The organism is Embleya sp. NPDC127516, assembly GCF_044765325.1.
In the GTDB taxonomy this organism is placed as follows: domain Bacteria; phylum Actinomycetota; class Actinomycetes; order Streptomycetales; family Streptomycetaceae; genus Embleya.
Window position 1 is genome coordinate 1 of sequence record NZ_JBIWJT010000016.1, and the last position, 56,784, is coordinate 56,784.

52 protein-coding genes and 5 tRNA genes are annotated in these 56,784 nt (G+C 71.0%); 35 read left to right on the forward strand and 22 right to left on the reverse strand.

Annotated features, from left to right (window positions below):
- Nucleotides 1-1,082 (reverse strand): Hsp70 family protein (locus ACIRL2_RS28690; protein WP_402235733.1); only part of this gene is annotated, 1,082 nt, incomplete at its 3' end.
- A gap of 325 nt (nt 1,083-1,407) precedes the next feature.
- Here ACIRL2_RS28690 and ACIRL2_RS28695 point away from each other — a divergent pair.
- The 4 genes from ACIRL2_RS28695 to ACIRL2_RS28710 all read left to right on the forward strand — a co-directional run bounded on the left by ACIRL2_RS28695 (nt 1,408) and on the right by ACIRL2_RS28710 (nt 5,316).
- Nucleotides 1,408-2,469: a hypothetical protein gene (locus ACIRL2_RS28695; RefSeq protein ID WP_395864690.1), complete on the forward strand. Its 1,062-nt coding sequence runs from the start codon at nt 1,408-1,410 to the stop codon at nt 2,467-2,469.
- The gene (locus tag ACIRL2_RS28700) at nt 2,466-3,416 is read left to right on the forward strand and encodes a hypothetical protein (protein WP_395864688.1); all 951 of its coding nucleotides are present in this window, start codon (nt 2,466-2,468) and stop codon (nt 3,414-3,416) included. Before ACIRL2_RS28695 ends, ACIRL2_RS28700 begins: the two co-directional genes overlap by 4 nt.
- A 72-nt stretch (nt 3,417-3,488) precedes the next feature.
- Nucleotides 3,489-4,319, forward strand: a complete 831-nt coding sequence (locus ACIRL2_RS28705; RefSeq protein WP_402235737.1) for a hypothetical protein — start codon at nt 3,489-3,491, stop codon at nt 4,317-4,319.
- A gap of 43 nt (nt 4,320-4,362) precedes the next feature.
- Nucleotides 4,363-5,316, forward strand: a complete 954-nt coding sequence (locus ACIRL2_RS28710; protein ID WP_402235740.1) for a hypothetical protein — start codon at nt 4,363-4,365, stop codon at nt 5,314-5,316.
- Between the two features lie 58 nt (nt 5,317-5,374).
- On the opposite strand, the gene ACIRL2_RS28715 is transcribed toward ACIRL2_RS28710, so the two are convergent.
- The gene (locus tag ACIRL2_RS28715; RefSeq protein ID WP_395864682.1) at nt 5,375-5,737 is read right to left on the reverse strand and encodes a cupin domain-containing protein; all 363 of its coding nucleotides are present in this window, start codon (nt 5,735-5,737) and stop codon (nt 5,375-5,377) included.
- A 115-nt stretch (nt 5,738-5,852) separates the two neighbouring features.
- Between ACIRL2_RS28715 and ACIRL2_RS28720 the strand changes: the two genes are divergently transcribed.
- Both ACIRL2_RS28720 and ACIRL2_RS28725 read left to right on the forward strand, forming a co-directional pair.
- Nucleotides 5,853-6,941 (forward strand): RNA ligase (ATP), encoded by a 1,089-nt coding sequence (locus ACIRL2_RS28720; protein WP_395864680.1) that lies wholly within the window; start codon nt 5,853-5,855, stop codon nt 6,939-6,941.
- 79 nt (nt 6,942-7,020) lie between these two features.
- Nucleotides 7,021-7,509 carry a YbjN domain-containing protein gene (locus tag ACIRL2_RS28725; RefSeq protein WP_395864678.1) on the forward strand — a complete coding sequence of 163 codons (489 nt, stop codon included), beginning with the start codon at nt 7,021-7,023 and terminating at the stop codon, nt 7,507-7,509.
- Between the two features lie 69 nt (nt 7,510-7,578).
- On the opposite strand, the gene ACIRL2_RS28730 is transcribed toward ACIRL2_RS28725, so the two are convergent.
- Entirely contained in the window at nt 7,579-8,736 is a 1,158-nt protein-coding gene (locus tag ACIRL2_RS28730; RefSeq protein WP_402235744.1) for a pyridoxal phosphate-dependent aminotransferase, read from the reverse strand.
- 230 nt (nt 8,737-8,966) lie between these two features.
- Between ACIRL2_RS28730 and ACIRL2_RS28735 the strand changes: the two genes are divergently transcribed.
- The 3 genes from ACIRL2_RS28735 (at nt 8,967) to ACIRL2_RS28745 (ending at nt 11,711) form a co-directional block, all read left to right on the forward strand.
- A complete protein-coding gene (locus ACIRL2_RS28735; RefSeq protein ID WP_395864674.1) occupies nt 8,967-9,473 on the forward strand; it encodes a DUF2617 family protein in 507 nt (168 codons plus the stop codon).
- 71 nt (nt 9,474-9,544) lie between these two features.
- Nucleotides 9,545-9,970 carry a DUF350 domain-containing protein gene (locus tag ACIRL2_RS28740; protein ID WP_395864672.1) on the forward strand — a complete coding sequence of 142 codons (426 nt, stop codon included), beginning with the start codon at nt 9,545-9,547 and terminating at the stop codon, nt 9,968-9,970.
- 169 nt (nt 9,971-10,139) lie between these two features.
- Nucleotides 10,140-11,711: a polyamine aminopropyltransferase gene (locus tag ACIRL2_RS28745; RefSeq protein WP_395864670.1), complete on the forward strand. Its 1,572-nt coding sequence runs from the start codon at nt 10,140-10,142 to the stop codon at nt 11,709-11,711.
- A gap of 21 nt (nt 11,712-11,732) precedes the next feature.
- On the opposite strand, the gene ACIRL2_RS28750 is transcribed toward ACIRL2_RS28745, so the two are convergent.
- Nucleotides 11,733-12,929 (reverse strand): lipid II:glycine glycyltransferase FemX, encoded by a 1,197-nt coding sequence (locus tag ACIRL2_RS28750; RefSeq protein WP_402235749.1) that lies wholly within the window; start codon nt 12,927-12,929, stop codon nt 11,733-11,735.
- Nucleotides 12,930-13,211: 282 nt separating this feature from the next.
- On the opposite strand from ACIRL2_RS28750, the gene murJ reads away from it, so the two are divergent.
- From murJ to ACIRL2_RS28770, 4 genes are all read left to right on the forward strand, one after another.
- Nucleotides 13,212-14,921 (forward strand): murein biosynthesis integral membrane protein MurJ, encoded by a 1,710-nt coding sequence (murJ, locus tag ACIRL2_RS28755; protein WP_402236094.1) that lies wholly within the window; start codon nt 13,212-13,214, stop codon nt 14,919-14,921.
- An 88-nt stretch (nt 14,922-15,009) separates the two neighbouring features.
- Nucleotides 15,010-15,810, forward strand: a complete 801-nt coding sequence (locus ACIRL2_RS28760; RefSeq protein WP_402235752.1) for a hypothetical protein — start codon at nt 15,010-15,012, stop codon at nt 15,808-15,810.
- A gap of 169 nt (nt 15,811-15,979) precedes the next feature.
- Nucleotides 15,980-16,519: an orotate phosphoribosyltransferase gene (pyrE, locus tag ACIRL2_RS28765; protein ID WP_395864662.1), complete on the forward strand. Its 540-nt coding sequence runs from the start codon at nt 15,980-15,982 to the stop codon at nt 16,517-16,519.
- Between the two features lie 314 nt (nt 16,520-16,833).
- The gene (locus ACIRL2_RS28770) at nt 16,834-17,772 is read left to right on the forward strand and encodes an LPXTG cell wall anchor domain-containing protein (RefSeq protein WP_402235754.1); all 939 of its coding nucleotides are present in this window, start codon (nt 16,834-16,836) and stop codon (nt 17,770-17,772) included.
- A 214-nt stretch (nt 17,773-17,986) separates the two neighbouring features.
- Here ACIRL2_RS28770 and ACIRL2_RS28775 read toward each other — a convergent pair whose 3' ends face one another.
- The gene (locus ACIRL2_RS28775) at nt 17,987-18,655 is read right to left on the reverse strand and encodes a DedA family protein (RefSeq protein WP_395864658.1); all 669 of its coding nucleotides are present in this window, start codon (nt 18,653-18,655) and stop codon (nt 17,987-17,989) included.
- 171 nt (nt 18,656-18,826) lie between these two features.
- On the opposite strand from ACIRL2_RS28775, the gene ACIRL2_RS28780 reads away from it, so the two are divergent.
- A complete protein-coding gene (locus tag ACIRL2_RS28780) occupies nt 18,827-20,194 on the forward strand; it encodes an FAD-dependent oxidoreductase (protein ID WP_395864656.1) in 1,368 nt (455 codons plus the stop codon).
- 92 nt (nt 20,195-20,286) lie between these two features.
- Here ACIRL2_RS28780 and ACIRL2_RS28785 read toward each other — a convergent pair whose 3' ends face one another.
- Nucleotides 20,287-21,288 (reverse strand): hypothetical protein, encoded by a 1,002-nt coding sequence (locus tag ACIRL2_RS28785; RefSeq protein ID WP_395864654.1) that lies wholly within the window; start codon nt 21,286-21,288, stop codon nt 20,287-20,289.
- Complete coding sequence (locus ACIRL2_RS28790; protein ID WP_395864652.1) at nt 21,285-21,908, reverse strand: SigE family RNA polymerase sigma factor; 624 nt, start codon at nt 21,906-21,908, stop codon at nt 21,285-21,287. The genes ACIRL2_RS28785 and ACIRL2_RS28790 overlap by 4 nt, the downstream gene beginning before the upstream one ends.
- A 615-nt stretch (nt 21,909-22,523) precedes the next feature.
- Here ACIRL2_RS28790 and fbaA point away from each other — a divergent pair.
- On the forward strand, nt 22,524-23,546 hold the full coding sequence (fbaA, locus tag ACIRL2_RS28795) for a class II fructose-bisphosphate aldolase (RefSeq protein ID WP_395864650.1): 1,023 nt from the start codon (nt 22,524-22,526) through the stop codon (nt 23,544-23,546).
- A gap of 98 nt (nt 23,547-23,644) precedes the next feature.
- The gene (locus tag ACIRL2_RS28800) at nt 23,645-24,061 is read left to right on the forward strand and encodes a DUF3151 domain-containing protein (protein ID WP_395864648.1); all 417 of its coding nucleotides are present in this window, start codon (nt 23,645-23,647) and stop codon (nt 24,059-24,061) included.
- Between the two features lie 93 nt (nt 24,062-24,154).
- Here ACIRL2_RS28800 and ACIRL2_RS28805 read toward each other — a convergent pair whose 3' ends face one another.
- Nucleotides 24,155-25,105 (reverse strand): diacylglycerol kinase family protein, encoded by a 951-nt coding sequence (locus ACIRL2_RS28805; protein ID WP_402235758.1) that lies wholly within the window; start codon nt 25,103-25,105, stop codon nt 24,155-24,157.
- A 124-nt stretch (nt 25,106-25,229) separates the two neighbouring features.
- Between ACIRL2_RS28805 and ACIRL2_RS28810 the strand changes: the two genes are divergently transcribed.
- The 7 genes from ACIRL2_RS28810 to ACIRL2_RS28840 all read left to right on the forward strand — a co-directional run bounded on the left by ACIRL2_RS28810 (nt 25,230) and on the right by ACIRL2_RS28840 (nt 33,589).
- Complete coding sequence (locus ACIRL2_RS28810; protein WP_395864644.1) at nt 25,230-26,522, forward strand: adenylosuccinate synthase; 1,293 nt, start codon at nt 25,230-25,232, stop codon at nt 26,520-26,522.
- Between the two features lie 108 nt (nt 26,523-26,630).
- Nucleotides 26,631-27,983: an aspartate aminotransferase family protein gene (locus ACIRL2_RS28815; RefSeq protein ID WP_402235761.1), complete on the forward strand. Its 1,353-nt coding sequence runs from the start codon at nt 26,631-26,633 to the stop codon at nt 27,981-27,983.
- A 286-nt stretch (nt 27,984-28,269) separates the two neighbouring features.
- Complete coding sequence (locus ACIRL2_RS28820; protein ID WP_395864640.1) at nt 28,270-28,992, forward strand: GntR family transcriptional regulator; 723 nt, start codon at nt 28,270-28,272, stop codon at nt 28,990-28,992.
- 73 nt (nt 28,993-29,065) lie between these two features.
- Complete coding sequence (locus ACIRL2_RS28825) at nt 29,066-29,668, forward strand: hypothetical protein (RefSeq protein WP_355545100.1); 603 nt, start codon at nt 29,066-29,068, stop codon at nt 29,666-29,668.
- Between the two features lie 38 nt (nt 29,669-29,706).
- Nucleotides 29,707-30,987, forward strand: a complete 1,281-nt coding sequence (purD, locus tag ACIRL2_RS28830; RefSeq protein ID WP_395864638.1) for a phosphoribosylamine--glycine ligase — start codon at nt 29,707-29,709, stop codon at nt 30,985-30,987.
- 192 nt (nt 30,988-31,179) lie between these two features.
- Nucleotides 31,180-32,556, forward strand: a complete 1,377-nt coding sequence (locus ACIRL2_RS28835) for a hypothetical protein (RefSeq protein WP_395864636.1) — start codon at nt 31,180-31,182, stop codon at nt 32,554-32,556.
- A gap of 130 nt (nt 32,557-32,686) precedes the next feature.
- Nucleotides 32,687-33,589: a phosphoribosylaminoimidazolesuccinocarboxamide synthase gene (locus tag ACIRL2_RS28840; RefSeq protein ID WP_395864634.1), complete on the forward strand. Its 903-nt coding sequence runs from the start codon at nt 32,687-32,689 to the stop codon at nt 33,587-33,589.
- A gap of 157 nt (nt 33,590-33,746) precedes the next feature.
- On the opposite strand, the gene ACIRL2_RS28845 is transcribed toward ACIRL2_RS28840, so the two are convergent.
- The 3 genes from ACIRL2_RS28845 to ACIRL2_RS28855 form a co-directional block, all read right to left on the reverse strand.
- A tRNA-Gly gene (locus ACIRL2_RS28845) sits at nt 33,747-33,822 on the reverse strand.
- Between the two features lie 91 nt (nt 33,823-33,913).
- Nucleotides 33,914-33,985, reverse strand: a tRNA-Gly gene (locus ACIRL2_RS28850).
- A 212-nt stretch (nt 33,986-34,197) separates the two neighbouring features.
- Nucleotides 34,198-34,524, reverse strand: coding sequence for an Lsr2 family protein (locus tag ACIRL2_RS28855; protein ID WP_126636576.1), 327 nt, complete (start codon nt 34,522-34,524; stop codon nt 34,198-34,200).
- A gap of 498 nt (nt 34,525-35,022) precedes the next feature.
- Here ACIRL2_RS28855 and purS point away from each other — a divergent pair, with 498 nt between their 5' ends.
- From purS to purL, 3 genes are read left to right on the forward strand one after another with little or no spacing between them, the layout of a single operon-like run.
- A complete protein-coding gene (purS, locus tag ACIRL2_RS28860; RefSeq protein ID WP_391589184.1) occupies nt 35,023-35,280 on the forward strand; it encodes a phosphoribosylformylglycinamidine synthase subunit PurS in 258 nt (85 codons plus the stop codon).
- Nucleotides 35,277-35,954, forward strand: coding sequence for a phosphoribosylformylglycinamidine synthase subunit PurQ (gene purQ, locus ACIRL2_RS28865; RefSeq protein ID WP_395864632.1), 678 nt, complete (start codon nt 35,277-35,279; stop codon nt 35,952-35,954). The genes purS and purQ overlap by 4 nt, the downstream gene beginning before the upstream one ends.
- A complete protein-coding gene (gene purL, locus ACIRL2_RS28870; protein ID WP_395864630.1) occupies nt 35,954-38,203 on the forward strand; it encodes a phosphoribosylformylglycinamidine synthase subunit PurL in 2,250 nt (749 codons plus the stop codon). Before purQ ends, purL begins: the two co-directional genes overlap by 1 nt.
- 42 nt (nt 38,204-38,245) lie before the next feature.
- On the opposite strand, the gene ACIRL2_RS28875 is transcribed toward purL, so the two are convergent.
- The 3 genes from ACIRL2_RS28875 to ACIRL2_RS28885 all read right to left on the reverse strand — a co-directional run bounded on the left by ACIRL2_RS28875 (nt 38,246) and on the right by ACIRL2_RS28885 (nt 40,159).
- Nucleotides 38,246-38,812, reverse strand: a complete 567-nt coding sequence (locus ACIRL2_RS28875) for a hypothetical protein (protein WP_395864628.1) — start codon at nt 38,810-38,812, stop codon at nt 38,246-38,248.
- Nucleotides 38,813-38,933: 121 nt separating this feature from the next.
- Entirely contained in the window at nt 38,934-39,827 is an 894-nt protein-coding gene (locus ACIRL2_RS28880; protein ID WP_402235768.1) for a type VII secretion target, read from the reverse strand.
- Nucleotides 39,812-40,159 carry a hypothetical protein gene (locus ACIRL2_RS28885; RefSeq protein WP_395864624.1) on the reverse strand — a complete coding sequence of 116 codons (348 nt, stop codon included), beginning with the start codon at nt 40,157-40,159 and terminating at the stop codon, nt 39,812-39,814. Before ACIRL2_RS28885 ends, ACIRL2_RS28880 begins: the two co-directional genes overlap by 16 nt.
- Nucleotides 40,160-40,264: 105 nt before the next feature.
- Between ACIRL2_RS28885 and ACIRL2_RS28890 the strand changes: the two genes are divergently transcribed.
- The 3 genes from ACIRL2_RS28890 (at nt 40,265) to purM (ending at nt 43,833) form a co-directional block, all read left to right on the forward strand.
- Nucleotides 40,265-41,053: a sterol carrier family protein gene (locus ACIRL2_RS28890; RefSeq protein ID WP_395864622.1), complete on the forward strand. Its 789-nt coding sequence runs from the start codon at nt 40,265-40,267 to the stop codon at nt 41,051-41,053.
- 37 nt (nt 41,054-41,090) lie between these two features.
- Nucleotides 41,091-42,647 carry an amidophosphoribosyltransferase gene (gene purF / locus ACIRL2_RS28895; RefSeq protein ID WP_395864620.1) on the forward strand — a complete coding sequence of 519 codons (1,557 nt, stop codon included), beginning with the start codon at nt 41,091-41,093 and terminating at the stop codon, nt 42,645-42,647.
- A 112-nt stretch (nt 42,648-42,759) separates the two neighbouring features.
- Entirely contained in the window at nt 42,760-43,833 is a 1,074-nt protein-coding gene (gene purM, locus ACIRL2_RS28900; RefSeq protein ID WP_402235772.1) for a phosphoribosylformylglycinamidine cyclo-ligase, read from the forward strand.
- Between the two features lie 195 nt (nt 43,834-44,028).
- On the opposite strand, the gene ACIRL2_RS28905 is transcribed toward purM, so the two are convergent.
- On the reverse strand, nt 44,029-44,280 hold the full coding sequence (locus ACIRL2_RS28905; protein WP_020555620.1) for a DUF3073 domain-containing protein: 252 nt from the start codon (nt 44,278-44,280) through the stop codon (nt 44,029-44,031).
- 239 nt (nt 44,281-44,519) lie between these two features.
- Nucleotides 44,520-45,620, reverse strand: coding sequence for a Glu/Leu/Phe/Val dehydrogenase (locus tag ACIRL2_RS28910; protein WP_395864731.1), 1,101 nt, complete (start codon nt 45,618-45,620; stop codon nt 44,520-44,522).
- A 147-nt stretch (nt 45,621-45,767) separates the two neighbouring features.
- Here ACIRL2_RS28910 and ACIRL2_RS28915 point away from each other — a divergent pair, with 147 nt between their 5' ends.
- Nucleotides 45,768-46,649 (forward strand): hypothetical protein, encoded by an 882-nt coding sequence (locus ACIRL2_RS28915; protein ID WP_402235775.1) that lies wholly within the window; start codon nt 45,768-45,770, stop codon nt 46,647-46,649.
- A gap of 534 nt (nt 46,650-47,183) precedes the next feature.
- Nucleotides 47,184-47,390, forward strand: a complete 207-nt coding sequence (gene bldC, locus ACIRL2_RS28920; protein ID WP_020555617.1) for a developmental transcriptional regulator BldC — start codon at nt 47,184-47,186, stop codon at nt 47,388-47,390.
- 795 nt (nt 47,391-48,185) lie between these two features.
- Here bldC and ACIRL2_RS28925 read toward each other — a convergent pair.
- From ACIRL2_RS28925 to ACIRL2_RS28950, 6 genes are all read right to left on the reverse strand, one after another.
- Nucleotides 48,186-49,397 carry a glutathionylspermidine synthase family protein gene (locus tag ACIRL2_RS28925; RefSeq protein ID WP_395864614.1) on the reverse strand — a complete coding sequence of 404 codons (1,212 nt, stop codon included), beginning with the start codon at nt 49,395-49,397 and terminating at the stop codon, nt 48,186-48,188.
- Nucleotides 49,398-49,428: 31 nt separating this feature from the next.
- Nucleotides 49,429-49,827, reverse strand: a complete 399-nt coding sequence (locus ACIRL2_RS28930; RefSeq protein WP_395864612.1) for a hypothetical protein — start codon at nt 49,825-49,827, stop codon at nt 49,429-49,431.
- Between the two features lie 321 nt (nt 49,828-50,148).
- Entirely contained in the window at nt 50,149-50,877 is a 729-nt protein-coding gene (locus tag ACIRL2_RS28935; protein WP_395864610.1) for a VIT family protein, read from the reverse strand.
- 219 nt (nt 50,878-51,096) lie between these two features.
- Nucleotides 51,097-51,170 (reverse strand) — tRNA-Phe (locus ACIRL2_RS28940).
- 45 nt (nt 51,171-51,215) lie between these two features.
- Nucleotides 51,216-51,290: transfer RNA gene (locus tag ACIRL2_RS28945), tRNA-Asp, on the reverse strand.
- A gap of 106 nt (nt 51,291-51,396) precedes the next feature.
- Nucleotides 51,397-51,469, reverse strand: a tRNA-Glu gene (locus ACIRL2_RS28950).
- A 149-nt stretch (nt 51,470-51,618) separates the two neighbouring features.
- Here ACIRL2_RS28950 and ACIRL2_RS28955 point away from each other — a divergent pair.
- From ACIRL2_RS28955 to ACIRL2_RS28970, 4 genes are all read left to right on the forward strand, one after another.
- Entirely contained in the window at nt 51,619-51,978 is a 360-nt protein-coding gene (locus ACIRL2_RS28955; protein WP_395864608.1) for a metallopeptidase family protein, read from the forward strand.
- A gap of 131 nt (nt 51,979-52,109) precedes the next feature.
- Nucleotides 52,110-53,519 (forward strand): hypothetical protein, encoded by a 1,410-nt coding sequence (locus ACIRL2_RS28960; protein ID WP_395864606.1) that lies wholly within the window; start codon nt 52,110-52,112, stop codon nt 53,517-53,519.
- A 208-nt stretch (nt 53,520-53,727) separates the two neighbouring features.
- Nucleotides 53,728-56,043, forward strand: coding sequence for a DEAD/DEAH box helicase (locus tag ACIRL2_RS28965; protein ID WP_402235780.1), 2,316 nt, complete (start codon nt 53,728-53,730; stop codon nt 56,041-56,043).
- A 99-nt stretch (nt 56,044-56,142) separates the two neighbouring features.
- Entirely contained in the window at nt 56,143-56,691 is a 549-nt protein-coding gene (locus tag ACIRL2_RS28970; RefSeq protein ID WP_402235783.1) for a winged helix-turn-helix transcriptional regulator, read from the forward strand.
- Nucleotides 56,692-56,784 lie beyond the last annotated feature (93 nt).

Below are 56,784 nucleotides of genomic sequence, written 5' to 3' on the forward strand. Positions count from 1 at the left end.
ACGTCCTTGACCTCACCCTTGAGCACACCGGCCTGAAGCGCGGCGCCGACGGCGACGACCTCGTCCGGGTTGACGCCCTTGTTCGGCTCCTTGCCACCGGTGAGCTCGCGCACCACGTCGGCCACGGCCGGCATCCGGGTCGAGCCGCCGACCAGGACGATGTGGTCGATCGCCGAGAGCGGGATGCCCGCGTCCTCGATGACCTTCTGGAACGGCACCTTGGTGCGGTCGAGCAGGTCCTGCGTGAGCTGCTGGAACTGGGCGCGGGTGAGCTTCTCGTCCAGGTGCAGCGGGCCCTCGGCCGAGGCCGTGATGTAGGGCAGGTTGATCGAGGTCTCCATCGAGGAGGACAGCTCGATCTTGGCCTTCTCCGCCGCCTCGCGCAGGCGCTGGAGGGCCATCTTGTCCTTGGACAGGTCCACACCGTGCGCGTTCTGGAACTGCTTGACCAGGTGGTCCATGACCCGCTGGTCCCAGTCGTCGCCGCCGAGGTGGTTGTCACCATTGGTGGCCTTGACCTCGACCACGCCGTCGCCGATCTCCAGGAGCGACACGTCGAACGTGCCGCCGCCGAGGTCGAAGACGAGGATGGTCTGCTCGTCGGCCTTGTCCAGGCCGTACGCCAGCGCCGCCGCGGTGGGCTCGTTGACGATGCGCAGCACGTTCAGACCGGCGATCTCGCCGGCCTCCTTCGTGGCCTGCCGCTCGGCGTCGTTGAAGTACGCCGGCACGGTGATGACCGCGTCGGTGACCTTCTCGCCCAGGTAGGCCTCGGCGTCGCGCTTGAGCTTCATCAGGATGCGGGAGCTGATCTCCTGCGCGGTGTACTTCTTGTCGTCGATCGCCACGGACCACGTGGTCCCCATGTGACGCTTGACGGACCGGATGGTCCGGTCGACGTTGGTGACGGCCTGACGCTTGGCCACCTCGCCGACCAGAACCTCACCGTTCTTCGCGAAGGCAACCACGGACGGTGTGGTCCGCGACCCCTCCGCGTTGGTGATGACGGTCGACTCGCCGCCTTCCAGAACGCTGACGACGGAGTTCGTCGTACCGAGGTCGATACCGACCGCACGTGCCATGATTCGGTTCCTCCACGGGGAGAGTTGAGTGTTTGTCGCTCAAGGATGAGCCGTCGGGTGCAACCGGTCAAATCGCTTGAGTATTCCTGACTCAACTTTAGTGCCTCGCGACGTGTGAGGGGCGGGTTCGAAGGCATGCTGTCGCCACCCGGACGCTCGGCGTCATCGAAACGTTGTGCGCCTCCGGAGACTTATTTAGGTGAATGTCGCCACAAACGACACCCTTGACGCCTGCAGCCTCTTCATGCGCATGGCAGCATGTCGTGGCGCCTGATGCCTGCAAGCGAACGCCAGGCCAAACCCGAGATCCGAGGGGGACCTCCCGATGAGCGATGGTCAGGGCTATCCGCCTGTGCCACCGATGCCGCCCGGCCCACCACCGGGACCACCGGGACAACAGGGACAGCCGGGCCCGCCACAGGGTGGCTATCCGCAGCAGGGCGGCTACCCGCCGCCTGCCGGTTATCCGCAACAGCAGCAACAGCAGGGCGGGTTCCAGGAGCCCGACGGTTACCCGTACCCGCAGTACAGCCAGTACGGCCACTACCAGCAGTACGCGCAGAACCCGGTCCCGCTGGGTCCGGACGGCCGGCCGCCGCGCGGTGGGCGCAGCAAGAAGGTGATCGGCACCTGGATCGCCGGTGTCACCGGCGCCGTGGTCGCGTCCGTCGTGGTCGCGGTGGTCGGCTTCGACGACCCGACCGACAAGAAGGACCCGGACGCGCAGAAGTCGGCGCCCGCGCCGATCGTGACCGGCAAGGTGGCCGCTCCGAGCAACAGCGCGGCCGCCGGGCCCAAGAAGGCCGACATCACCAACCAGCTCAAGATCCCGGACACGCTGCCGCCGATCACCGGACCCAAGATCAGCGGCATCTCGGTGGATCCGAAGACCTGGCCCAAGGCCTGCGATCTGCTGACGGACGACGAGATCAAATCGGTCATCCCCGAGGGGACCATCCGCGAGCGCAAGAGCTTCATGGGCCGGTACTCGAACCTGCTCGGCAAGAGCGTGAACGACAACGAGTGCGACATCACGCTCGACCTGCCGAACCAGCAGTCCTCGGACTACCCCGCGAAGATCAACGTCACCACGTACGGCTACAAGACGCCGGCCGAGGAGAAGGCCTCCTTCGCGAAGGAGAAGACGCAGTCCGAGACGGCCACCAAGCCCTACCCGGACCAGTACGACGACATCCCGGCCGACAAGATCGGGGTGGACGGGTCGTTCCGGGACAACCGCACGATCCAGATCTCCAAGAACGGCTTCCGGGTCTGGGTCACCCTGTCGGCCCAGCTGGAGGACTCGCAGGGCAACCCGCTCAAGAGCAACACCATGGTGCGTCAGTACGGCCCGTCGATGGCCGCGGTGGTCGGGCAGAAGCTGTGAGCGGTGGGTGGCAGCAGGGACCGGGCGGGCCGCCGCACGGGCAGTATCCGCAGCAGCAGCCGGGGTTCGGGCAGCAGCAGGGCTACGTGCCGCAGCAGCCCGGCTACCCGCCTCCGCAGCCGGGCTACGGGCCGCCGGGACACTACGGGCCGCCCGGCCGGCCGTACGGGCCGCCGGACCCGCCGCGTCGGGGCAACCGGCTCGCGCTGTGGGCCGCGATCGCGGTCGTGCTCGTCGGTGCCGGCGTCGGCGGCTTCGTGCTGCTGAACAAGGACGACGACTCGGACACCGCCAAGCCCAACCCGACTTCGGTGGCACCGGCCGCGAGCGGCGGCGGCAAGAGCGGCGATTCCAAGGCCGGGCAGAGTGCCGAGCCGCTCGAGCGTCCGATGGTTTTCCCCGCAGCGCCGCCCGCCGACGCCGGGGCAAAATTCAACGCGACCAACGACGGCAAGACCTGGCCGAAGGCGTGCGACATGCTGTCGGACGCGCAGATCGGGAAGGTCGTCAAGGGCGCCACGGTCAAGACCAGGAAGTCCGACACGACCGTTTCGGTCAAGTACGACTTCCCGGGCGCGGCCGATAATCAGTGCAGGTTCGAACTGTCCGTGCCGGACCCGAACAATCCGAAGTATCCGTCGTACGCCAGGATCGAGCTCACACTGCACGAGGTGAGCACCCCGGCGACCGCGAAGGGCCACTACGGCGACACCAAGAAGAACCGGGGGCGCAAGCCGTTCGGCGTGTTCGAGGAACTCGGCACGAAGCTGGGCACCGACGACGCGTTCCGCGACGACTCGTACATCTGGTTCCACAAGGGTCCGTACTACGTGGAGCTGTACGTGTCCTCCGGACTGGAGGGTCCGGGCGGGGCGAAGTTGGCGGACGACGACGCCGTCAAGCAGTACGGGCCGACGCTCATCGGTTACCTCGTGGCACGGATGTAACCCGCGGTACCGCAGCATCGGCGACAGCGCATCGGAACAGCGCATCGGAACAGGCATCGGGAGGATACGGGGATGGTACGAATCGGGAACCCAGGAGGGAACCAGTACGGCGGGCCGCAGCAGCAGCCGCAGTACGGTCATCCCGGGATGTACCAGCAGCCGTACCCGCCGCAGCCGCCGCCGCGCCGGAGCAAGCTGAAGCCCATTCTCGGCTGGGTCGGCGTGGTGGTCGGCGGTGTGCTGGCCACCGTCGCCGCGTCGTACATCGTCGACGAGATCAACAAGAAGAACGACAAGGGCGACAAGCCGGTGGCCGAGAACGGGGTCGCCTTCCCCGACGGCTACACCCCGCCGCCCGGGGTGGCGTTCGTCGACGGCGCCAAGTTCCGGGCGTCGGGGGACACCGGGACGTGGCCGGACGCGTGCACGATGTTGTCCGACAAGGAGATCCAGAACGCGGTCCCCGACGCGAGCATCGTCGGGGCGCGCGAGGGTCGCAAGGGCGCCAAGACGCCCCGGAACTACGAGTGCACGGTCAAGCTCAAGCTGCCCAACCTCCAGGACCCGGCCACGCCGGCCAAGCTGACCATGACCATCAAGGCGATCGGCGACGCCGCCCCGGTCAAGGACATGTACGAGAAGGCCAAGGCGGAGGCGGCTCCCTTCACCGGCTACGAGGACCTGGCCAACAAGCTGTTCGTACAGGACGCGTTCCGCCAGAACGGCAAGCTCAACCTGTACAAGCAGGGCGCCAAGCCGGATTCGCCCGGCTACTACGTGGTCCTGGACGTCAGCGCGCAGACCAAGGAATCGACGGGCGCGAACGAAGCACCCGACACCTGGACCAAGAAGGCCGGACCGGCCCTCGTGCGCGTCCTCAACATCAAGATGACGGACGACTGATTCGCCGTCGTCCCTCGACGGTTCGTCCCCACGGGAGCTCTCGATGACCGGCCAGTACAACAGCCCGAACTCCGGCCAATACTCCGGCCAGGGGCCCGGCTATCCGCCGCCGGGCGGCTACGGCCAACAGCCGCCGCCCGGCCAGTACGGCGGGCCGCCGGGCCAGTACGGGCCGCCGCCCGGGTACAGCCCGCCCGGCTATCCGCCGCCGTATCCGCCGGAGCCGCCGCGCCCCAACCGCCGCAAGCAGGTCTTCAGTTGGCTGGCGGTGCTCGCGGGGGGCACCGCGGCGACGGTGATCGCCGCGCTGTTGATCAACGGCACGGACGGCAAGAAGAACGAGGCGGTCAAGCTGCCGCCCACGGAGTCCGTGCGCAAGCTGGAGAGCTTCGACCCCAAGGCGGTCCAGAACGCTCCGAGCGCTCCTCCCGCGTCCAAGGAGGCCTCGCGTCCCTCGGCGCCGCCCGCGCCCAAGAGCGGTGGCAAGTTCGCCCCCGTGGCGACCGACATGTCCACCTGGCCGGACGTGTGCGACCTGATCACCCCCGAGGAGATCGCCAAGGTGATCCCCGAGGTGACCACCCAGGAGGAACAGGGCACCGCCAAGGCCGCCGGTTCGTATGCCTCCCGCGGCCCGGCGCTGCGCAGCACGACCTGCCTCTACACGGTGAACACCAAGCGGGGCTTCGGCTACAGCAACGTGATCAAGCTGACCATCGAGATCAGGAACATCGACGCCCCCAAGGAACTCGACTACATCTGGAACCTCAACAAGAACGGCGCGCAGCGGATCCAGTCCGACTTCAAGGCGATCACCGCACCGGGCGTCGACGACGCCTACTACGCCGTGCAGAAGGTGCGCCTGCGCAAGGGACAGTACGACCTGCAGGTCGACGCGACGGGCAGTCTCACCATGGAGGGCACCGACCGGCCCTGGATGAATTGGCAGAGCGAACTGCTCCCGAAGTTCGTCGCGACCATCAGCGCCAAGATCTGACCGGACGCGCCCGGGACCCCGGCGGGTCGCGGCGATCGCCACCCGCCGGGCGCACGGCCTACTCGTCGCGGTGGACCGTTTCGGGGGCGAAGCCGGGGAGGCAGACGGCGATGTAGTCGGCGCCCTCGGAGTTCCCGGTGCTGTAGCGGACCCACTCGCCGGCGGGTGTGTGGATGCCCTGGCCGGCGGCGACCTCCTGGACACCGCCCTCGAACTCGACGGTCAAAACGCCGCGCAGGACCACCGTGTACTCGTCGAACTCGGGGCGCTGGCCCGGTTCCTCCCAGCCGCCGGGGCTGGTCATGTGCGCGATGCTGAGCGCCCGGTCGCCGGTGTTGACCCGGCCGACGTACTCGCGAATGGTCTTGGGGATGTTGCCGGCGGCCTCGACGACCGTCGGCTTCTCGATGAAGTTCGGCATGTGTCCCATCCTGTACCGGGACGCCGGTAAATCGTTGGCGGCCCCGCCCGGGCACTTGGGACCGTGGAGTCGACGGGGAAGACACCCCTGTGCGGTTTCGGGGAAGGGGCGACGCATGTCCACACTCAAGGTCACGGCCGAACGGTTGGTGGTGCACGAGCACCCCAACGCGGACGCGCTGGAGCTGGCCCAGGTCGGCCTGTACCGAGCCGTCGTCGCGAAGGGCGCCTACGTCACCGGTGACGTCGCGGTGTACATCCCCGAGCAGGCGGTGCTGCCGGACCCGCTGATCGACGAGCTCGGCCTCACCGGGCGGCTCGCCGGGTCGGCCAAGAACCGGGTTCGGGCGATCCGGCTGCGCGGCGAGCTCTCGCAGGGCATCGTCTGCCGGCCGAGCGCGCTCGAGGGCCGGGACCTGTCGGCCGCGCTCGCCGGTGACGAGGACTTCGCCGAGGTGCTGGGCATCGTCAAGTGGGTGCCGCCCATCCCCGTGCACATGAGCGGCGAGATCGTGCCCGCCGCCGACCTGCTGCCGTGGGTCGACATCGAGAACGTGCGCCGCTACCCGGAGTTGTTCACGGCCGGAGAGCCGGTGGTGGCGACCGAGAAGATCCACGGCACCGCGTGCCTGTACACCTACGTGGCCGACACCGGTGAGAGCTTCGTGTCCTCGAAGGGCTTCGGTGCCAGGTCGCAGGCGCTGGTCCGGGACGAGCACAACCTGTACTGGCGCAGCGTGCTCGCGCACCGGCTGCCCGAGGCCGCCGCGGAGTTGGCCGCGCGGTACGGCGCGGCCCGGGTGGGCGTGTTCGGCGAGGTGTTCGGGCAGGGCGTACAGGACCTGGGGTACGGCGCGCAGGGTCGTTCGGAGCTGCCGGGCTTCGCGGTGTTCGACGTTGCGCTCGCGGACGCCGGCGGCGCGGTACGCCGGGTGGACGCCGAGCGACTCGCCGAACTGCTCGGCGGCTTGCAGACGGTGCTTCCGATGGTGCCGACGCTGTATGCCGGGCCCTACGACGAGGCCGCGCTGCTGGCCCTGGCGGAGGGCCGGGAGACCGTCTCGGGCACCGCCGCGCACCTGCGCGAGGGGATCGTGATCCGCCCGGCTCGCGAGCGGTACAGCGACGTGGTCGGCGGGCGGGCGATCGGCAAGATCGTCTCCGCGGCCTACCTCACCCGCAAGGGTGGCACCGAATACGAATGAGGCCTCGCGCGCTGGGGCCTACCGCTCTGGGCCGAATGAGAGAGGATGGCGTCCATACGTCTGGAGAGGATCTTTTTTCATGAGCATCGACCCGTCCTCGCTTCCGAGGTCGACCTTCGTCCCGGCCGCACCGGTCGTCAAGCCGTCGGCGGACCTGATCAACCAGGTTCTCGACGAGCTCCAGGTGAACCACTTCACCGACGAGGAAGGCGACATCTGCGCGCCCTGGGACGGCTTCCGCGTCTACTTCATGCTGCGCGGCGACAAGCAGGAGATCTTCACGGTCCGAATGTTCCTCGACCGTGAGTTCGAACCGGCGGAGCGCCCGCGGATGCTGGAGCAGCTCGACGAGTGGCACCGCCAGTTCTTCTGGCCCAAGGTCTACACGCACGAGCACGAGGGGAAGCTGCGTCTGATCGGCGAGGCTCAGCTCGACTGCGAGCCCGGCATCAACCGCGAGCTGTTCGTGTTCACCACGCGCGCGTGGATCAGCACGTGTATCTCGTTCGCGAACTGGATCAACGAGCAGTTCGGCCCCGAGGACAAGCCGGCCGACGGCCAGGCGTAGTCCGACGGCGCGTGTGTGGGGGCCGTCGGCCCCCACACGTACGCCGGTGCCCGTGCGGGCGGGCCCGGCTCAGCCGGTCGCCGCGAGCCGCTTGGCGGCCTCCTCCAACACCTCGACGCGCTTGCAGAAGGCGAACCGCACCAGCGGTCGGCCGACCTCGACGTCGTCGAAGAAGACCACCTCCGGAATCGCGACCACACCGCGCAGTTCGGGCAGCCGACGGCAGAAGTCGAGGCCGTCCGCGTAGCCCAGCGGGGTGATGTCGGTGGTGGTGAAGTAGGTCCCCTGCGGTTCGTAGACGGTCAGTCCGGCCGCGCGCAGGCCGCCGCCGAGCAGGTCGCGCTTGTACCGCAGGTCCTCGCGCAGCCCGTCGAAATAGGCGTCCGGCAGCCGCAGGGCGTGTGCGATGGCGGGCTGGAACGGCGCGCCCGAGGTGTAGGTCAGGAACTGCTTGGTCGTGCGTACCGCCGCGATCAGCTCCCGCGGCGCGCACACCCAGCCGATCTTCCAGCCGGTGAACGAGAAGGTCTTGCCCGCCGACGAGACGGTGACGGTGCGCTCGCGCATGCCGGGCAGTCCGGCGATCGGGATGTGCTCGCCGTCGTAGACGAGGTGTTCGTAGACCTCGTCGGTGACCACGATCAGGTCGTGCTCGATCGCGATGGCGGCGATCGACTCCAGTTCGGCCCGGGTGAGCACGGTGCCGGTCGGGTTGTGCGGGCTGTTGAGCATGATCACCCGGGTGCGGTCGGTGACCGCCGCGCGCAGCTCGTCCGGGTCCGGGCGGAAGTACGGGGGACGCAGGGTGACGCCGACGCGGCGTGCGCCGGCCATCGCGATGCACGCGGCGTACGAGTCGTAGAACGGTTCGAGCGCGATCACCTCGTCGCCGGGCTCGAGCAGCGCGAGCAGGGTGGCCGCGATCGCCTCGGTCGCGCCGGTGGTGATCAGGACCTCGGAGTCGGGGTCGAAGGTCTGCCCGCGAAAGCGCTGCCGGTGCTCGGCCACCGCCAGGCGCAGGTCCGGGATGCCGTCGCCCGGTGGGTACTGGTTCACGCCGTCGCGCATGGCGGCGACCGCGATCTCGATCACCTCCGCCGGGCCGTCGGTGTCCGGGAAACCCTGGCCGAGGTTGATCGCGCCGGTGCTGCGCGCGAGCGCGGACATCTCGGCGAAGATCGTGGTGCCCAGGCCGTCCAGGTGTCGGGCCAACAGCGGTCGGTTCATCCGTACGGCTCCTTCGCGGGGGTTGGTCTACCCGCCCATCCTCGCGTGCCGGATGGTCCGGTCCACAGGGTGTCCTTCACCCGTTCGTGTCAACGCCTTTCACCTTCACGGGTGACGACGCTGTGCCTTTGGGCGCCTACCGTGAGTCATGTCCCCTGGTTTGCAGCCGATTGTCGCCCCCGGGAGCCTCCCGTGGGTCTTCCCCGTTGCCCGGACAGATGAGCGCGAGAATGCACGCCACACTCACCACCACGTACACCGACACCCGCGCGGACGCCCTCGGCTGGTGCCTGGGCCTGCCGGCGCTCCCCGCGTTGGCCGAGCGCCATGTCGAAATCGGAGGGCTGAAGCTGGAGCTGCGGTTGCTGGGCGCGTCGCACCAGATGCTGATCACTCCCGACCGGGGGGAGGGCGACGCGGTGTCGGAGACCGTCGCGTGCCTGCCGGGCGCGGCCACCCCGTTGCCCGCCCGGGCGGCCACCCGGCTCGGCCGGTGGGAATACGAATTCACCGCGTTGACCCAGCGGTTGGAGGACGCCGCGTTCGTCGCCCGGGTGCGCGAGATCGTGGCCTTGGCGACCGGGCACCGATACGGCCTGATCGGCGAATACCCCGGGCTGCCGTACGCGGTCACCGCGATGGTGGTCGAGGGTTGTGGGGCCGGTGCGGTCTGGTCCACGTGGCACACGTACCCGCAGGAGTGCCGAATCGTGAACACTCGAAGTCGCGCGATGTGACGATCGCACCAAACGATCCGACACAATGACGCCCCATCAGGTGATCCGACGACGATGGGGGACACGGCGCCATGTTCAGGGATCTCGCGGAGGGTGTCGGTTACGCGTTCGCCTACGGGGGCGTGGGCATCGTGCTCATGGTCCTGGGGTTCGTGCTCGTGGACCTGCTGACACCCGGCAACCTCGGTCGGCAGATCTGGATCGAACGCAATCGCAACGCGGCGCTGGTGCTCTCCTCGGCACTGCTCGGCGTCGGCATGATCGTCACCACGGCGATCGCGACCACCTACGAGGAGTTCGGCAAGGGGCTGGCCTCCACGGCGCTCTTCGGGGTCTCCGGGCTGATCCTGATGGCCATCGCGTTCCTGGTGATCGACCTGGTCACCCCGGGCCGCCTCGGTGCCACCGTGGTCGAGCGCGAACCGCACCCGTGCGTCTGGGTCACCGCGTCCTCCCAGATCGCGATCGCCGCGATCGTGTCGGCGTGTATCGCCTGAGCCGGGGGTCGGGCCCGGGCCGAGCCCGACCCCCGGCCCTGGGCCGGCTCGGCCCGGGGCGAGCCCGACCCGGCCCCGGGCCCGCCCACACGTCCCGCGCGTAACCGGTTCGGGTGAACCGTCGGCGCGTCCGACGACCCCCGCGCGCTCCGCGCCTACCGTGCTCGGGGTGACCTCCCCCGCGCCGCGCGCCCCCACCATCGTGCGCGCCTCCGCGGCCCGGGCCCGCCCGGCCGCGCTCGCCGCGGGGCCCGCGCGGTTCGTGGTCCTGCTCGCCGTGCTGGTCTGCGCGGCGTGCGGGCTGGTCTACGAACTCGCGCTGGCCGCGCTCGGCGGCACGCTCGGCGGCGACCCGGTGGTGGAGACCTCGATCGTGCTCTCGGTGATGGTCTTCGCGATGGGCGTGGGCGCGCTGGCCGCCAAGCCGCTCGCGCGCCGGGCCGCGGCGGCCTTCGTCGCCGCCGAGATCCTGCTCGCGGCGTGCGGTGGGATGTGCGCGACCGTGCTGTACGCGACCTTCGCCTGGTACGACGTCTACCGCTGGCCGATGATCGCCGTCGCGGCCGTGCTCGGGCTGCTGATCGGGGCGGAGATTCCGCTGCTGATGACGCTGGTGCAGCGGATCCGCCCGCAGGACGCGGGCAGCGCGGTGGCCGACCTGTTCGCGGCCGACTACGTGGGCGCGCTGATCGGCGGTCTGCTCTTCCCGTTCCTGCTGCTGCCGCACCTGGGCCAGTTGCGCACCGTCGTGCTCGCCGGCGTGATCAACGCGATCGCGGGCGCGCTCGTGGTGTTGTGGCTGTTCCGCACCGACCTGCCGGTCCGGCTGCGGGTGGTGATGTACGCGGCCGTGGCCGCGGTGCTCGCGCTGCTGGCCGGCACCTGGGCGTACACGCCCGCCTTCGAACGGGCGGCGCGCGAGGTGCTCTACGACGGGGACGTGGTGTCCGCGCGAGAGGACGTGGTGCTCACCCACACGGGCGCGGGTCCCGAGCTGTACGTGGCCGGCGAGCGGCGGGTCGCGGCCCCGGGCGCGAGCGAGACCGCGCAGGCGCTCGTGCACCCCGCGATGGCCGGCCGGCACGAGCGGGTGCTCGTGCTCGGCGGGGGCGACGGGCTGGCCCTGCGCGAGGTGCTGCGCTACGCGGCGGTGCGCGAGGTCGTGCTCGTGGTCTCGCGCGTCGCCGAGACGGCGCCCGCGCGGAGCGACCCGCGGTTGCGCGCGCTGGCCGGCGACGCGTTCGCCGACCCGCGGGTACGGGTGGTCGGGGCGGACGCGTTCGCGTGGGTGCGCGGCGCCGCGGAGCGCTTCGACGTGGTCGTGGCCGACCTGCCCGGGCCCACCGTCGGTGCCTCCGCGCGGCTGTACACGCAGGAGTTCTACGGCCTGACCCGGACCGTACTGCGCCCGGCCGGCCGGATCGTGGTGCACGCCCCCGCGCCGGACGCGCATCCTCGCGCGTACTGGTGCGCCGAGGCCGGTCTGCGCGCCTCGGGCCTGCGCACGGTGCCGTATCGGGTCAGCGTGCCGGGCCCGGCCGACCGGGGCTTCGTGCTCGCCGCGGTCGCGCCCGGCACGGGCCTGCGGGCCGCCGACGACGCCCCGGACCCGGCGGTGGTCCCGTTCCTGGCCGCCGACCGGCTGGCCCTGGCCGGGTGGTTCCCGCCGCACGAGGCACGCGTGGACGTGCCCCCGTCCACCCTGAACAACCCGCGCATCGCCGACTACGCGCGCGGCTGAGCGACAACCGCCGCCCGCTCCTCAGCGGATCGACATGTACGCCCGGAACGCCTTGTGCAGCGTGGGCAACACCGGGTACTCCCACTCGCCCAGGTTCTCCACGACCCGTCCGTTCGTACCCAGCTTCCAGCGCAGCACCCCGAACAGCCGGTCGTCCGGGTCGATCACCGGACTGACCCCGCGCATGTCGTAGACCGGCACGCCGCGTTCGTGCACGTCCCGGATCATCCGCCACTGCAACGCGTGGCTGGGCCGCACGCCGCGCCCGTGGTCGGTGGAGGCGCCGGTCTGGTACCAGACCCGCGAGCCCGCGCTGATCAGCGTGTGCGCCGCGAGCAGCCGATCCTCGAAGCGGGCCAGGTAGAGCTTCATCCGACCCGCCGACTCGGTGTTGAGCGCACGGAACTGGCGTTCGTAGTAGGGAAGCTCACGGCCGAGTCGGAACCCGTTGCGGCGCTCGGTGACCCGGAGCAGCTCGAAGAAGGCGGGCAGGTCCTCGTAGCCGCCCACGGTGATGTCCACCCCGGCCTTGCCGGCCTTGCCGATCGCGCGCTTCCACTCCTGGTTGAAGCCCGCCTTGACCTGATCCAACGACCGTTCCTGGAAGGGAAGTTCGAAGGTGTACCGGGGTTGCGCGTCGGCACCGTCGCCGGACGCGCGCCAGCCCAGGTCGCCCAACCGCAGCGCGACGGTGGCGCCCAGCGGGTCGATCTCGTCCGGGGTGACCCGGTCCAGGTGCTTGAGACCGTGCTTGACCGCGTCCTTGACGGTCTGCGCCTGCCACCGCCGGTGCGCCAGCGGCGGGCCCATCCGGACCGTGAACACATGCCGAGTGCGCATGTGTTCGATCAGCGGCGCCAACCACCGCTGCGGGTTCGGGTCGGTCCAGTCGATCACCGGACCCTCCGGGAGATACGCGAACCAGTACGGCACCTTGGGCATCTTGCGGTACAGCACCAGCGCCGACCCGACCACGACGCCGTCCGCGTCGTACCAGCCGATGCCCTCGCTGCGCCACGCCTCCTTGACCACGGCCCAGGACGGGTATTGCAGGAAGCCCGCGTCGCCGCGTCCGTCGAGATGGGCCAGGTGCGCGTCGGGCGTCAGCGGGGCGACCCGCAGCCTCGGATCGCCGGCCGCGGCGGGCACCAGGGCCGCGGAGGCGGGCGCGGCGGGAACGGTCGAGCGCGCGGGCGGCGCCGGGAGCAGCGTGACCACGGGACGTCTCCTCGGGGACGGAGGGATGCGGGGTAGCCCCGCATCCCTTTAAGAGCCCGTGGCAGCGGGGTTTCGTCACCGGAAAATTCGGATGCAACACAAGTGGCCCGCCGAGGACTCAGATAGAGGGGGACCATGTCCGGAGCCCCGATCGAGCCCGAATCGGAGGCTTTTGTGAGCGATGTCGTCGCGGCGCCGCCGCGCGGTCGGCACGCTCGCGGCGAGGGCCGCGAAGACGCCTCCACCGCGCCCGCGGCGGTGTCGGCGCGGCCGGTGGAACCGGTGGCCGGCCGGGCCGCGCGAGACGGTGCCGGGCGCGCCGGCCGGCCGGTGCTGCGCGGTGGCGCGAGCCTGGCGTTGGGCTCCGCGGTGTCCCGACTGACCGGCTTCGCCCGCAGCGCGACGGTGGTCGCGGCGCTGGGCACCGGGTTGTTCGCCGACGGCTACAACGTCGCGAACACGGTGCCCAACATCTTGTACATCCTGCTCGTCGGCGGCGCGCTCAACTCGGTCCTGGTGCCGCAACTGGTGCGCGCCGCGCGGCGGGACGCGGACGGCGGCGCCGGCTACACCGACCGTCTGCTCACCGCGGTCGGCTGCCTGCTGCTCGTGCTCACCATCGCGGGCGTGCTCGCCGCGCCCGCGATCGTGTCCGCGTACGCGGACTACGACGGCGCGCAGCGCGACCTCACCATCGCGCTGGCCCGGATGTGCCTGCCGCAGATCCTCTTCTACGGCGTGTTCGCCCTGGTCGGCGAAGTGCTCAACGCGCGCGGCCGGTTCGGGCCGATGGCCTGGACGCCGATCCTGAACAACCTCGTGGTGATCGCGGTCTTCGGGTCCTTCCTGCTGGTCGCGCACGACGTTCGGGACGCGCACGGCATCACGCCCGCGCAGACTCGACTGCTCGGGCTGGGCACCACGCTGGGCATCGTGGTGCAGGCGGCCGCGCTGGTGCCGTACCTGCGCGCGGCCGGGGTGCGCTGGCGACCGCGCTTCGACTGGCGCGGCCACGGACTGGGCACGCCGCTGCGGATGGCCGGATGGGCGGTCGGCCTGGTCGGCGTCTCGCAGGTGGGCTATTGGCTGGTCACCCGGCTCGCGGTCGAGGTCTCCGACAAGGCGGTGGACTCCGGGGTCGGCCACGGCGTCGGCTACACCGCGTACGCCAACGCCCAGTTGTTGTGGATCGTCCCGCACGGCGTGGTCACCGTGTCCATCGCGACCATGCTGATGCCCCGGATCAGCCGGGCCGCGGCGGACGGACACCCCGCGCGGGTCCGCGAGTCGATCTCCCGGGGCCTGCGGCTGAACGCGCTGGTGATCGTGCCGGTGTCGTTCCTGTTCCTCGCGCTCGGCCCGCAGGTGACCGCGGTGGTCTTCCGGCACGGCGTCACCACCGAGGCGGACACCCGAGCGATGGGCCTGATGTTGTCCGCGTTCGCGCCGGGGTTGATCGCGTACTCGGCGCAGTACCTGATCCAGCGCGGGCTGTACGCGGTCCAGGACGCCCGTACGCCGTTCTGGGCCAATGTCGCGATGACCGCGGCCGGGGCGCTGTTCGCGCTCGTGGCCTACGGCACGCTGCCCGCAGAGTGGGCGGTCACCGGGATGGCGGCCGGATACAGCGCCGCGCAGGTGATCGGCCTGGTGTGGTTGGCCCGGGTGCTGCGCCGGCGGCTGGGCGGGCTGGACACGATCCGGGTGGCGCGCACCCACGCGGGCCTGGCCATCGTCTCCGCCGCCGCGGCCGGCGGCTCGTGGCTGCTCGCCCGTCGGTGTGCGCACACGCTGGGCTCGGGGCCGGTGGGCTCGGCGGTCGCGCTGGTCGGCGCGGCGGTGCTGTTCGCGGTGCTCGTCGTGCCGATCGCGTATCCGCGGGCGCGTCGGTTGTGGTTGCCGCGGGAGCCGCCGCGCCCGGATCCCGACCCGGGCGCCACGCCGCGCGTGATCGACCCCGACGCGCCGACCGGACGACACCGGCGGGTGTGATGGGGTGGGACCGTACCTGCCGACCGCACGGGTCGGTCCACGGGTGAGCCGGTCGAGCGTCGTCCGCCGCCATGAACGGGGAGAACGGATGCAGTACGAAGTCGTCGTGCCGATCCCGGTCCGATCTGTCTGGGACACCTTCCACGACGCCGAGCGGCTGGCCCGATGTGTTCCCGGCCTGCTGCTCGACGAGCCGGCCCGGACCGGTGCCGAGGGCATCGAGCTGACCGGCCGGTGGCAACTGCGGGTCGGTGCCGACACCATCACCCATCGCGGCACGCTGCGGCTCGTGGACGCGATCGAGCCGCTCGCGCTGGTCGCGAGCGTCGAGGGCGTCGAGAGCGTGGACGGCGCCGGTGACGGCGACGAAGGTGGCGACGGTGGCCCGGGCACGGCGGAGTCCGGCACGATCCGCGTCGGCGCGGAGTTCGCCGTGCGGCTGTACGACCTGGACGCGGACGACGAGGACGGCCCGAGCCGGACCCGGATCGTGTTCACCGACGCGTGGGACGCGTCCGACGGGGGCGACGCGGGCGACGCGGACGACGCCTTCGGTGCCGACCCGATCCGCCCGGCCGCCGCGTTCACCCGGGCCGCCGACCTGTTCGCCGCGGCGCTGACCGACGAACTGTCGCCGGCGCCGGCGGACACCCCGTTCGAGTCGGTGGTGCCGATCCCGGACCCGTTCGCGCCGCGAGCCCGGACCCAGGGCGCCCGGCCGTCGGCGTCGCGCCCGGCCGCGAACGGCGACGCGGAGCCGGATCTGTGGTCCCGGGCGGGCCACGGCACCGGCCGCGCCGCGCGCCGTGCGGTCGGGGTCCTGGTCCCGGTCCTCGGCGCGTTGTTCGTCTGGCGTCGGGTGCACGTGCGTCGCCGCCGCGCCGGTTAGGCCCTCTCCGGTGGTGGGTCCGCGCCGCCCGGCACTGCGCCTCGCCGTGCCGGAGAAGCAGCCGAATAGAGCCACCATGCGTCTGCTTCTCCGGCCCGCCGAGGCACGCCACCGGACGACGCGGCCCGATCCACCAAGATCCGCCGGACAGGGCCTAGGCTCCGGTGCCATGAGTTCCGACCGCGATGCGCTCCTCGACCAGATCAAGACCAAGGCCGTCGTGCACGGCAAGGTCGTCCTCTCCTCCGGCCGGGAGGCGGACTACTACGTCGACCTGCGCCGGATCACCCTGGACGGCGAGGCCGCGCCGCTGGTCGGCCGGGTCATGCTTGAGCTCACCGCGGACCTGGAGTTCGACGCGGTCGGCGGCCTGACGCTGGGCGCCGACCCGGTCGCCGGGGCGATGTTGCACGCCGCGGCCGCGCAGGGGCGCAGGCTGGACGCGTTCGTGGTGCGCAAGGCCGGCAAGGCGCACGGGCTTCAGCGCCGCATCGAGGGGCCCGACGTCAAGGGCCGCCGGGTGCTGGCCGTCGAGGACACCTCCACCACCGGCGGTTCGGTGCTGACCGCCGTCGAGGCGCTGCGCGAGGCCGGCGCCGAGGTCGTCGCGGTCGCGGTGATCGTCGAGCGCGGAGCCGCCCCGACGGTGGAAAAGGCCGGCCTGGAGTACCGGGTCGCCTACCACCTGGAAGATCTCGAACTGAATTAACGCCCACCCGTACATTCCGCTCGGGCCGCCCCGTGTGATGCCTTGCGCATTCATGGGGCGGCCATTGCTTTTTTCGCGGTCTCGGATATTGTCGGACCAGTTCCGACGTCGGCGCGTCCGCCGACCGGACTTCCCGGGGGGGAAGTGTGAATTCTTCGTGTATGTCGTCCCGTGCGCGCCGGCCGTGATCTCGCGGCTGAGTCGATTCGCGCCGAACGGGGCGTAAACACCCCTGCTCTTTCCCCTCGGGCCGCCGGGTCGGTTCCCCGTCCGACCCGGCGGCCATCTCCGCTCCACCATTCGAAGAGGTCTTGATGCAGTTGCGCCGCAGCCTTTCCACGACCGCCGTCGCGGCCATGGTCTCCTCGGTCGCGCTTTTCGCCGCTCCCGCCGCGATGGCCGCCGGCTCGACCAGCTCCACCGCCCCGTCCGGCACCGCGTCCTCGACCGCGGCGCCCAAGGGCGAGGCGGACAAGCCCGGAGCGGGCGCCAAGAGCACCGCTCCGACCACCGCGGCCCCGGCCGCCGGGAAGGGCGACGCGGACGTGCCGCCCGTCCTCGTCGGTGGCGGTGCCGTCAGCGAGGGCATCTCCGCGAAGGTCAACGGCTTCCCGGGCAAGCTCGTCGGCGGGGCGAAGGCGACCCCGTTCTCGACCACGATCACCAACCAGGGCAAGAAGTCGCTCGCGCTCGCGCCGGGCTTCCAGTTCTGGAACGCCGACAAGAGCCTGAAGGCGTCGCACATCGTCCTGGAGTACCTGGACGGCACCACCTGGAAGCGTGCCCAGCTGGGCGACGAGGACGGCGCCGTGGGCGGCTTCCTGGCGATGGACGGCGAGTACGTCGAGACCCCCTACCAGGTCGCGGCGGGCAAGTCGGTCACCATCCAGCTCCGGATCGCGGTCACCAAGGACGCGCCGCTGGGCAAGAACCTGGGCTTCAACGCCACCGTCGGCTTCCTCGACGAGGACGAGGAGGGCTCCGCGTTCGCGCTGTCCGACACGTTCGGCTTCCTGATCGCGAAGGCCGACTCTCCCGGTGGCACCCCCGGTACCCCCGGGACCAAGCCGAAGCCGCAGCCCAAGCCGAAGCCGAAGCCCGGCACGGTCAAGCCCGGCAAGGAGCTCGCCGCCACCGGCGCCGACGACAGCAACACCCCGGTGCTGATCGGTGCCGCCGCCGGCACCGCGCTCGTCGTGGGCGCGGGCTTCGTCGTCATCGCGCGTCGCCGCCGAAACGGTGCCTCCGTCTGACGGTGGATGCCCTTCCCAAAGCCGCCCTGCCCCCGGTCCCCGTCCGGGGGCAGGGTGTTTTCGTTCCCCGCAATAGTCGCGGTCGACACGACGCATGACGCCGGGAAAAGGTTGTACGCGGATGCATTTCGATACGACCGATTAACACGGGTGATCCGGGCAATGAAAAAGCGGCGGCGCACATATGTGCGCCGCCGCTTCAGAGCGTATGTGTTCAGCTACCCGACGACGATGCCGCTTCGCGCTTCGCCTCACGCTTGCTGCGAATGACCTCGATGATGATCGGCAGCAACGAGATCAGCACGATGACGAACACCCCCGGCAGCAGGTATTTGTCGATGCTGCTGCCGATCGTGTCGCCCAGCTTGTAGCCGAGCAGGATGATGCCGTCGGTCCACACCAGGCCGCCGATGACGTTCCACACGAAGAACGTCCGGGCGGGCATCTCCAAAACCCCCGCGACCGGGTTCAGGAACGTGCGGACGATCGGGATGAACCGGGCGAGCACCACTGCCTTGGCCGGGCCGAACTTTTCGAAGTACTGCTCGGCCTTGGTCACGTACTCGGCCTTGAACAGCTTCGAGTCCGGTTTGTTGAACATCTTGGTGCCGAACCGGGCGCCGAGGAAGTGACCGAGCTGGGCACCGGCGATCGCGCATACCGGCGCGCCGACCAGCAACCAGGGCAGCGAGATGGACGTGCCGACGATCTCCTCAGCCGACGAGGACGCGGCGACGCCGGCCAGGAACAGCATCGAGTCGCCGGGGAAGAAGAACCCGACCAGCAGACCCGTCTCCGCGAAGATGATCGCGAGAATGCCGATGAGTCCGAACGTCGAGATGAGGGACGTCGCGTCGAGGACGTTGACAGCTTGGAATTCCACCTCTGGAGGGTAGTCCGCGCGACGCGTGCCCCGTCACCCGTCCCCGTCGTGAACCGCGCATCATTACGAGGTCGGGACCTTGCCGGGTGATGGCGCGCCGATCGCGCGCCGGTCGGGCGGGGTCCCGCAGACCCGGCGACACCCGTACGCACACAGAGTCAGGGGCAGCACGTGGGCATCGAGCGGCTGGTGGTGATCGGCGGCGACGCCGCCGGAATGAGCGCGGCCTCGCAGGCCAGGCGCCGGCGCGGCGAGGACGACCTGGAGATCGTCGTGGTCGAGCGCGGCCGGTTTTCCTCGTACTCCGCGTGCGGCATCCCGTACCTGGTGTCGGGTGAGGTGGACGGTCCGGACGCGCTGATCGCCCGTACGCCCGAGGAGCATCGCAAACGCGGGATAGACCTGCGGATGGGCGTCGAGGCGGAGGGCCTGGACCTGGATCGCCGCGAGATCGCGGTCCGCGACCTGGGCAGTGGCCGGGCCGAACGGATCGGCTTCGACCAGCTCGTGCTGGCCACCGGCGCGGTACCGGTGCGGCCGCCGCTGCCGGGCATCGACGCGCCCGGCGTGTACGGCGTGCAGACCTTGGAGGACGCGCGCGAGCTGATCGACTGGCTGGCCCCCGAGCACCGTACGGCGGTGGTGATCGGCGGCGGCTACATCGGCATCGAGATGGCCGAGGCGATGGTCCACAAGGGCCTGTCGGTGACCGTCGTGGACCGGTCCGCGCAACCGATGTCCACGCTCGACCCGGACATGGGCGCGCTGGTGCACGAGGCCATGGAGGGCCTGGGCATCGACGTGGTGACCGATACCGAGGCCCGCGAGATCGAGCTGGTGGACGGTCGGGCGAGCGCCGTGCTGACCGCCGACGGCCGCTATCCCGCGGACATCGTGGTGCTCGGCCTGGGAGTGCGCCCGGCCACCGAACTCGCCCGCGAGGCGGGCCTGCCGCTGGGCGCGAGCGGCGGGCTGCGCACCGACCTGCGGATGCGGGTCACCGCAGACGGCATCTGGGCGGGCGGCGACTGCGTCGAGGTGCTCAACCTGGTCTCCGGCCGCCGGCAGCACATCGCGCTGGGCACCCACGCGAACAAACACGGTCGGGTGATCGGCACCAACATCGGCGGCGACTACGCGACCTTCCCCGGCGTGGTCGGCACCGCCGTGAGCAAGGTCTGCGACCTGGAGATCGGCCGCACCGGGCTGCGCGAGAAGGACGCGGAGAGGGCCGGATTCGAGTTCGTGACCGCGACCATCGAGTCCACCGGCCGGGCCGGCTACTACCCGGGCGCGCGCTCGATGAAGGTCAAGATGATCGCGGAGCGGATCACCGGCCGGCTCCTGGGCGTGCAGATCGTCGGCCGGGACGGCGCCGCGAAGCGGATCGACACCGCGGCGGTCGCGCTCACCCACCGGATGACGGTGGAGGAGATGACCTCCCTGGACCTGGGCTACGCGCCGCCCTTCTCGCCGGTGTGGGATCCGATCCTGGTGGCGGCGCGCAAGGCCGCCCAACGGGTCGCCGAGGACCACTGACCCGGCGCTCCGGCCCGACGCCCGCCCCCGCCGCCCCAACGGACGGCGGGGCGGGCCACCGGCGCCCGATCGGGCGGCGGCGCGCGGAGCGGTCAGCGCGCCGAATACGGGCGGGGCTTGAAGCCGGTCGCGTCGATGGACGCGATCAGGCTGTCGATCGCGCCCTCGGTCCCGGCGTCCGCGCCGGTGGCCATGATCTCGATGCCCTGATCCACGATCGACCAGGTGCGCACCTTGAAGTTCTGGCCGCCCGCGCAGGTCACCGAGACCACGCGGTACTCCGCGCCGCGCCCGCCGACGGTGCGCTTCTCCTTGGTCACCACCTTGGCCGTGATCGTCTCGGTGTCCTTCAGCACGACCAGGCGCCCGTCCTTCGCGCAGATCGGCTGGGTGGCGTAGCCGTACGGGCTGCGATCGATCGTCGTCGCGTAGCTCCACCGGGCCGGGCCGTCCAACTCGTCGACGCGGATTTCCACGGAGTTCAGATCGCAGGTGACCGCGCTCCCCGACGTCCCGGCGGCCAGGAAGCAGCGGCTGCGGCGGACCCCGCCGGAGTCGGCTTCGCCGGCCTGCTCGTGCCATCCGGCCGGCAGGTTCACCTTGATCGCCTGCGCGCCGAAGGTCTTGTCGACCGGCCGGGTGGTGGTCGATGTGCTGGGGGTGCCGGTTCGGCTCGGCGGAGGCGACGTCCGCGTCCTCTCGCTCGTCGACGGCGAGTCGGGATCCGGGTCCGGATCCACCGGGGGAGCGGTGGTTCGGGGGACGCTCGTGGTCGGCGCGGCCTGCGCCGGCGCCTCGGGCGCCGCGGTGCGCTCCGCGGTCGGCAACGCGCTCACCGACATCGGCCCCTGGGCGGGCGCGCCGGCCTGGTGTCGTGGTGCCCCGATCAGGGACACCCCGCCGAAGGCTGCGGCCACGGCGGCCAGTATGCCGAGGGGGACGCCGACCCTCGTGCGCCGACTGCGGTGGGCGTCCTTCGCGGTGGGTGGGCCCGGCGGTCGCAGGGAGCCGAGCGTGACTGAGTCCGCGCGCGAGGCCAGGGCCGCGCGCAGCAGATCCTCCATCGATTCGTCGCGCGCATGGCGTTCGGTCACGACTGTTCGTCCTTCATGAGTTTTTCGAGGGCGTCGATGGCACGGCTTGCCGTGGACTTCACCGCTCCACGGGAAAGCCCGAGGGTCTCGGCTATCTGAGCCTCCGTCATATCGGACCAGTAGCGCAGCACCAGCACTTCGCGCTGTCGCGGTGCCAGGCGCTGGACCGCGCCGAGCACCCGCAGGTGCTCCTCGGACAGGACCACCACGTCCTCGGGCGAGGAGGCGTCGGGTTCGTGCGGGGGCACGTAGGCACGGGCGGTACGCCGGCGCCGCAGCACCGAGCGGGAGAGGTTGACCACGGAGGTGCGCAGGTACGCCAGCGCGTTGTCGACGTCGTCCAGTTCCTCGCCGAAGCGTCGGTACAGCGCGGTGAAGGCGTCCTGCACCACGTCCTCGGCGGTGCCGAGATCGTCGACGAGCAGGATGGACAGCCGGACCATGCCGAGCCGTTGGGCGTGATAGAGCTCGGTCAACGTCGGGCGGGCCGGCGGTTCCTCGCCGCCGCGCAGGATCCGAAATCGCGTACGACGTGGTGCGTCGGGCACTGTCGGGTCCTCCGACGGGGAGCCGGGCGACGCGTGGTCGCCCCCGAATGCCGGCATGCTCAGCAGCGCCACAGCCCTGCCGCCCCCTTCGCTGTCATGAGACCGTCCCCACCCTCCGTGCACAGCCCGTGTCCTGGTGACGCGCCGCACCCCGAAGGGTTGCGTGGTCGACCGAAGTTCTTTTCCCCGTACCTCGGTTCGGGCGGCGACGGCGCCCCGTCGAGCCGGCGTTCGCAAGCGCGGTCGGGGCGGAGACCGCGACCACCTTCGCCGCAAATCAACTCATAACGGTCATGCGCATGACCGGGGGCCTCCTTGGGGAAGGTTGTGGAAAAAGAATCGAGGACGGACGGGGCCCGCGGACGCCGTGAAAGCCGGTGTCGTCCGGCCCCGCACGTTCGTCTCGCCGTGTCTCCGCTTGCCCGCTCTCACTGCCCAGGACGCACCTCCGGTGGGATGGTTGCGTCACCGACGCAAGTTCGTACGGAAGCCTCCCGAGAGCTCGGCGCGACCGCGCGACGCCGACCTGACGTACCGTCAGATACCGCATCCGCTCCTCCGAACGGGGAGGACGGGATGCGGTGTCGTTCGGAGCGGTCTGCCAGGATGGGCGGCAAGCGGGGATACGGCCATCCGTGTCCGAAAACCCTCATATCACCGCTTGGCTGAGCAACGAGGAGCAGACGCATGCCCATCGCAACTCCCGAGGTCTACGCCGAGATGCTCGACCGGGCGAAGGCCGGTCGATTCGCCTACCCGGCGATCAACGTGACCTCGTCCCAGACCCTGAACGCCGCGCTGCGCGGCTTCGCCGAGGCGGAGAGCGACGGCATCGTCCAGGTGTCCACGGGCGGCGCGGAGTTCCTGTCCGGCACCACCGTCAAGGACATGGTGGTGGGCTCCGTCGCCTTCGCCGAGTACGCGAAGGTGGTCGCGGAGAAGTACTCGGTGAACATCGCCCTGCACACCGACCACTGCCCCAAGGACAAGCTCGACGGGTTCATGCGCCCGCTGATCGACATCTCCGCCGAGCGCGTGGCCAAGGGGCAGGACCCGCTGTTCCAGTCGCACATGTGGGACGGCTCGGCCGTACCGCTCGACGAGAACCTCGAGATCGCCCGTGAGCTGATCGCCAAGTGCGCCGCCGCGCGGATCATCATGGAGTTGGAGATCGGCGTCGTCGGCGGCGAGGAGGACGGCGTCGACAACGAGATCAACGACAAGCTCTACACCACCCCGGCCGACGCGCTGGAGACGGTCGAGGCGATCGGCCTGGGCGAGAAGGGCCGGTACATGCTGGCCGCGACGTTCGGCAACGTGCACGGCGTGTACAAGCCGGGCAACGTCAAGCTGCGCCCGAGCATCCTCAAGGACATCCAGGACGCGGTCGCCGCGAAGTACGGCCGGGAGAAGCCCTTCGACCTGGTCTTCCACGGCGGCTCGGGCTCGCTCCTGGAGGAGATCCGCGAGGCGCTCGACTACGGCGTGGTCAAGATGAACGTCGACACCGACACGCAGTACGCCTTCACCCGCCCGGTCGCGGACCACATGCTGCGCAACTACGACGGCGTGCTCAAGGTGGACGGCGAGGTCGGCAACAAGAAGCTGTACGACCCGCGTTCGTACGGCAAGGCGGCCGAGACCGGAATGGCCGAGCGGGTCGTCGTGGCCTGCCGGGACCTGCGTTCCGCCGGCACCCGGCTGAAGTAGCACCCGCCGGGGCCACACCCCGCCCGACCGGAGCCCGCGACCACGAGGTCGCGGGCTTCGCGTCGTGACGGGCGATCGTGATGGGCAATCATGGGCCCATGACCATCGATCAGAACCTCTTCGGCGGACCCGACCCCACCTATTTGCCCGAGGAACCCGAGCCGCTGGCGCTGCTCGTGGACGGTGTGCCGCCGGTCGAGGTGGCTGCGAAGTTCCCGACCTTCTCCCTCGCGTGGGCCGAGCTGGCCGACGCCGCGTTCGCCCAGGGCAACGTGATCGAGTCCTACGCCTACGCCCGGGTCGGCTACCACCGCGGCCTGGACGCGCTGCGCCGCTCCGGCTGGCGCGGCCACGGCCCGGTGCCGTGGGAGCACGAGCCGAACCGGGGCTTCCTGCGCTCGCTGCACGCGCTGGCGCGGGCGGCGGGGTCCATCGGCGAGGAGGAGGAGTACTCGCGCTGCACCATCTTCCTGCGGGACAGCAGCCCGGCGGGTGCGGACGCGCTCGAAGGCTGAGCGGGCCCCGGCCTGGGCCGAGGTGGCCCCGAACGCCGGCCGGGCCGGATCCTTTGGCCCGGCCGGCGTTCGGCCCGCGGTTTCGACGCGGTGCTACGCCGGTACGAACAGCCGCCAGCCGCTCGGCCGTACCGTCCACGTGCGCAGCCGTACCGGCCCGGTCGCCATGCCGTCCGCCGCGTAGGTGAAGTCGCGACCGCACACGGTGATCTCGTGTGCGCGCAACTGCACGAGCGCGTCCCGGGCCTGGGCCGCGCCGAACCGGGCGGCACCGGGATGACCGGTGATCATCACGCTCGCGAACCCCGCACCGTTCGTCCCGTTCGCACTCTTCGTCCCGTTGCCGGCGTTGCCGGTGCCGGGCCCGTTCGACGTGACTTCCGTCATCTTCGACCCGGGTGTCACCGAGCCGTCACAGCCCAGGTGTACGGACAACACCGGCCGATCCATGTCGGCTACGACACACCCGTCCGCCTCGATCCGCAGCCGGTGACCCGAGGGCCCCACCGCCGCGCCGACGGTGCTCGACACGGTCCGCACGGCGTGGTCGACCAGCCCGCGCCAACCGCGTCCGGGCACCGTCCGCACCGGCGCGGGACGGGTGGAACGCACCCCGTGGCCGATCCGGATCGAACGCAGCGCGAGGCCGCCCAGGTCGTCCGACATCAGGTCGAAGGAACGTTCGTTCTCGCCCAACGCCACGCGTGCCGCCTTGGCCGGCTCGGCCGGCAGGCCGAGCGCCTCGGCCAGTCCGTGGCCGCTCCCGGTGTCCACCGGGACGATGCCCAACGGGGTGTCCCCGAGCTCTCCCTGGCGATCCAGTAAACGGGCCACGGCGTGCACACCGGCATCCCCGCCGATCACCACGACACGCCGACGGCCCCGTCGCGCGAGCGCGCGCTGCAGGTCGGCGGTGTCCGTGGGAATGACGATCTTGCTGGGGGCGCAGGCCCGCAGAACATCGAGCGCGACCCGGACGGATTCGCCGTCCGCCGAGCGAGCCGCAGGGTCCGTGATCACGAGCAGCGAGCGCTCGGCCGACACCGGTCGTCCTTCCTCAGGTAACCTCTCCCCGCAAGAGCCCCTTGCCGCGCACCGCGTCAAGGGGCTTGGACCGTCCGGGGCTCCCGTTGTCAAACATGCCCCGCCTGGAAGGGGTGTACGCCTCATGCCCGCACTCGTACTCGTCGGCGCCCAATGGGGAGACGAGGGCAAGGGGAAGGCTACCGACCTGCTCGGCGGATCCGTCGACTACGTGGTCCGGTACCAGGGCGGCAACAATGCCGGCCACACCGTTGTCATCGGCGATCAGAAGTACGCCCTCCACCTGCTGCCCTCCGGCATCCTCACGCCCGAGTGCACGCCCGTCATCGGCAACGGTGTCGTGGTCGACCCGGGGGTGCTGCTGCACGAGATCAGCACCCTGGTCGAACGCGGCATCGACACCTCCAAGTTGCTCATCTCGGGCAACGCGCACCTGATCACGCCGTACCACCGCACCCTGGACAAGGTGACGGAACGGTTCCTCGGCAAGCGCAGGATCGGCACCACCGGGCGCGGCATCGGCCCGGCCTACGCCGACAAGATCAACCGGGTCGGGATCCGCGTCCAGGACCTGTTCGACGTCGGCATCCTGACCCAAAAGGTCGAGAGCGCGCTGTCGGACAAGAACCAGATGCTGGTCAAGATGTACAACCGCCGCGAGCTGCGCGTGGAGGAAGTGGTCGAGGAATACCTCGGCTACGCCGAGCAACTCAAGCCGTACGTCGCCGACACCACGCTGGTCCTGAACCAGGCCCTGGACCAGGGCAGGGTCGTCCTGCTCGAAGGCGGCCAGGGCACGCTGCTGGACGTGGACCACGGCACGTATCCGTTCGTGACGTCCTCCAACCCGACGGCGGGCGGCGCGTGTGCCGGATCCGGCATCGGCCCGACCAAGATCACCGGCGTGATCGGCATCCTCAAGGCGTACACCACGCGTGTGGGTGCCGGACCGTTCCCGACCGAACTCTTCGACGCGGACGGCGAGGCGCTGCGCCGGATCGGCCACGAGCGCGGGGTGACCACCGGTCGCGACCGGCGCTGCGGCTGGTTCGACGCGGTCATCGCGCGCTACGCGACCCGGGTCAACGGGCTCACCGACTTCTTCCTGACCAAGCTGGACGTGCTGACCGGCTGGGAGGAGATCCCGGTCTGCGTCGCCTACGACATCGACGGCGTGCGGCACGACGAACTGCCGATGTCGCAGACCGACTTCCACCACGCGAAGCCGATCTACGAGAAGCTCCCCGGCTGGACCGAGGACATCACCGGCGCGCAGACCTTCGACGACCTGCCCAAGAACGCGCAGGCGTACGTTCGGGCCCTGGAGGACATGTCCGGTGCCCCGATCTCGGCGATCGGCGTCGGCCCCGGCCGCACGCAGACCATCGAGATCAACAGCCTGCTCCGCGGCAAGTAGCGGGCGACGAGGCACTGCGGGGCCCGTCCGACACACTGTCGGATGGGCCCCGTGATCGTTGACAACCTGCGGGTTCGGACGTCGTTTGTCCCGCCGTAGGGTGGCCGCATGAGCACTCTGGACCCGGCGGCCGGGAAGGCCGTCTACGACGCCGACCGCGCCCATGTCTTCCACTCCTGGTCCGCACAGGGGCTCATCAGCCCGCTGGCGGTCGCGGGTGCCGAGGGTTCCTACTTCTGGGACTACGACGGCAACCGGTACCTGGACTTCGCGTCCCAGTTGGTCAACACCAACATCGGGCACCAACACCCCAAGGTCGTCGCGGCGATCAAGGCGCAGGCCGACAAGCTGTGCATGGTCCAGCCGGCCTTCGCCAACGACGCCCGCAGCGAGGCCGCGCGGCTGATCGCCGAGCTCGCGCCGGGCGACCTGAACCGGGTCTTCTTCACCAACGGCGGCGCCGAGGCGAACGAGAACGCGATCCGGATGGCGCGCCTGCACACCGGCCGGCACAAGGTGCTCTCCACCTACCGCTCGTACCACGGCGCCACCGCCAACGCGATCGCGCTGACCGGCGACCCGCGCCGCTGGCCGAACGAGACCGGCGTGTCCGGCATCGTGCACTTCTGGGGCCCGTACGCCTACCGCTCCGCCTTCCACGCGGACGGCGAGGCGCAAGAGTGCGAGCGCGCGCTGGCGCACCTGGAGAACACCATCGTGTTCGAGGGTGCCGCCACGATCGCCGCGATCGTGCTGGAGACCGTGGTGGGCACCGCCGGCATCCTGGTGCCGCCGGCCGGCTACCTCGCCGGTGTCCGGGCGCTGTGCGACAAGTACGGGATCATCCTGATCGCCGACGAGGTGATGGCCGGATTCGGCCGTACCGGCGCGTGGTTCGCGGTGGACAACTGGGGCATCACGCCCGACCTGATCACCTTCGCCAAGGGCGTCAACTCCGGATACGTCCCGCTCGGCGGGGTGATCATCTCCGACCGGATCTTCGAGACCTTCCGCGAGCGCCCCTACCCCGGCGGCCTGACCTACTCCGGTCACCCGCTCGCGTGCGCCGCCGCCGTCGCGACGATCACCGCGATGCGCGAGGAGAAGATCGTCGAGAACGCCAAGTCGCTCGGCGAGAACGTGATCGGACCCGAACTGCGCGCGATGGCCGAGCGGCACGCGAGCATCGGCGAGGTGCGCGGGCTCGGCGTGTTCTGGGCGATCGAACTGGTCAAGAACAAGGAGACCCGCGAGCCGCTGGTCGCCTACAACGCCGCCGGCCCGGCCGCGCAGCCGATGAACGAGTTCACCGCGGCCTGCAAGGCCCGGGGTCTGTGGCCGTTCGTGAACATGAACCGCACCCACGTGGTGCCGCCGTGCACGAGCACCGAGGCCGAGGTCAAGGAGGGCCTGGCCATCCTGGACGAGGCGCTGACCGTCGCGGACGCGTTCTGCGTCTGACCCCGCCCTGATCGGTCGTCAGGTTTCGGTCGACCCGCCCGGGGCGCTCGAACCGGACCGTCGAGAAAAGCCGTACCCGCACCCCGACCGGTGCGGGTACGGCTTTTTCGCGTGCCCTCGGTGCGATCCCCGGGCGTTCGGCGGCCGACTCCCGACGTCGCGGGCGAAATCGGATGGGCACGTTGCTCCCCAAATCGGATATCCGTTCATATGATCGACGCGATCGACTTGATCGGACGGGTGCCCGTCGGCGCGACGGTGCCGACGGCCGGCGAGAAGAGACCGCGTGCAGTCGGCACAGGGCAGTGTTTTAGACGGCGGCCTGCTTTTCGGCGTGGCCGATCCCACCGGCGGGCAGGCCCCGTTGCGGCGGACCAGCCTGCGCCAGGAGATCGCCGAGGTGCTCAGCGACGACCTGGTGACCGGACGACTGGCCGCCGGTACCTCGCTCACCGTCAACGAGACCGCGCAGCGCTTCGGGGTGTCGGCAACCCCCGTACGCGAGGCGCTGATCCAACTGGCCGCGCAGGGCCTGCTGCTCGGCGGCCACCACCGCGGCTTCCAGGTGTGCACCTTCACCTGGACCGACTTCGCCGAGATCGTCGAGTCGCGCCGACTGCTGGGCGTCCCGCTGATCGGCCGCGTCGCGCGCACCGCGCCGGAGGAGGCGATGCCCACACTGCGCTCGCTGGGCGACCGGCTCGACGGGGCGCGCTGGAACGGGGACGTCTCGGAGGTGGCCCTGCTCGATCGCCGCTATTTCGGCGAACTCGGGCGCTGGAGCGGCAATCGCCGACTGGCGGACGTACTGGCCGTGTTGCGGGTCCAAGCCTGGATGTACATCGTTCCCTACCTGCGCGAGGCGCCGCCGACCGAGTCCGGTTGGGGCCGCTACCGCGAACTCGCCGACCGGGTCGCGCGACGCGACGCGGAGGGCGCGATGGCGCTGATGCGCGACTACACCTCGGTCGGCCGCCGGCTCGCTCGCGAACTCGCGGACGCGCGCTGACGATCGCCGTGCCCCAGGGCGGTACGGTGGCGCCCTGAACGCCACCCGCACCGACAAGACCGGGAGCTGCACCGTGGATTGCGACGTCTGGCTCGTTCCGCTCGTGGACGCGCTGTGTCACAACCCGGAGAATCCGTTCCGCGACGAACTGGCCGCCTACGACGCCGCGCTCGTCGGCAACGGCCTGCCGGCCGTGCCGGTGCGCACGTGGCAGCCGGGCACCGCCGAGGTGCGTCTGGCCGGCGCGTTCGACCACGAGTCGCTGCACTACCTGCGCCGCGCCTACCTGCTGCACCGCACGGGGTTCCCGGTCACCCCGGTGGAGCAGTTGGGCGAGGACTACGACCGCCTCCTGGAGACCTTCGAGGCCGCCGCCCAGTTCTCCCACCTGGTCTGGCACTACGACCACGCCGGCGCCTACCTGCCGGTCGACTTCCCGCAGCCGCTGATGGACGACCCGCTGCCCGAGGACGGCGGGCCGCTGGGATCGAGCCTGGGCATGCTGCGCGAGCTGGAGGACCTCGCCCCGTACATCGGCGTGGACCTGCTCGACCCGCCCCGACCCACGCCCACCTACGACGGCGCGCCCTTCGCCCGCGAGCGATTCGTGTGGGCGACCCTGTACGCCGCCGCCCAGGAGAGCGTGACGCTGGGCGCGATGGTGGTCTTCGCCTGAGTTCGATGCCCGCCGCGCGCCCCACTAGGCTGCCGGGTGTGAAGGTCCTCGTGATTGGCAGCGGTGCCCGTGAGCACGCGCTGTGCCGCTCGCTCTCCCTCGACTCCGCGGTCTCCGCCGTCTACTGCGCGCCCGGCAACGCCGGCATCGCCCAGGTGGCCGAGCTGCGCCAGGTCGACGCCCTCAACGCGGGGGACGTCGCCGACCTCGCCCAACGACTCGGCGTCGACCTCGTGGTCGTCGGCCCCGAGGCGCCGCTGGTCGCCGGGGTCGCGGACGCCGTGCGCGCCCGGGGCATCGACTGCTTCGGCCCGTCCGGCACCGCCGCGCGCCTGGAAGGCTCCAAGGCGTTCGCCAAGGAGGTGATGGCCGCGGCCGGCGTGCCCACGGCGCGCAGCTACCTGTGCACCACCCCCGAGGAGGCCGACCGCGCGCTGGACGCGTTCGGGCCGCCGTACGTGGTCAAGGACGACGGCCTCGCCGCCGGCAAGGGCGTTGTGGTCACCGACGACCTCGAGGTCGCCCGCGAGCACGCCGCGTCCTGCGACCGGGTGGTGATCGAGGAGTTCCTGGACGGCCCCGAGGTCTCGCTGTTCGTGCTGTGCGACGGCAACGACGTGGTCGCGCTCCAGCCCGCCCAGGACTTCAAGCGGGTCGGCGACGACGACGCCGGCCCCAACACCGGCGGCATGGGCGCCTACACCCCGCTCCCGTGGGCCCCCGAGGGCCTGACCGAGGACCTGGTGCGCACCGTCGCCCAGCCCACCGTGGACGAGATGCGCCGCCGCGGCACGCCGTTCTCCGGCGTGCTGTTCATCGGCCTGGCGCTGACCTCGCGCGGCCCGCGCGTGATCGAGTACAACTGCCGGTTCGGCGACCCGGAGACCCAGGTCGTGCTGGCGAGCCTGGCCACTCCGCTGGCCGGCGTCCTGCACGCGTCCGCGACCGGTCGCCTGGGCGAGCTGGAGCCGCTGCGCTGGCACGAGGGCGCTGCGGTGACGGTCGTGGTGGCCGCCGAGGACTACCCGGCCACGCCGCGCACCGGTGACCCGATCAAGGGCCTGGCCGAGGTCGCCAAGCTCCCGCACACCTACGTCCTGCACGGCGGCACCCGTCGCGGCGAGGGCGGCGAGGTGCTCTCCTCCGGCGGGCGGGTGCTCTCGGTGACCGGCACCGGAGCGACCCTGGAACAGGCACGCGAACGTGCGTACGAGGGCGTCGCGCTGATCGCCCTGCCCGGCTCGCACCATCGCACCGACATCGCGGCCAAGGCGATCCGGGGCGAGATCAGCATCGCGGACCGCGTCCCGAACGGCTGAATTCGGCCGTTCGGTCCCGTCATCGGTCGGCTCAAACCCACGCAGCCGTCCGGCCCCGGATCTCACTCGCAGGGATGGTGTTCGGCCCGAAGGGGCTGAACACCCGAACTCGTCGCATTATCGTGCGAGCACCGCGGGTCGTGACCGACGACCCGGACGAGTGATCCCCGGATCCAGGATCGGATGGGGGCGATGCGTGTGGGCGAGTCGGCCGAACCGCTTGCGCCGGCCGAGGCGCGTGCGCTGGCGCGCGCGGTGCTGTGGGTGCGCAACGGCGCTGTCCTTGCCGCGCTCACGGCCGCAGGCCTGCTGCTCTACGGCGCTTCGCGCAACTTCGGCGAGAGCGCCCCGGGCACGCTGCTGGCCACCCTCGCGGTGGCCCTGGTGGCGGTGCTCGCGTGGGTCGCGCTCGACCTCGCACTGGTGCGCAGGACGGGTGTCCCGGCGATCACGTTGGGCCCGCGGGACGCCCCGGAGCTGCACGCGATGGTGCGCGAGCTGGCCGAGGAACTGCACGTGCCGGCACCCGACGGCATTCGATTGTGCCCCGAATGCGACAGCTGGCTGGAACCCGACCCCCGCCGGCGCCGGCGCACCGTGCTGGTGATCGGCGCGCCCTTCCTGTGGTGGCTGCGGGTGGGCGAGCTGCGCGCGCTGCTCGCGCCGGTCGTGGCGGGCACCGAGGCCTCCGCCGAACCGGCCGTCGCGGGCGCGCGGCGCTGGGTGCGCCGGTTGGACGCGGTCGCCGACGTGCGCCGCCCGCTGGGCCCGGTCCCGCTGCGCCCGGCCCGGCGGGCCTCCCGCGCGTTCGCCCGCCAACTGCTCGGCCTGTGCCAGGGGCACGCCGAACTGATGGAGCGCGAGATCGCGGTCGGCGCGGCGGCGCTGGCCATCCCGCTGGAGCCGGAGCTGCGGGCCACCGCGCACGAACAGGTCGGCCTGGCCTACGCGGGCTGGGACCGGCTGTTGACCCGGCTCGCCGCCCCCGCGTGGACGATCGGGCGGCATCCGGACGCGCTGATGGCGGGCGTGGTGTCGGCGCTGACCGAGCTCTCCCGACGGGACAAGCTGGCGAACGCGTTCGGCGCGCGCCTGGCCGAGCGGCCCGCCAGCGACCTGCTCACCGACGCGGTCGCCATGGACGGCGAGATCTCCCGCCTCGCGGCGGGCATCTTCGCGGACGGGCCGACCCCGGACCCGGTCGACTGGGCGGAGTACCCGGAAGCGGTCATCGAGCCGGTCTGGCGGGCCCGGGCCGAGGCGTTCGCGGCCCCGGTCGACGACGCCCTGGCGGTGCTGCGCCGGGATCCGGACGAGGACCACCGCAAGGCCGCCGACCACCTGTTCGCGGTGGTCGCGTGCGCGGCCCTGGACACCGGCCGGATGCACCCGGCGGTGGATTGGCTGGACGGCCCGGTCCTGGTCGACGGAAGCGGCCACGCGGTCGACCTGGCGACCCTGATCACCCGCGCCGTCGACGAGGGCAACGACGCCCCGCTGCGCACCTGGTTGGCCCGGATCGGCATCGCCACCCGAGAGCCGGTGCACCCGGGCGGCTCGGCCGCCTGAGGCGTGCCCTCGTCGGCGCACGGCCGCGCACGGCCGCGACCGGTTCGACGCCGTCGGGGCCGTCGGGGCGTGGAAGGCGTCGTGAAAGACTCGCCTCACCCCACCACGACCCAAGAAAGCGCTGGTTTCAGTGAGCGGATTCGTCACCAAGCCCGAGCCGGTCGAGGTCCCCGGTCTGACCCACATCCACACCGGCAAGGTGCGCGACCTGTACACCGACGCCGAGGGCAACCTCGTGATGGTGGCCAGCAACCGGATGTCGGCCTTCGACTGGGTCCTGGACCCGGAGATCCCGGAGAAGGGCCGGATCCTCACCAGCATGTCGCTGTGGTGGTTCGACCTGCTCGCGGACCTGTACCCGAACCACGTGATCTCCACGGAGGTGCCGGCCGGCGCCCCCGCCGACTGGGCCGGCCGCGCGCTGGTGTGCCGCCGCCTGGACATGGTGCCGGTGGAGTGCGTCGCCCGCGGCTACCTGACCGGATCCGGCCTGGTGGAGTACCGCGCCTCGCGCACGGTGTGCGGCATCGCGCTGCCCGAGGGCCTGACCGACGGCTCCGAACTGCCCGCGCCGATCTTCACCCCGGCGACCAAGGCCGAGGTCGGCGAGCACGACGAGAACGTCTCGTACGAGTACGTCGCCGAGCACCACGGCGCCGAGTTGGCCGCCACGCTGCGCCGGGCCACGCTGGCCGTGTACGGCCGGGCCCGGGACATCGCTCGCGAGCGCGGGATCATCCTGGCCGACACCAAGTTCGAGTTCGGCCTCGACCCGCAGGGCGGCCTCGTCCTGGCCGACGAGGTGCTCACCCCGGACTCGTCGCGCTTTTGGCCCGCCGACGAGTGGGAGCCCGGGCACGCCCAGCCGTCCTTCGACAAGCAGTACGTGCGCGACTGGCTGGCGTCGTCCGAGTCCGGCTGGGATCGCGCGGCGGACACCCCGCCACCCGCCATGCCCGAGGCGGTCGTGCAGCGCACGCACGAGAAGTACGTCGAGGCGTACGAGCGTCTGACCGGACGGCGTTGGGCCTGACCCGGTGACCCGATCCGTCGTCGGCCCCGGTCGCCCCGGGCCGACGACGGATCGGCCGGCCCACGGATGGTGCGCCGCATTCCGCGCGGCCGACAGGTAGGGACGACAAGCGCGGACGACAAGAAGGCCGGATCACAGGAGTGATCCGGCCTTCTTATGGAGCGGACGACGAGATTCGAACTCGCGACCCTCACCTTGGCAAGGTGATGCTCTACCAACTGAGCCACGTCCGCACGACTCGGGGTTTCGGCCCCGCGTTGTGTCCCAACCCTACCCGATCCGCGGAGGTGGTTGCCACCGACCTCGGTTCGAGGGGCCGAGCAGAGCAGGCGACAGGAATCGAACACTGCGTCTCCCCCTTGGAAAGGGGGCGCTCTACCACTGAGCTACGCCTGCGTGTGTTCCCCGGTTTCCCGGGTGCAAGAGAACTCTATAGGACCCCCGGAGGTGCCGAGTACGCTCCGGAGTCGGATCGCTACAGATGTCCGCATTTGCCGGAAAAGTTCTTCCGGGACGGCCCGGCCCCCGTCCCGCCGACAGGTGCGGAACGGGGGCCGAAAGGCCCGGTGGGGCGTCGATCGAGCCCAACGCCCGGGACGGTGCTGCCGTCAGTTGGCGGTGTTGGCGGCCTCGAATTCCGCGTACACGCGGGCCGGGATGCGCCCGCGGGCGGGCACGTCCATGCCGCGTGCACGAGCCCAGGCCCGCACCGCCGCGGGGTCGGAGGTGACGGTCGTCTGGCGGAACGGCTTTCCCGTGCGCGCGGTGCGCCGCGCGACCGCGAGATAAGGAGCCAGGGCATCCCGCATCTGCTGAACGTGCTCTTCCGAAAGGTCGATTTCATACGACTTGCCGTCGAGGCCGAAACGGATGGTTTCCGTGGCCTCGCTTCCGTCGATGTCGTCGTGCAGGCTGACGACTACACGCTGGGCCATGGCGGTGTCCTCTCGGGTGATAGCACCGAGGCGAAAAACAAAACTACATTGCCGAGTCTAAGCGCTAAACGCGAACCGTAGCGGTGTCGTCCGCTGTTCTTCGGTTCGGTAAGCGCTAATTTACCGGTCGGCGATTCGTTTTCACGATACGCGAGATATTCCTCTCGCCGCGCGCGCACGGGCGTGTCCGCAGGCCGGGCCGGCGCGTGATCCACAGCCTGTGGACAACGCGACGATGAGTCGAGCTCGCGCGAGCCCCGAGTGAGGCGCATTGCCCGTTTGATGGTGATTTAGCGGCATCTTGACCGGGTCGACTCCCCTGTGGACAACTCCAAAGCTGTGGATAACTTGGCGCCGGAACGGCCTCCCGGAGCCGGCCGGTACCCTGATACCGCCGATCCATCGGGTGCCGGCGTCGACCGGCCCGATCCAGCAGCAGGGTCCGAACCCCCGTATCCCGGATACGGACCGGCCCGAACCATCACAGTGGGAGTGCCTGTGGCACGCGTCGTCGTCGACGTCATGCTCAAGCCGGAAATCCTCGATCCCCAGGGGCAGGCCGTGCAGCGCGCGCTGCCGCGTCTGGGATTCGACGGAATCACCGACGTCCGCCAAGGCAAGCGTTTCGAACTGGAGCTGGAGGGACCGGTCGACGAGGCCGCCCTCGCCCGCATCCGCGAAGCCGCCGAGTCGTTCCTCGCCAACACCGTGATCGAGGACTTCGTGGTCCGCGTCGAGGCGGAGGAGGGGAAGTGACGATCCGCGTCGGCGTCGTCACCTTCCCCGGCTCGCTCGACGACCGCGACGCCCGGCGCGCGGTGCGTATCGCCGGCGCCGAGCCGGTCGCCCTGTGGCACAAGGACAAGAACCTCCAGCAGGTCGACGCGATCGTCCTCCCCGGCGGTTTCTCGTACGGCGACTACCTGCGTTGCGGAGCCATCTCGCGCTTCTCGCCGGTCATGGAATCGGTGATCGAGCAAGCGCAAGCCGGCCTTCCGGTATTGGGCATCTGCAACGGTTTCCAAATTCTTTGCGAATCCCACCTGCTGCCGGGCGCGCTCACCCGGAACGACCACCTGCACTTCATCTGCCGCGACCAAAAGTTGCGCATCGAGAACGTGTCCACCGCGTGGACGTCGGACTTCGCGCCGGGGCAGGAGATCACCGTTCCGCTCAAGAACGGTGAAGGCGGTTTCGTCGCCGACGAGCGCACCCTGGACATGTTGGAGGCCGAGGGCCGCGTGATCGCGCGCTACCTCGACGTCAACCCGAACGGATCGCGGCGCGACATCGCCGGCATCAGCAACGCCGCCGGGAACGTGGTCGGCCTGATGCCGCACCCCGAGCACGCGGTCGAACCGCTGACCGGTCCGACGACCGAGGGCCTCCCCTTCTTCACCTCGATCCTGAAGCGCCTGGTGAACGCCTGATGAGCCTGGACACCGTCAAGAACGCGGTCGACCACCCCGAGGTCGAGCAGCCCTTCGCCGAACTCGGCCTCAAGCCCGACGAGTACGCGCGCATCCGGGAGATCCTCGGCCGCCGGCCGACCTCCTCCGAGCTGGCGATGTACTCGGTGATGTGGTCCGAGCACTGCTCGTACAAGTCGAGCAAGGTGCACCTGCGCCAGTTCGGCGACAAGATGCCCGCCAACGACGCGATGCTGGTGGGCATCGGCGAGAACGCCGGTGTCGTCGACGTCGGCCAGGGCTACGCAGTGACCTTCAAGGTCGAGTCGCACAACCACCCGTCCTACGTGGAGCCGTACCAGGGCGCCGCGACCGGCATCGGTGGCATCGTGCGCGACATCCTGGCGATGGGCGCCCGCCCGGTCGCGGTGATGGACCCGCTGCGCTTCGGCGCGGCCGGGCACCCCGACACCCGGCGCGTGCTGCCCGGCGTGGTCGCGGGCATCGGCGGCTACGGCAACTGCCTGGGCCTGCCCAACATCGGCGGCGAGATCGTCTTCGACCCCTGCTACCAGGGCAACCCGCTGGTCAACGCGCTGTGCGTGGGCGTGATGAAGCACGAGGACATCCACCTCGCGCAGGCCTCGGGCGCGGGCAACCTGGTGATCCTGTACGGCGCCCGCACCGGCGGCGACGGGATCGGCGGCGTCTCGGTGCTGGCCTCGGAGACCTTCGACGCCGACGGCCCGGCCAAGCGTCCGGCCGTCCAGGTCGGCGACCCGTTCCAGGAGAAGCTGCTGATCGAGTGCACCCTGGAGCTGTTCCGCGAGCACCTGGTCGCGGGCATCCAGGACCTCGGCGGCGCGGGCCTGTCCTGCGCGACCTCCGAGCTGGCCTCGGCCGGTTCCGGCGGTATGCGGGTCGAGCTGGACACCGTCCCGCTGCGCGACCACACGCTCTCGCCCGAAGAGATCCTGATGAGCGAGTCGCAGGAGCGCATGTGCGCGGTCGTGGAGCCGGCCCACGTGGCCCGCTTCATGGAGATCTGCGACAAGTGGGACGTGATCGCCACCGTCGTCGGCGAGGTCACCGAGGGCGACCGGCTGGAGATCTACTGGCACGGCGAGCAGATCGTCGACGTGCCGCCGCGCACCGTCGCGCACGAAGGCCCCGTCTACGAGCGGCCGTTCGCGCGCCCGCAGTGGCAGGACACGCTCCAGGCGGACGCCGCCGAGCGGTTGCCGCGCCCGGGCACGGCCGAAGAGCTCAAGGCCACCCTGCTCGAGGTCGTCGCGTCGCCGAACCTGGCGGACAAGTCGTGGGTCACCGACCAGTACGACCGCTACGTCCTCGGCAACACCGTGCTGGCCCAGCCGGAGGACTCCGGCATGGTCCGGATCGACGAGGAGACCGGCCTGGGGGTCGCGCTCGCCACCGACGGCAACGGCCGCTTCTGCAAGCTCGACCCGTACATCGGCGCGCAGCTCGCGCTGGCCGAGGCGTACCGCAACGTGGCCACCACCGGTGCCAAGCCGCTGGCCGTCACCGACTGCCTCAACTTCGGCTCGCCCGAGGACCCGGCGGTGATGTGGCAGTTCGCCGAGACCACGCGCGGTCTCGCGGACGCGTGCCAGATCCTGGGCACGCCGGTCACCGGCGGCAACGTTTCGTTCTACAACCAGACCGGCGAGACGGCGATCCACCCGACGCCGGTGGTCGGCGTGCTGGGTGTGATCGACGACGTCGAGCGGCGCACGCCGATCGGCTTCGCCGAGGAGGGGCAGATCATCCTGCTCCTGGGCGACACGCACGAGGAGTTGTCCGGCTCGGCGTGGGCGCAGGTGGCGCACGACCACCTCGGCGGCCTGCCGCCGAGGGTCGACCTGGAGCGCGAGCGGCTGCTCGCCGAGGTCCTGATCGCGGGTTCGCGGGACGGCATGATCGACGCCGCGCACGACCTCGCCGACGGCGGTCTGGCCCAGGCGCTGGTCGAGGCGTGCCTGGCCGGAGGCCACGGCGCCCGGGTGGTGCTGGCCGAGGACCTCGACCCGACCGTCGCGCTGTTCAGCGAGTCGGCGGGCCGGGCGATCGTCGCGGTGCCGCGGAGCGAGGAACTGCGCTTCTCCGACATGTGCAAGGTGCGCGGCCTGCCGTGCGCGCGGATCGGTGTGGTCGACGGTGACACGCTCGACTTCCAGGGCCACTTCACGGTGGCGCTGAGCGAGCTGCGCACCGCTCACGAGGAGACCCTCAAGGGCCTGTTCGGCTGACCGGCGACATCCAGTGCCCGTGCGGGGTGCCTCGTGCACCCCTCACGGGCACTGTTGCCTTTCGGCCTTCAGGTTGCGATCGAAGCTCACGCGCACGGGAGTCCCCCGGGGCGGGGTGTACTCCAGCGTGCGGTTGTCCAGGAACCGCACGCCCGTGATCGTCGCCCCGTGGTCCTCGCACTCGCTCAGGATGCTCGTGCTCCGGTCCAGGCCCGCAGTCGACCGGATCTCCAGGTCGTAGATCGAGTCGACCGAGTACGAGGCCGCGCCGTCCACCTGCAGTGCCCGAATCCGGCCGTCCGGTGACACCGCCACGACCTTCCCGGCCGGGCGATCGTCCAGGGTGAGTGCGGTGACCACCGTGCCGAGGGCCATCACCAGCCCGGCCACGAACGCGAGTCCCAGTGCCGCCACGCGGACCACGAGGGCGCGGAACGTGGCCGCGACCTCGATCCCGATCAGGCAGATCCCGAGCGCGGCCGGAACCACCCCGCCGGTCAGGATCCCCCGGTCGAACACGTCCAGGTTCCACGGATTGGCCGCAGCGATCCGCCACGTGATCAACGCCACGGCGGCAGGTCCCAGCAGCAGCGTTCTGCGGACGATCACCGCGATGGGGACCGCACGCCGTGTGGAGCCGGCGCCGGCGCTTGTCCTGCTGCTCGATTCCGCGCCGGACCTCGTCCCCAGGCGCATCGCCCACCCCCGTCGGCGCGGTGAGACCGCACCGCTACGTCCCCAACCGGTACGGCCGGAAGGTACCGTGCCCGGACCAGTACGGGTAGGGAATTGTGCCATGGTGCGCGCCCTTCGAGGCACTCTCCTCGTACGCGTGATACCTCGTGTGCGCCGCGTCCGCCCAGCCCGCGAAGATCAGCGTGTGCCCGGCCGCGCCGGGCGCGGTGTCGAGCAGGATGTCCCCGGGACGCAGGTCGTCCTTGCCGATCGGGTGCGACACCTCCGGGAGGGTCACCGTGGTCAACCCCGGTGGCGGCAGGCCCCAGGCCATCGAGACCAGCCCCGAGCAGTCCGTACGGTAGCCGTCGTGCAGCCCGGTCATGCTGTAGCCCAGCCGCAGGTCGGCCCACCGCTTCGCGCGGGCCACGATCTCGTCCCCGTCCGGCGCGGGCGAGCCGTCCGGCGGGGCCGCGGCACCCGCCCCGCCCGACACGACCGACGTGATGCGGGCGATGCCCGCGCCGCGGCCCATCGGCCGGATCGTGACCGGGCCGCGGAATGCCTCGGGCAGCACGAACGGCGGCTCGGCGACCCGGACCGACGCGGCGGGCGGCGGTGGGAGAGCGGGACCGGCCGACACCAGGGTCGGCAACCGGGTCGCCGCGGTCGTGTCCACCTCCGCGTACGCCCGGGCGCTCTCGGTCAGCCGGTCGGCCAGATCCACGCCGGTGCGCTCGGCCCGATCCAGCGTCTCCACCGCGTCGCGCAGCCGGGCCCGCAGCATCTCGAAGGTCGCCGGCGCCAGCGGCCTGCTCGCCGCGACATCCACCGCCGCGACCCGCTCGCGCAGCGCCCACACCTCGCCGGCGACCGCGCGCAGCCGGCCCGCGAGCGCCATCAGCGCGTCCGGCACCGCGGTGAACCCGGCGGTCACCGCGTCGCCCACCGCTCGTCCAGCCAGGCCGCGCTGCCGCCGGCCGGAAGGCGCTCCCGTGCGTCCGGCCCGGCCGCAGCCCGGGCCGCCCGCTCGTTGGCCGCGATCCGGGCCAGTGCCGCCCGCATCGCCGCAGCGTGTGCCCGCAGCGCCTCGACCACCGCGAGCACGGCCGGTTCGGCCGCCGCGCACTCGCGGCGCCAGGCCTGCGCCCGGGCCGCGAAGGCGTCCGCCGCGGTGCCGCGCCATTCGATGGTCATCGGCCCGGGCCGCACCCGCTCGCCGGCCGCCGCCAACTCACTCGCGATCGCCTCGACCCGGTCGGGGTCCCCGTAATTGCTCATGTCCCCAGCGTGGCGACGCGGGCGCCCGGCCGGGCGCCCGCGCGGCGAATCGGTGCAGAAACGAATCGCCTACTCGTCCCCGATCGAGCCCTCTAATCTGCACCCATGACGAGCCGCCCCGCCGCCCCGCGCCCCCGCAAGGTCGACCCGGTCAAGGTGCGCGCCGCGCTGATCGCGCAGTGGCACGCGATGGTGGAGGTGACGTCCCGGCTGACCCCGGCCCAACTCGCGGCTCCCTCCGGGCTGACCGGCTGGTCCACCGCCAACCTGGTCGGCCACTTGGCCGCGAGCGTGCAGGCGGTGCCGCGTTGGCTCGCCGAGCCGATCCCCGGCGGCCCCCCGATCACCGTCGAGCAGTGGGCGAACGGCACCTCCGCGTACGCCGCGGTGGTCTCCGCCATCGCCGACGACATGGCCGAGGCCGGCCACACCCCCGCCGACTTCGTGGACGACGCGATCGCCGCCCTCGACGGCGTCCCGGACACCCGGATCACCATCACCCGGATCGGCCCGATGCGGGTCGCCGACATGCTGGTGACCCGTCTGGTGGAGGGCGTCGTGCACTGCGACGACCTCGAACGCGCGATCGGCGAGCCGTTCCCGCACGACCGGCACGCGCTGGGCACCGTGGTCCGCGCGCTGGCCGACGCGCTGGCGACCAGGGCCCCCGGACACTCGGTCGAGGTCCGCGTCCCGCCGTTCGCCGTAGTGCAGTGCGTCACAGGCCCCCGGCACACTCGGGGCGTTCCGCCCAACGTGGTCGAGACCGACCCCAGGACCTGGCTCCGCCTCGCCACCGGCCGCCTGACCTGGGCGGACGCGGTCGAGGACGGTCGGGTTCTGGCCAGTGGAGAACGCAGCGACTTGTCCGGATACCTGCCACTGATGGGGTGAACCGCGACCGATCCGGCCCTGTCGTAGACTCGATCACGTGCCACGTGGCGATGGACGACTCAACCACGATCTCTTCCCCGGCGAGAAGGGCCCGCAGGATGCCTGCGGCGTCTTCGGCGTTTGGGCCCCCGGCGAAGAGGTCGCAAAACTCACCTACTTCGGTCTCTACGCATTGCAGCACCGCGGAACGGAATCCGCCGGCATAGCTGTGAGCAACGGATCCCAGATCCTGGTCTTCAAGGACATGGGCCTGGTTTCCCAGGTCTTCGACGAAACCACTCTGGGTTCGCTCCGCGGGCACATGGCCGTCGGCCATGCCCGCTACTCGACCACCGGTTCGTCGGTCTGGGAGAACGCCCAGCCGACCTTCCGGGCCACCGCGACCGGCAGCATCGCGCTCGGCCACAACGGAAACCTCACCAACACGGGTGAGCTGTCCCGTCTGGTCGCCGAGCAAGGCCCCGATCGCGGCGAGCTCAACTATCCCTACCAGGGCCGGATCGAGGCCAGCAGCGACACCGATCTGCTGACCTCGCTCCTGGCCGGCAGCCCGGACCTGTCCCTGGAACAGACCGCGATGCAGGTGCTGCCCAAGGTCAAGGGCGCCTTCTCGCTGGTCTTCATGGACGAGACCACGCTCTACGCCGCGCGCGATCCCCAGGGCATCCGGCCCCTCGTGCTCGGTCGGTTGGAGCGCGGCTGGGTGGTCGCGAGCGAGACCGCCGCACTCGACATCGTCGGTGCCTCGTTCATTCGCGAGATCGAACCGGGCGAGCTGATCGCCGTCGACGAGCACGGCCTGCGCACCCGACGGTTCGCCGAGGCCAAGCCCAAGGGCTGCGTCTTCGAGTACGTCTACCTGGCCCGCCCCGACACCACGATCGCCGGCCGAGGCGTCTACGCGTCCCGGGTGGAGATGGGCCGACGGCTCGCCCAGGAGTTCCCAGTCGACGCCGACCTGGTCATGCCGACCCCCGAATCCGGCACCCCCGCCGCGATCGGCTACGCCGAGCAGTCGGGCATCCCGTACGGCAACGGCCTGGTCAAGAACTCCTACGTGGGTCGCACCTTCATCCAGCCCAGCCAGACCATCCGGCAACTGGGCATCCGGCTCAAGCTCAACCCGCTGCGCGAGGTCATCCAGGGCAAGCGGCTGGTCGTCGTCGACGACTCGATCGTGCGCGGCAACACGCAGCGCGCGCTGGTGCGGATGTTGCGCGAGGCCGGCGCGGCCGAGGTACACGTGCGGATCTCCTCGCCGCCGGTGAAGTGGCCGTGCTTCTTCGGCATCGACTTCGCCACCCGGGCCGAGTTGATCGCCAACGGTCTCTCGGTGGACGAGATCGCCAAGTCCCTCGGGGCCGACTCGCTCGCCTACATCTCGATCGACGCGATGGTCGAGGCGACCACCATCCCCAAGGACCGGCTCTGCCGGGCCTGCTTCGACGGGGAGTACCCGATCGAGCTGCCCGACCCCGAGCGGCTGGGCAAGCACCTCCTCGAAGGCATCGAGCAGACCGTCCGCACCGACGTGGACGGCGTGCAGGCCCTCCTCGGCGGCGGCGGGGCCGAGGACGCGCTCCGCCGTCCCTGATCAGCCGAGTCCCCGAGTTCTCTCCTTCGGATCGTCGCGTCGCGTCCCCACCCGGGGCCGCGACGGGGCGCCCCGAGAAGATCCACCGACCCGACCCGAAAGGGCCGCCGCCGTGAGCGACCAGTCCACCCCCACCCCCCGTACCGCGACCTATGCCGCGGCCGGCGTCGACATCGAGGCCGGTGACCGCGCCGTCGAGCTGATGAAGCAATGGGTCGGCAAGGCCACCCGGCCCGAGGTCGTCGGCGGCCTGGGCGGCTTCGCGGGCCTGTTCGACGTGTCCGCGTTCAAGCGGTACGAACGCCCCCTGCTGGCCAGCGCGACCGACGGGGTGGGAACCAAGGTCGCCATCGCGCAGGCGATGGACAAGCACGACACGATCGGCCACGACCTGGTCGGCATGGTCGTCGACGACCTGGTCGTGTGCGGTGCCGAGCCGCTGTTCATGACCGACTACATCGCCACCGGCAAGGTCGTCCCCGAACGCATCGCGGCGATCGTCAAGGGCATTGCCGAGGGCTGCGTGCTGGCCGGCTGCGCGCTGGTCGGCGGCGAGACGGCCGAACACCCCGGCCTGCTCGACCCGAACGAGTACGACGTCGCGGGCGCCGGCACCGGCGTCGTGGAGGCCGACGGCCTGCTCGGCGCGGAGCGGGTGCGCGAGGGCGACGTGGTGATCGCGATGGCCGCCTCCGGCCTGCACTCCAACGGCTACTCGCTGGCCCGGCACGTGTTCTTCACCATCGCCGGCTGGAAGCTCGACCGCGACGTGCCGGAACTGGGCCGCACCCTCGGCGCGGAACTCCTGGAGCCGACCCGGATCTACTCGCTGGACTGCCTCGACCTGGCCCGACGCACCGACGTGCACGCGTTCTCGCACGTCACCGGCGGCGGCCTGGAGGCCAACCTGGCGCGCGTGCTCCCGGCCCACCTGGATGCCCGCCTGGACCGTTCGACCTGGACCCCGGCACCGATCTTCGGCCTGGTCGGCTCGCTCGGCGACGTGGCCCGCGCCGAACTGGAGAAGACGCTGAACATGGGCGTGGGCATGGTCGCGGTGGTCGCCGCGGACGCGGCCGACGCGGCCCTGGCGGTGCTCGCCGAGCGCGGCGTGCCGGCCTGGGTCCTGGGCGACATCGTCACCGGCTCCGGCCGGGCCGTACTGAGCGGCGATCACCGGGCATGACGAAAGCACCCGCGGCGGTCGCCGTCGTCCCGGATCGGGACGGCGGTACCTCCGTGGGCGCGTTCGCGAACACGCCAAACGGCCCGGGGTCGAGTAGTCGTCCTACTCGGTCCCGGACCGGGCGGTGTCACAGCGCACGGGCGCCCCGGCTGAATTGGGCGTTGTCTCCCGTGCTCGAAGAAGAGGAGCGGGGCGTCAACGATGGCGCGATCGGCCGTCGTCTTCCTCGTCCTCGTCATCGTTGTAACGAGCCGAATACCCCGCGTAGGGGTCGTCGAACTCGTCTTCACTCGTGTCGTCGTCAACCTCTGGCTTGCCGATCGGCAAGTCGGTTGGCGACGACGCGCCCAGCTCTTCAGCCAGACGGCTCAGATCCGTACCGCCGCTGTTGTACTTCAGCTGGCGGGCGACCTTTGTCTGCTTGGCCTTGGCCCGGCCGCGCCCCATGGCTCGACCCCCTCAACGACGGGGCTCACGGCCCCGGGTCTTGACACGCGTTCATAGTCAGGGACGGTTCGATGACGCTTGAGAACCGGCCCGTAGGGGATTAACGGTACCTGCTTCCGCCGCCGGACGGTACGTCGCATGGGTGACAGCGGGGCTCGGACCCCGACCGGGCTCTGTCGTTCCGGCTGGTCAGGGGCCTGATCTGGGGTCCTTTGCCGGGTCTGACGATACCGTGTCGGTCAGGTTTGGAGGTAGATGTCACGCAGGCGGCCCACATCCGCCATGCGCCGCTCGGCCAATCTGTCCGCCGCGACGACCGGTGGCACGCCCTCCTCCTCGGCCGACGCGAAGATCTTCGCGGTGATCGCGCGGATGCCGCCGGCCTTGCGCTTGGCCCGCTCGAAGTCGAATCCGTGCCGCTCGTCGGCCACCTGGATCACCCCGCCGGAGTTCACCACGTAGTCCGGCGCGTAGAGCACGCCGCGCTCGGCGAGCGCCTTCTCGATGCCCGGATGCGCCAGTTGGTTGTTGGCCGCGCCGCACACCACGGCCGCGGTCAGCACCGGGACGGTGACGTCGTCGAGTGCGCCGCCGAGCGCGCAGGGCGCGTACACGTCCAGGTCCGGGAGGCGGATCAGGGTGTCGGTGTCGGCGACGAAGTCCACTTCGGGGTGCTCGTGCCGCACCCGCGCCACGGCGCGCTCGTCGACGTCGGTTATCACCACCGAGGCGCCGTCCGCGAGCAGATGCCCGACCAGGTGCCGGCCGACCTTCCCGACGCCCGCCACGCCCACCCGGCGACCGCGCAGCGTCGGACTGCCCCAGCGGTGCTCGGCGGACGCCAGCATGCCCTGGAAGACCCCGTACGCGGTCAGCACGGACGAGTCGCCCGCGCCGCCGTTCTCTGGGGAGCGGCCGGTGACGTAGGCGCACTCCTTGGCGACCACGTCCATGTCGTCGACGTAGGTGCCCACGTCGCACGCGGTGATGTAGCGACCACCCAGGGACTGGACGAAGCGGCCGTAGGCGCGCAGCAGCACCTCGGTCTTGTCCCGGGTCGGGTCGCCGATGATCACGGCCTTGCCGCCGCCGTGGTCGAGTCCGGCGAGGGCGTTCTTGTAGGCCATGCCGCGGGAGAGGTTGAGGACGTCCGCGACGGCCTCCTCCTCGCTCTCGTAGGGGTGGAACCTGGTGCCGCCGAGGGCGGGTCCCAGGGCACTGGAGTAGATCGCGATGATCGCGCGCAGGCCGCTCGCGCGGTCCTGGCAGAAGACGACCTGTTCGTGGCCGGTCGACCTGCCGAACACCAGGCCCGACGTCGTGCCGTCGGGGCCTTCCATCCTGTCGGTCACTGTGGTGACTCCATGGGATCGTGGTGACGTTGGTGCCGCGCGGATCTGCGCGGCGGTTCAAGCCTAGAACCCGTGCGGATCACCGGGTTGGACCTTCTCCACGTCGGGGCCCGCCCGACGTGCCAAGATTCCCTCGTGCGGACTTCGGTGGTTGCCCCCTACGCGGCGTACCTGCGGGTGTACGAGCCGCTTGCCGCGTTTCCCGAACCGGAACGCGAGCGGTGGGCCGCGTACGCCGCCACACAGCCCGCAGGCCCCCCCGCGTCGCCCGAGGCGCCCTCGCCCGCCGGACTGACCGCGCAGGAGCACCGGAGCGGCCTGGAGAACCTCCTGGCCACCCCTCCGGTGATCGCGCCACCGCACGAGAGCGAGGACGCCTACGTGCACGTCCTGGACGGCGTCACGGTGATCTGCCCGCGGCAGACCCGGCTGCGCTGCTGGACGGCGCTGGCCGAGTTGCGTCGGGAGTATCCGGCGGCGGTATTGGACGTGTTCTGGCCGCGGTTGGTGATCGACCAGGCCCACGTCGAGCACGAGCGCTGGAAGTCCGCGCATCCCGACGTGCAGCCGCACATCCACAGCAGCACGTGGCACGTCCCGGTGCGCTGGTTCGTGCTGTTCGCGCCGGACGAGCGGGTCCTGGTGCCCGCGGCCGAGGGCGCGGCGGCGGGACCGGGCGAGCTCTACTACCGCACGCCGATGGTGCAGGCCCGGCGGCGGGTGGCCAGGGCGCTGAAGGTGCTCCGCGAGACGGTCGGGGACGGCGCGCTGATCACCGGGCTGGAGAGCGTGGGCCGCTGGCTGGAGGAGTTCCATCCGCGCGCGCTGGTCGAGCTGGACTACGGCGGTCTGGTGCGGCTGATCGGGTCGGGCGATCCGGCCGCCGAGAACTCGGTCGCGGACGTCGCGGAGGGCATCGCCGCACTGGGCTCCGGTGACGGAGCGCGAGCATCGGCCGCCTACCGCAGGATTACGGAGCGTTGGCAATCGGTACGTGCCCTGGAGCACGCGAGCTGAGCAAGCGTCCGCATTTCATGAAGTTTCGGCGTGACCGTCGTCACTCTTTCGTGTTCAGTCACCCCGTGATCTGAAAGCCTCTCAACCTGCTGGTTCGAGTTGTGGGACTCCCAGTCCTCCAGGTTGACGGAGATCGACTCACAACAGGGTGCATACGCCAGCGAATGGTTCGTATATGATGAAAAGGACAAACCAGATGTAGTCGGTCTGGCCGGGTCGAGTCATCGGGGATACTTCGTTGCTGGTGGGACGGGGTGGACACGAGGGGTCGTTCGGGCTCGAGTGACTCATCGTCACAGTCATGTGACTGTCCGCTATGCCTGGTCCTTCGGGATCGCGTGGCTTGAACCCTGGGATGCCAATTCCGGCGGTTTGACCAACCGGGTGCGGCGGATGGTGTACTTGTACTGTGAAGGACAAGCCGTTCGTCCTATAACCGACTTGGCCCTCGTGAACTATTTAGGACATCGTGGGTCAAGGTGCAGAATTTGAAGAAAGAACCGTGTTGGTTCGGTTCTCCCGAGGAGGCCGCTCATGACCGCTCGTACGCCTGATGCCGAGCCGCTGCTGACGCCGGCCGAGGTTGCCAGCATGTTCCGCGTCGACCCCAAGACGGTGACGCGCTGGGCCAAGGCCGGCAAGCTCACGTCGATCCGCACGCTCGGCGGACACCGTCGCTACCGCGAGGTGGAGGTCCGCGCCCTGCTCGCGGGCATTCCGCAGCAGCGCAGCGAAGCCTGAGGGCTGCGTCGAAAAGCTTTTCCCCTGAGTGCTGCACCGGATCCCGCCGGGTCCGGTGCAGCACTCTTTTTGTGCGCCCGGAAGTGCCCCGCGCGTGCCTGTGAGTCCCACTCCGCGTCTGCACGGTCGCAGGAGGTGGGAGCGGGGGGAGCGGCTGGGACGCCGGTTCGGCGTCGCTCCGGGGCGGGTGCCGGGGCCGCGGCGCGGTCGGATCCGGGTCGGTCGGGGGCTGCGGAGGGCCTCGCTCGGCCGCTTCCATCCGGGATTCCCGACGGCGGCCAGTAAAATATCACATAGAATGCGCGGTCGATTTCCGGCCGCCGACGAAAACCATCGCCCTTTAAAACAGTGACCTTGGTCACATGCCGGCTCCGTGTGTGCTTCGACGGGCCGCTCACGGCAGTGGTTCGAACCTCTCCGTCGGGGAGCCGGTCGAAGGGCGGTCGGCCGGGTCCGCCGGCCGGTGCGCCCGCGACCCGGTCGGCCGGGGTTCCGCGGACGTCACGGGGCCGGTGAGCGACGCCGGGGGCACCGGGCCGCGTCGGGTGGGTCGATGGGCGGTCGCCGCGCCGGGCCCGGCGGATGCGCGGGCCGGGCCCGCGGGCGTCGCGGGGACCCGAACCGCGCGGGGTCGGGGGATTCAACGGACCCGGCCCAACGATCGCCGATCGACCACGCTGAGTGATGATCCGGGCCGATCCACCGCGATCGGGATCCCGCCGAATCGCCGGCCTTCGTGACTGTGTGCGAGCAAGGTGACCGGGTTCGGGGGACGCGTGCGCGCGCTGTGTCCGGTCAGTCCTCGTCGAGCCAGGCGAGCCGGGTGTCCTCGTCCGGCGCCGGGCCGTCGATCACGTGCGGCAGGAAGCGGGCGTACCCGTCGGTGACCGGACCACTGGACTCGCGGATGCCGACGCCGGCGGACTTCCCGTCCACCACCCACGCGCCGAGTACGGGCTTGTTGCCGTCGAAGTCGGGCAGCGGCACGTACTCCTGGAAGCACCAGCCCTCGTCGCCGTACGCCTCGGCGGGCTGCACGTGTTCGCCGTCGGGCGTGACGATCCGGATCGCGTCGCCCTCGCGTCCGTGCAGCGGCTTGGCCACATAGGACTCCATGCCGCGCGGTGAGTCCAGGAAGGCGGGCAGCAGGTTCGGGTGGCCGGGATACAGCTCCCACATCACCGCGAGCAGTGCCTTGTTGGACAGGATCGCCTTCCACGCCGGTTCGATGAACAGGCACGACCGGGGGTGGGTGATCAGGTGCTTCCCGAACGGCTCGGCGAGCATGTCCTCCCACGGATAGAGCATGAACATCGTGTCGATGCCCCGCTCCTCCAGGTCTACGAAGCGCAGCCGCTCGCTGTCCCAGCCGATCTCGGCGACCTCCAGACCGATCGTGGTCAGCCCGGCCTCGGTCGCGGTGTCCCGGAGGTAGGCGGTGTGCAGCCACTCCTCCTCGTCCTCGGTGCCCTCCACGTGCGCGAAGTGCATCGTCTCCGAGCGCAGATAGGGCTTGATCCGGCCCCACGCGCGCACGAGTCGCTCGTGCAGGCTGTTCCACTGGTCGCGCTCGGGGAAGCAGTCGCGCAACCAGTACCACTGGACCAGGGAGGCCTCGATCAGCGCGGTGGGGGTGTCCGCGTTGTACTCGAGCAGCTTGGCCGCACGCCCGTCGCCGCCCCACGCGAGATCGAACCGCCCGTAGACGCTCGGGTGTTCCTCCTCCAGGGTGATCCGCAGGTAGTCGCGGGCCTCGTCGGGCAGGCCGAACGCGGTCAGGTCACCGCGCTCGATCACGTGTCGGGCGGCGGCCACGGACATCTCGTGCAGTTCCTCGGTGACGTCCTCGAGCCGGTCGACCTCGTCGAGGGTCAGCTCGTAGTACGCCTCCTCGTGCCAGTACGGCACCTCCGTGCCGTCGTCGTCCTCCCAGGCCGCGTAGAGCAGTCCCTGCGACTCGACGAGTGGCTTCCAGCCCGGTCGAGGCGTGCTGGGTATACGACGCATGGCTCAGGCCCTCCCCGGATGTGACACCGCGTCAGCTTGAACTCTTCGACGGGCACGAGCCGAAGCCGCCGCGTTCGATCTTGCCCTTGCGCGGGCGATCGAAGGATCCCTGCCCGGAGACGAGTGTCATACCCCTGGTCGGACTGAGCGTCTGCCCGCACGAATGCGGCACGTAGTACCAGGACAGACTCGGGTCGGTGCGGCCCAGGCAGCGGAAGTCGTCGACGCGCACGTTGTGCGTCCGGTCCGCGCAGACCTCGGCGTAACCGCTCTTCGCCGAGCTCTTGCCGCCGCCGCTCCCGCACGCGGTGAGTGCGCCGGCGAGGGTCAGCGTCAGGGTCGCCGCGACCGCGGTCGACTTCACGCCGCCCTTGCGTTGCGGACGCGAGCCTGACGACACGAGCCTGGTGGCGCGAGATGGGGTGGCCACGGGTCCTCCGCTCGAAGGGCTGCCGGTGACGGTCCGGTGTGGACCGACTCCGAGGACGGTACCGAGACCTGCGGGCCAACGGTGGCCCCGGGAGGGGGAAACCGGGAAGTCCTCGACGTGCCCGGGGTGATTTGTCGATCGGTGTCGGTGATGTCCGACCCCCGCGATGTCCGTGCGTTCGACGCGGCGGGACGCGGGTGCGGACCGCTCGTCACGGCGGAGTGCACGGGCGGGCGCTGCCAGTGCGGGGGTGTGTACGCAGTGTCACGGCTCGAGAGAAGGCGCGGGCCGGGCGCCCGGCGATCCCGGCGACGGGCCGGGTCAGATCCCGCTCGCGCCGAGCAGGCTGCCCACCGCGTAGGTGACCGCCATCGCCAGTGCCCCGCCCGCGGTGATGCGCACGATCGCGCGGGTCGGCGGCGCGCCGCCCAGCCGGGCGCCGCTCCACCCGCACAACACCAGGGCGACCAGGACGGCGGCCACCGTGATCGGCAGTCGGGCCGAGGCGGGCGGCAGCACGATCGCCAGCAGCGGTAGCAGTGCGCCGACGGTGAAGGCCAGGAAGCTGGCCCCGGCCGCATGCCACGGGTTGGTCAGTTCGTCCGGGTCGATCTTGAGCTCGACCTGGGCGTGCGCGGCGAGCGCGTCGTGTGCGGTGAGCTGTTCGGCCACCTCGCGCGCGAGTCGCCGGGTGAGTCCCTGCTGTTCGTACAGCCCGGTCAACTCGTCGAGTTCGGCCTCGGGTTCGTCGGTCAGCTCGCGGCGCTCCTGGACCAGCGCGGCCCGCTCCGCGTCGCGCTGGGTGCTCACCGAGACGTATTCGCCGGCGGCCATCGACATCGACCCGGCGAGCAGTCCGGCCAGCCCCGCGGTGAGCAACTGCGCGCGCTCGTCGGTGGCTCCGGCGACCCCGACCACCAGGCCCGCCGTGGACACGATCCCGTCGTTGGCGCCCAGCACCGCCGCCCGCAGCCAGTTCAGCCGCGTCCCCATCGCCTCGTCGTGCGGGGGATGGGTGGGCATCCGATCGGGATCGTCCGCGGCGCTCATGGACGAAGTATCACGACGAAGTCCCATGCGGGCGGCGTGGACACGAGCTCGGGCCCCGGGCGGAACCCGAGCGGGTCAGTCCTGCCGGGCCGGTTCGTCGCGGCCGACCTTCGCGTCCCGGTCGTCGTGGTGGCCGGGCGGGGATCCGGCCGGCGATCCGCACACGCAAGAACGCCCCGGACGGGATTCCGTCTGGGGCGTCGGTGTATCCGGCTGCGGTGGCCAGGGGCGGGGTCGAACCGCCGACCTTCCGATTTTCAGTCGGACGCTCGTACCAACTGAGCTACCTGGCCTCGATGGATCAGGGCGCCTTTCGGCGCCCCGATCTTTCCATCTTGCGGTCCTGACGGGATTTGAACCCGCGGCCTTCACCTTGACAGGGTGACGAGCACTCCAAACTGCTCCACAGGACCTCTACGATCTCCACCCGGCTTCCCGGGTTTCCCTCGCGGTGTTTCGTGTTGAACCCTACCGTACTGGCTGTCCGGCTTGTTGCGGCCCCCGAGGGGGTTTGTTGCGTGCCCCCAACGGGATTCGAACCCGTGCTACCGCCTTGAAAGGGCGACGTCCTAGGCCACTAGACGATGGGGGCTTGTTGGCCGTGTCCGGCGTCTTGTTGCCGTCGGGGACGTCCCGAACTATACGGGGTTTTCGGCGGCGCTTGCAAAACAGATAGCCGGGGGCCCGCGCGGGCCCGCGTACGCACCCCCGGAGTGGGCGCGGAGGCCGCAGAATGGGGGCGTGCTGGAGATGTCGCGCGAGGAGTTCGAGGAACTGGTGGCCGAGGCCCTGGACCGGATCCCGCCTGAGCTGACCAAGCTCATGGACAACGTGGCGATCTTCGTCGAGGACGAACCGGCCCCCGACGGCGAGCACGGGACCAACCTGCTCGGCCTCTACGAGGGCATCCCACTCACCGAGCGTGGGGATTGGTACGCGGGTGTGCTGCCCGACCGGATCACCATCTACCGCAACCCCATCCTGCGGATCTGCGAGACGTACGAACACGTCGTCGAGGAGGTGGAGGTGACCGTCGTGCACGAGGTCGCGCACCACTTCGGGATCGGCGACGAGTGGCTGCACGAGCACGGGTACGGCTGAGCGCTCGTCGGCGAGCCGGGACAGGCCGGATCGCGTGCGCTCCCGTCGTGCGCTCACGCGCCGCGGCCGAACGGGTGACGGGCGATGCTCCGAAATTGGAGCGGGACTTTTGCCGTGCCCATGCTGAAGCGGTGACCACGCAGGGGGACATCGGGCCGGTGCCGGACTTCGTCGAGGATGAGCCGGAGTTTCCCGGAACCGGGTCGTTGACCCGTGTGGGCGAGCACGACTCGACCGTGCCGCGCGCTCGCGAGGGCGAGTGGCGGCGGTCGGCGGGCCCCGAGGCATACGAGCCGGTCGCGGGTGAGGCGTGGGGGAGCCCGGAGCCGCGGATGCGGGAGGCGGGCGGCGACGTCGAGGAGACGGATTCGAGCGGGTCCGTCGGGTCCGACCCGCGGTTCGCGCCGTCGGCCGGCCCGGTCGACCAAGTCGCGCCACCAGCGGGTGAGTTCGCCCCGTTCCGGACGACCGGCGAACTCACCTCCGAGTTGGCTCGGGTCTGCTACGGCGAACCGGTCTCGATGCTCACCCGGTGGTTCGGCGAACCGGCCGCCCCGCGGGCCGGCGCGGTGGAACACGGATCCGCGTCGCCGAACCGGCGGGCGACCGGGCGGCGCAGGTCCGCGCACCGGGCCCACCGGGCCGCCGAGACCGCGCGCACCGAGGTCGCGAAGGGCGTTTCGGACGGGCGATCGGCAAGCGTCGGCTGGGAGTTCGCCGCCGTCGTCGTGGTGCCCGCGCTCGTGCTCGCCGGGCTGCTCTACTACTTCGGCTGGGCTCGTGCCTCGGCCCGGTCCGCCTATCTCGGGTTCGACGAGAGCGTGCTGGACACGCCGGCCCGGGAGTACCTCGCGGACGGCCTGCGCGCGTTGTACCGGCCGCTGCTCGTGGCCGTCGCGGCTCTGCTCGCGGCCCGGGCGGCGCATCCACGGCTGCTGGTGTGGCTGCGCCGACACCGGCGGATCGCCGCGTGGTGCACGTGGGCGCTGCGCTGCGGGTGGTTCGCGGTGCCCGGCGCGACCTGGGTCGCGGTGCATCGGTGGCCGGCCCGCGGTGCCCAGTGGTGGTCGCTGTTGTTGCCGTGCGCGCTCGCGGCGGGGCTGTTGGTCTGCGCGTACGGGGTGCTGCTGTCGCGGCGGATCGGCGCGCATCGGCGCGATTCCGGAGCCGGGGCCCGGCCGTGGTCGCCGTCGGCGCTGCTCGTCGCCGCCGCCGTGGTGTTGTGCCTGTTCTGGGCCTCGGGGGCGTACGCGAAGGTGTCCGGGCGCGACGCGGGCAAGGCCGTCGCGCAGCAACTGCCCAGGCGGACGGGCGTGGTGCTGTACTCGGTGCAGGATCTGCGGATGCGATCGGACGACGGCGTCGCGGTCGAGGAAGAAATCGGTGCTTCCTATCGTTACCGCTACACCGGACTGCGCTTGTTGCGCCGTGCCCCGGGGACGCTGTTCCTGCTCCCCGAGCACTGGTCGTGGCAGCGTCCGAGGCTGCTCGTCGTGCACGAGGACGCACGCCTGAGGGTCGAGTACGAACGCACCCGATAGGCATGAACGAGCAGTGATCGGGTACGCTGGTGAATCGCTTTGCCCATATCCAGGCGCCGCCATGAGTCGCGGCGCCTCGTAGGCTCGTTCTGGTGCTCCGCAGAAGTGTCGCTTTCTCGTGCGACCACATTTCGGCTGCGGACCTTCGAGACGGGCCGCATCCGGAAGGTTTTGCATGCCCCCCTATGCCAATGACACTGCTACGCCCATGCCCGGCACCGAAGGTGCCGAGGTGCAGGAGGGTGTGGCGGATGCGCAGGCAGCCGAGGTGACCGAGGTCGCCGCGGAGATTACCGAGATCACTCCCGAGGTCGTCGAGAGCGACGACACCACCGACGGCGACACCGGGTTCGCGGCGCAGGACGAGGCCGCGACGGACGCCGATGCGAACACCGACGACGACACCGACACGGATGTCGACGCGAGCGTCGAGGACGACGCCGCCGACGAGGCCGGGCTCGACGAGGCGGACGACGCCTCGGACGAGGTCGAGGCCAAGCCCGAACCGACCGGCCCCAGCTTCGCCGAGTTCGGTCTGCACAAGGACGTCGTGGACGCGCTCGCGCGCCGCGGCGTGACCCACCCGTTCCCGATCCAGGCCGCGACGCTGCCGGACGCGATGGCCGGCAAGGACATCCTCGGCCGCGGCCGGACCGGTTCCGGCAAGACGCTGGGCTTCGGTCTGCCGATGCTGACCCGTCTGTCCGGTCGCAAGGCCCGCGCCCGTCGCCCCCTCGCGCTGATCCTCACGCCCACGCGTGAGCTCGCGATGCAGGTGCACGACGCGCTGGAGCCCTACGGTCGCATCCTCGACCTGCGGATGAAGACGGTCACCGGCGGCATGTCGATGCCGAAGCAGATCTTCGCGCTGGAGCGCGGCGTGGAGATCCTGGTCGCCACCCCCGGTCGGCTCCAGGATCTGGTCGACCGCGGTTCGGCCGTGTTGGACAACGTCGAGATCACCATCCTCGACGAGGCCGACCAGATGGCGGACATGGGCTTCCTGCCCGAGGTCACCGCGCTGCTCGATCTGATCCCGGCCGGTGGCCAGCGGATGTTGTTCTCCGCGACGCTGGACAAGGGCGTGGACGCGATCGTCCGCAAGTACCTGGACAACCCGGTCACCCACTCGGTGGACCCGCACGCGTCCTCGGTCACCACCATGTCGCACCACGTGCTGGTCGTGCAGCCGAAGGACAAGACGTACGTCACGGCGGCCATCGCGGCCCGCCGCGGGCGCACGATGATCTTCGTGCGGACCAAGTTCGGCGCCGACCGCGTCGCGCAGCAACTGCGTGAGGCCGGCGTGCGCGCCGAGGCCCTGCACGGCGGGATGACCCAGGGCGCGCGCACCCGCACTCTGGCCGAGTACAAGGAGGGCCGCACGCCGGTCCTGGTCGCCACCGACGTCGCCGCCCGCGGCATCCACGTCGACGGCATCGACCTGGTCCTGCACGTGGACCCGGCCGCCGACTCGAAGGACTACCTGCACCGCGCGGGTCGTACCGCGCGGGCCGGCGAGGCCGGCGCGGTGGTCACGCTCGCGCTGCCGCACCAGCGCCGCACGGTGGATCGCCTGATGGAGGACGCCGGCGTCGAGCCGACCCGCCTTCGGGTGCAGGGCTCCAACGACCCGGAGATGCGCAAGCTGACCGGCGCGCGCACGCTGTCCGAGGTCAAGGCGCAGTCCGTGGCGGACGCCGCGGTCGAGGCCGAGGCCGAGGCGGAGCGCCTCGCGGGTCGCATCATCGAGCTCAAGGCCGAGGCCGCCGAGCTGCGCCGCAAGGCCGCCGAACTTGCCGAGGCGGCCAAGAACGGCGACGCGCCGGTGCGGACCGAGCGCTACGAGCGATCGGACCGCGGCGACCGCGGTGGCGACCGGCGCGAGGGTGGCTACCGGGGCGACCGTGACCGCGGCAGCGACCGTCCGCCGTACGGCGGCGACCGTCGTGGCGGCGCGCCGCGTGGCGACCGGCCGTCCTATGGCGACCGCGCCCCGCGTGGTGGCGACCGTCCGTCCTACGGCGGTGGCGACCGGCGTGAGGGTGGCTACCGGGGCGACCGTCCGTCGGGCGACCGCGGCCCGCGTGGCGACCGTCCCGCGTACAACGACCGTCCGGCGTACAACAGCGGCGACCGCGCCCCGCGCACGGGTGACCGGCCGTCCTACGGCGACCGGGCCCCGCGTGGTGGCGACCGTCCCGCGTACGGGGACCGCGCGCCGCGTACCGGCGACCGTCCGTCCTACGGCGGCGGCGACCGGCGTGAGGGTGGCTACCGGGGCGACCGTCCCTCCTACGGGGACCGTGCGCCGCGCAGCGGTGACCGTCCCGGCTACGGCAACGACCGCGCCCCGCGCGGCGACCGTCCGACGTACAACAACGACCGGCCGGCCTACAACGACCGCCCGTCCTACGGCGGCGAGCGTTCGCACGACCGTGCCCCGCGTCGGGACGGTCACTACGACCGTCCGGCCGGTGGCCCGGCGGGCGACCGCAAGCCGCGCTGGAAGCGCGACGCCTGAGCGTCGGGTGACCGAGCTGTAACTGACGTGTAGTCAAAAACACTGAGCGGGGCGGGATCGATCGCGTATCGATCCCGTCCCGCTCAGTAATGTGGCGACATGAAGCGGACCTCGTTCGGAAGCTGGCCGTGCTCCATCGCGCGCGTCCTCGAGTTGTTCGGCGACGGGTGGACGCCGCTCGTGTTGCGTGAGGCGTCCTACGGGGTCCGGCGGTTCGAGGATCTCCAGGAGAACCTGGGGATCGGCCGCAACGTGCTGGCGCAGCGGCTGAACAGGCTGGTCGAGGAGGGCCTGCTCGACCGGGTTCCGTACGAGGAGCGGCGGCCCCGGCACGAGTACGTGCTCACCGCCAAGGGGCGCGACTTCTTCCCGGTGCTGGTGGCGATCGGGCACTGGGGCGACACCTGGCTCGCGGACGAGACCGGGCCGCCGGTGGTCTACCGGCACGGCGGCTCCGAGGGACACGTGGCGCAGGCCGCCGTGATCTGTGCGGTGTGTGGCGACCCGCTCCATCTGGAGGACGTCGAGCCGTTGGCGGGACCGGGTATGACGGCGCGTCAGGCGCATCGAGCGGTGGCCGAGGGGCGTTGCGGGGCGCCCACCTCGGCGGTGCCGGCGCAACGGGGGACCTGGTTGCCGGGGATGTAGCGGCCGGCGGGTCGCTCGGGTCGCCTGGGTCGTCCGGGCCGCCTGCCTGCTCGGCCCCGGCCGCGATGCGGGTGCGGGTCGATGCTCGGGGGG

Bases quoted from the DNA above. Each gene is read 5' to 3' on its own strand.
- ACIRL2_RS28695 (WP_395864690.1), top strand. From the start codon at position 1,408: ATGAGCGATGGTCAGGGCTATCCGCCTGTGCCACCGATGCCGCCCGGC.
- ACIRL2_RS28705 (WP_402235737.1), top strand. From the start codon at position 3,489: ATGGTACGAATCGGGAACCCAGGAGGGAACCAGTACGGCGGGCCGCAG.
- ACIRL2_RS28710 (WP_402235740.1), top strand. From the start codon at position 4,363: ATGACCGGCCAGTACAACAGCCCGAACTCCGGCCAATACTCCGGCCAG.
- ACIRL2_RS28715 (WP_395864682.1), bottom strand. From the start codon at position 5,737: ATGCCGAACTTCATCGAGAAGCCGACGGTCGTCGAGGCCGCCGGCAAC.
- ACIRL2_RS28720 (WP_395864680.1), top strand. From the start codon at position 5,853: ATGTCCACACTCAAGGTCACGGCCGAACGGTTGGTGGTGCACGAGCAC.
- ACIRL2_RS28725 (WP_395864678.1), top strand. From the start codon at position 7,021: ATGAGCATCGACCCGTCCTCGCTTCCGAGGTCGACCTTCGTCCCGGCC.
- ACIRL2_RS28730 (WP_402235744.1), bottom strand. From the start codon at position 8,736: ATGAACCGACCGCTGTTGGCCCGACACCTGGACGGCCTGGGCACCACG.
- ACIRL2_RS28735 (WP_395864674.1), top strand. From the start codon at position 8,967: ATGCACGCCACACTCACCACCACGTACACCGACACCCGCGCGGACGCC.
- ACIRL2_RS28740 (WP_395864672.1), top strand. From the start codon at position 9,545: ATGTTCAGGGATCTCGCGGAGGGTGTCGGTTACGCGTTCGCCTACGGG.
- ACIRL2_RS28760 (WP_402235752.1), top strand. From the start codon at position 15,010: ATGCAGTACGAAGTCGTCGTGCCGATCCCGGTCCGATCTGTCTGGGAC.
- pyrE (WP_395864662.1), top strand. From the start codon at position 15,980: ATGAGTTCCGACCGCGATGCGCTCCTCGACCAGATCAAGACCAAGGCC.
- ACIRL2_RS28770 (WP_402235754.1), top strand. From the start codon at position 16,834: ATGCAGTTGCGCCGCAGCCTTTCCACGACCGCCGTCGCGGCCATGGTC.
- fbaA (WP_395864650.1), top strand. From the start codon at position 22,524: ATGCCCATCGCAACTCCCGAGGTCTACGCCGAGATGCTCGACCGGGCG.
- ACIRL2_RS28800 (WP_395864648.1), top strand. From the start codon at position 23,645: ATGACCATCGATCAGAACCTCTTCGGCGGACCCGACCCCACCTATTTG.
- ACIRL2_RS28810 (WP_395864644.1), top strand. From the start codon at position 25,230: ATGCCCGCACTCGTACTCGTCGGCGCCCAATGGGGAGACGAGGGCAAG.
- ACIRL2_RS28815 (WP_402235761.1), top strand. From the start codon at position 26,631: ATGAGCACTCTGGACCCGGCGGCCGGGAAGGCCGTCTACGACGCCGAC.
- ACIRL2_RS28835 (WP_395864636.1), top strand. From the start codon at position 31,180: ATGCGTGTGGGCGAGTCGGCCGAACCGCTTGCGCCGGCCGAGGCGCGT.
- ACIRL2_RS28855 (WP_126636576.1), bottom strand. From the start codon at position 34,524: ATGGCCCAGCGTGTAGTCGTCAGCCTGCACGACGACATCGACGGAAGC.
- purL (WP_395864630.1), top strand. From the start codon at position 35,954: ATGAGCCTGGACACCGTCAAGAACGCGGTCGACCACCCCGAGGTCGAG.
- ACIRL2_RS28885 (WP_395864624.1), bottom strand. From the start codon at position 40,159: ATGAGCAATTACGGGGACCCCGACCGGGTCGAGGCGATCGCGAGTGAG.
- ACIRL2_RS28890 (WP_395864622.1), top strand. From the start codon at position 40,265: ATGACGAGCCGCCCCGCCGCCCCGCGCCCCCGCAAGGTCGACCCGGTC.
- ACIRL2_RS28905 (WP_020555620.1), bottom strand. From the start codon at position 44,280: ATGGGGCGCGGCCGGGCCAAGGCCAAGCAGACAAAGGTCGCCCGCCAG.
- ACIRL2_RS28910 (WP_395864731.1), bottom strand. From the start codon at position 45,620: ATGGAAGGCCCCGACGGCACGACGTCGGGCCTGGTGTTCGGCAGGTCG.
- bldC (WP_020555617.1), top strand. From the start codon at position 47,184: ATGACCGCTCGTACGCCTGATGCCGAGCCGCTGCTGACGCCGGCCGAG.
- ACIRL2_RS28925 (WP_395864614.1), bottom strand. From the start codon at position 49,397: ATGCGTCGTATACCCAGCACGCCTCGACCGGGCTGGAAGCCACTCGTC.
- ACIRL2_RS28935 (WP_395864610.1), bottom strand. From the start codon at position 50,877: ATGAGCGCCGCGGACGATCCCGATCGGATGCCCACCCATCCCCCGCAC.
- ACIRL2_RS28965 (WP_402235780.1), top strand. From the start codon at position 53,728: ATGCCCGGCACCGAAGGTGCCGAGGTGCAGGAGGGTGTGGCGGATGCG.
- ACIRL2_RS28970 (WP_402235783.1), top strand. From the start codon at position 56,143: ATGAAGCGGACCTCGTTCGGAAGCTGGCCGTGCTCCATCGCGCGCGTC.